Origin of the sequence: Streptomyces sp. CB01881, from assembly GCF_002953255.1 — a bacterium.
Taxonomy (GTDB): Bacteria; Actinomycetota; Actinomycetes; order Streptomycetales; family Streptomycetaceae; genus Kitasatospora.
The window spans coordinates 11,287,488-11,340,025 of sequence record NZ_CP026498.1; the positions used below are offsets into that span (position 1 = coordinate 11,287,488).

Sequence of the window (52,538 nt, forward strand, 5' to 3'; positions counted from 1 at the left end):
CCAGTCCGAGCGCGCCGGACCGAGGCCACGCTCGCGGGGCACGGGGAGCAGCTCGCGGAGGATCAGTGGGAGCTGGGGGCGCTGCGGTGGGAGGTGGCCGAGCTCCGGGGGCGGGCGGCGAGCAGCGTCTCAGTCCGGTATCGGGCCGGCCGGGATGTCAATGCGCCGGTCACGTACTACAACGGTCCCGGCAGCGGCCCTGGGCGCCGGATCACGCCTGCCCGAGCCGCCGGTGGCTCCATCCTCGCGCTGGCGCTCGCGGCAGCCGTAATAGTGGGCCAGCACTGGTACAGCGGCCGGACTGCGGCGGAGGACGCCGCACTCCAGCGGCAGGCGGAGAAGTCCGCCGACCGACAGACCGTCCCGTTCCAAGTGGTGGTGGACGGACCGGACCTGCGTCGCCAGGGTGTCTGGACCTTCGTGCTGGACCGGCCGCTGACCCAGGCGGAGCAGGCGGGGCTCGCGCCGTTCAAGCCGGAGAACCTCGCCGGGGTCCGGGCATACCTCGAGCCGCTGGGCGCCCGGTTGCTGCCCAAGGGCAACCCACCCGACGTCTCGGGCAACCCCCATGACCCTGCCCTGGACGTGATCGAGCAGCGGAGGAAGCAGGGCATGGCGGGCGGCGACACATACCAGCTGCACTTCACCAGCGACCGGTCCTCCTCAATAACCATCGAGGACATCGGCACCACCGACGTCTCCTGCAGACCCAGCCCGGCCGTCAGCTCCGTGAGTGCCCCGTCGGCGGGCCAGGCCAGCGTGCCAAACGTCTTCCTGTCCCTGGCCGTACCGCCCGGCACCGCGGCGGTAGAGGTGGACGACGAGGGCTTCGCAGTCAGCACGGACTACTTCGCCCACCACAAGCTCGACCTCGGTCAGGCCACCACCCCCGGTGACATCGCCGTCCAGGTCGGCGGCATCGCCGGGCAGATCTGCTCCTGGGAGTTCCAGGTCGACTACCTCACCCCTGAGGGGAAGTTCACCGCGAAGATAGACAACCAGGGCAAGCCATTCATGGTCGAAGCACTGCCAGACCACGTTCCGCAGCGGCTCTTGTACGACCTGGGTGCAGCGACCCGCCCCGCCCACTGGGCCAACTGCGCCAAGGAGCCCACCCTGTGTTCGCCGGCCTAATCGCTCCAGGACGGACTCGACATGGCCGTCTCACCGATCTGGTCCCTGCGCCGCAAGGCGGCTGGTGATTCGTCGTCGAGGGCGTACTCGTAGCGGCCTTGGCCGTCGTAGTCTCCGCCGAACCAGCCGGTGGTCCGCCTCCAGGCGAGCGCGGCCGGCCGTCCTCGCCAGTCCGTTCTTGCGCAGGGCGTCGTCGCCGGTTCGCAGCGCGGTGGTCCAGGTGGTGGGTGCGAGGGAGCGGATGCCGGGCCAGCAGGCGAGCTCGAGGACGGTGCCGGTGTCGGCGGGTGCCCGGTGGGGCTGGGCGGACCAGACCTTGCCCGCGTGGATGTCGCGGCGAACGACCGTGGTACCGGACTCGAACCCGGCACCCGGCTCGGCGGGGGTGGTCACGGCTGGCCCCAGGTCCAGCAGGCGGGCTCGTGCCAGGTCGTCCGGACGACCATCCCGCCCGGGGAGATGTGCTCGCTGGACCAGGTCCGGCAGCACCCGCCGCCGAAACGGGCCGGGGCCGGCGGCCGCGCGGCACTGACCGGAGCAGTGGCGGCGACGGCGCCGGGTGGGAGTCGTCATGCCGAAGGCTCTGCCCACCCGCGCCCCAGCGCCGAACCTACCCGCCGCCGGCTCGGCCCCCGGCCGTTCGGCCGCCGGCCGCCCGGCCTCACGCAGGTTCGAGGACGATCCAGACCTGCCCGGGGTGGAAGGCCATCCGCCCGCCCGCGTACCCGAACTCCGTGACGGCGGCGGCATCGGGCCGGGACCAGCTGCCCCGGTACGCCGCGCCGTCCCGCAGGAAGACCGCGTCGCCGCTGCCGACGGTCGGGGCGAACGGCAGCACGTGCCCGAAGGAATCGACCAGCCCACGCGGTGACGTGGTCTCGGCGACCTTCTGCACCACGACCGTCGGCGCGCCCATCTGCCCGGCGTCCGTCGTCATGGCCGGCCTGCCGTCCACCGCCACCAGGTACCTGCCCTCCGCGGCGGACCAGGTGAAGGTGAACGAGGCCGCGGGCATGCGCGCGGTGAACGAGCCGGTCGGGACTCCGCCGGCCGGTGCGTCGCCGAAGCGGAACCCGACGTCCCGGGCCACCGCCGCGTCCGGGAAGTGGCGCAGAATCCCGGACGGCACCACGTACTGGTTGAACGGCGGCACGTTCCACTGCCCACGGAAGAACGAATTGTCCTGATGCGGCGAGCAGTTGAACACATCGGCCCGGGCCAGATCCGGCAGGAACGCGGTCTGCGCCCCGGAGTACGCGAAGTCCACACGCCCGTACTGCCGCAGGAGGGGCAGATCGGTCTCCCGGGCACTGCGCACCGGGCCGATCCGGTCGCCCGCGGGCAGGTGGTTCGAGTCGTAGACCGCCAGGAGCCGGGAGAGGCCGCCCTCGACCTCGATCGCGTAGACCACGTCGGCCGCGTTCACACCCGTCTGGGGCCGGGCGGCGGCGGCATTGTCGATCTTGACGGCGATGACCCGGCCCGCGTCACCCGCAAGCCCGGTGAGCGGTGACACGCCACCGGGGGCGGCGGGGGCCGACGGGGCCGACGGGGCCGGCCCGGCGGCAGGCGGCCCGGCGGGCGGCGGGCCGGCCCCCGTGCGCCCCGGGGAACCTCCCTGGCCGACGGTGAGCACGACGGCCAGCACCGTCCCCAGGACCACGGCGCCGCCGACGACAAGGGCGATGATCCGCCGCCGCAGGCGCAGCGACCGCCACCAGCCCGGCCCATGCTCGAGGAACCTCATCCGGGCCACCTCCGCGCCCCCGGCTGTCAGGAACCCCGCCACCTGTGATGACGAGCCTGCAGCTTGCCCGGTTCCCCTCGATGCCCCGACGGGTCCGGCCGCGCACCGGCCGGAGCGTTCGGCCCGACGGGCGAAAGGCGTCCAGCACCCGGGCACGAGTGATCTTGGGCTTTACCGCGGTGGGTGCGGTAGCGCGCAGCCTGGGTGAGGTATCAGTGCGGCCTGGTCATTGCCGGTTCATCGTGTGGTCCGGATCGGGTGTGCCCGGGCCACCGAGTTGCCCGCGCTTCCATTCGTCCATGTCCTCGACCACAGTCATCAGGAAGCGCGGTCCCTCCGCGGCGTCCGCGACGATCGAGTTACGCAGGCGGACCCGCTGGTAGCCGCCGTCCCGGCGGGTGAGCCGAAGGTCGGCACGGCCGGCCTCGGCGCTGATGCGCTGGAACAGTTCGAGGTCGTCCGGGTGGACGAGGTCGGCGAAGCCCTGCTGGCGCAGGGCGGAGCGGGGCTGGCCGAGCAGTCGACACAGGGCGTCGTTGACCCGGGTCCGTTGGCCCGCCGCGTCGCCGTGCAGCTCGGTGATGGCCATCGCGGTCGGGCCGTACTCGAAGGCCTGCCGGAAACTCTCCTCGCTGGATCGCAGGGCCTCGTGCTCCCTTTCCAGGCGGGACAGCGTGCGCCGAATCTCCGCCCGCAGCCGGGCGTTGCCGATCGTGAGGGAGGCCTGCAGGGCGAATCTCTCCAGCGTCTCTCGGGTCCATTCGCCAGGACGTTTGCCACTGCGCGGACGGTTGACCGAGAGCACGCCCATCAGGTCGCCGTCGGCGTTGTACATCGGGGCGAACAGCATGTCCTGGGGGTGCCAGTCGTCGGCATGCGCCGGCAGTGGGCCGTCGCCGGTCAACACCGGGATGTCGGAGCCGATCGCCCAGCTTTGGTCGTGTGGCAGGAAGCGCGCCGCCCGCGGGGCCTGCGCGCCCTGGTCGTGTCCGGCGGATTCGCGGCCAACCCGGTCGACTCGAAGCCCTGGAAGGCCCTGATGCAGGCGATCGGCAGGGCCCGCGGGCCGCTCTACCGGCAGCTGACGCTGCGCGCCCACGCCCACCGCCTCGCCTCCCCGTTCGACGGCGGGGGCCAGGTGCCCTGGAGCGAGGCGCGCAGCCGCGAACTGTTCCTCGCCAACACCCCGGCCGTCTCCTTCGGCGCCCGCCTGCGGGCCGTTCTCACCGCCGACTGCGTCGACGCGCTGGGCCGGGTCCAGGTCCCGACCCTGATCCTGACCCCCTCCCACGACGTGCTGATCGGCGAGAACGCCTCCAAGGTCATGCTCGCGGGCATCCCCGACGCCCGGGAGGTCGTGCTGCCGCGCACCGGCCACATGTTCCGCTTCTCCCACCCGGTCACCTACGCCGCCGCGGTCGACGACTTCCTCGCCACCCTGCCGACCGCCCCCCCGACAGGATGCCGGTGCGTAAGGCCGAACACCTGCGGTTCGCGATCCTGGCGGCCCAGCGCGAAGGCAACCGGCTGCTGATCCAGGCCCTCAAACCGCACGGCATCACCCCGTCACAGGCCGAGGTGCTGCGCCTGCTCCAGCAGCACGGCACCTTGAGCCTCAGCGGGCTCGGGCAGCTCCTGGTGTGCGAGAGCGGTACCAACCCCAGCCGGCTGGTCGAACGCGTCGTCGCGGCCGGGCTGGTCGAGCGCCGCACCGACGCTGCGGACCGCCGCTACCTCCAGCTCAGCCTCACCCCCGAGGGCGAACGCCTGGCCACCGCCGTCGCCGGCATCGAGGAGTTCCTCTACGCCGCGATGGACGCCGCCTGCGACGGCCTGGACACCGACGCGATGCTCACGTTCCTGCACAACTTCATCGACCCCCTGCCCTCGGGCGAGGCCCTCAACAAACGCCTCGCCCTCGACTGACACCCCGCCCTCGGCCGACGCCACGGCCCGCACGGGACCGCACGAACCCGCACGGGACCGGCCGACCGCGCGCCGGGGAAGGAACGGCCATGCGGTTCGAGAACACCCTGACCGTCGACGCGCCCGTCGGCGAGGTCTTCGCCTACCTCGCACGGCCCGAGAACCTCCCGCGCTGGAACCACGCGCTCGACACCACCGAGCAGACCTCCCCGGGACCGATCGGGGTCGGCACGACCTACCGCCAGACCCGCACGCTCCCGCGCCCGGCCGAGGAGCGCTTCCGCATCACCGCGTACGACCCCCGAACCTGCTGACCGCGGACGGCGACTTCGGCCCGTTCACCGGCACCACCACCTACCGGCTCACCCCGCTCGACCAGCACACCACCCGACTGGTCAACACCGTCCACCTCACCGCCCCCGGAGTCCTCAAGGCCGTCACCGCGGTCGCCGGCCCCCGGATCAAACACGCGGTCGCGAAGAACCTCGACGTCCTGAAGGGCATCCTCGAAACCCGATGACCCCTGCGCAGCCTCCGGCCGCCCGCACTCGCGGCCGGCCGCTCGGCGAAGGCGTCGGCGGCCGCTGTGCGACGATCCCTTCGACTGCGGACGGGGAGGCTGCAATGGAACGGCTCCCGGCTTCGGAAGCGCCGCGTGCGGTGACAGTACGTGACCTGGCGATCGGTTGCATCGAGGCCCTCGACGCGGTCACGGTGGCCATGAGGGCGGCTGCCGGCCGGCGTCGAGGTCGCGGCGGGGGCCGGGCGTCCGACACCTGGAGTTCGGAGCCCGGGGCCCCGGCCGGATCAGTAGCCCTCGCGCACCTCGAACACGCCGCTGTCCCAGTACACGGACGGCTCGTCGGCCTCGCTCGGCCAGTCGCTCTGCAGACGGCGGCGGCCGCGCCCCAGGGCCCCGGCCCGGTGCGGGCTCAGCCGCCCCGCCATCAGGTCGTCCGCCTCGGCGTCCGTGATCGGCAGCAGGGTCCGGTACTGCGCGTCCCGCGAGGCGGCCCAGTCGACGTACTCGGTGAAGACGCTCACGAAGGCCTGCGAACAGAGGCCGCAGCGCCGGACGGAGACGATGAAGTGCGAGTCGTCCTGGATCATCTTCTCCAGCTGGACCCCGATGGGGCTCTGGTGGTGCACCCGCGCCACCGAGGCGTCCTCGGCACAGCACGCCTCGCAGCCGAAACCCGCGAACTCCGTCACGCCGCCCCCTGTGCTTGCACCCCTTGTCCGACTGTGGGGCCACATACTACTCGGGCCCGTGCCGACCGCGGCAGTCCACCTGCCCGCCGACGGAGCCCCGCCAGGTCCAGCACCGGGCGCAGCGCGGCGTTGGCCTCCCGGGCCTTCTCCAGGCGCCCACGGGCCTGGGCGGCGGCCTTCTCCCGCCGTTCCTCGTGCTTCTGGTGGCAGGGGTGGCAACGGCCCCCAGGGCGGCGGGTCCACTGACTGTGGGGCCCGTACTCCCAGGTGCTCTCCTGCCGCCGGTTGGCCAGCGCGACCGGTCCGGCGTCGGTGACGGCCAGGGCGACGGGCGGGTACCCGGCGCGGCTGGGGCCGGGCCAGGTGCGGCGCCACCAGTACACCGTGCGGTCGGCCGGTTCCCCGTCGGCGAGGGCCGGGTCGTTGTCCCGGACCTTGGTACGGAACAGCTCGCGGTAGGCGGTGAACTTCGCGGCCAACCGCTCGATGGCCATGGTGGAGCGGTCGACCTCGACCATCAGCACAGGTGGGGACGGAGACCTCAGTGGCCGGCTCCGGAAGTCCTTCGGGGATTGATCAGGCTGCCAGGAGTATTCACGAGTGGGGCTGGCCAGCGGTGCCCCAGCACCCCTGGTGATCGCTTCCCGAACTTCAGGAGATCGTTTCCCGGCTCGGGTCCCACCCGCTCCGTGGAGCGTGGTACCGGGCTGGCAAGGTGGACCTCATGGACGACTCCATTGACACACAGTCACCGCTTCTCCCGATCCCGGACCCGGCGGACCCGAGGGCATGGGCCGGTGACGAACCGATGACCGTCACGCCGGGTGAACCTCTCCCCCTGCACCTTCCGCGGGACATGCAGGTCTGGTCCTACCAGGTCTCTCACCGGACACTGCTGTTCCGCAGTTTCTGGCAGTCGGGCGACAGCACCGTCACCGAGATCGAGTTCGTCAGCGTGTTGGGCATGAAGACCCGTTCCTCCTACCGAGGGCTGACGGTCCGTGAGGTGGCGGCCGATCCGGAGATCGACCGGCTGCTCAATCTCCCGGAGGGACCGGAGCCGAGGTACCGACGACTCCACCTCCTCAGCGACGGGGTGCCCGCCGGGTTCGTCGTGTGCGGAGCCGTCCGGGTTCGCGAGGTGCCGACCGGCCACTGACTCCGGCAGCGGACCGTCACGCTCCTGCCGGCGCGGCGGAGGATTCCTCGTGGCGATCGGCGGTATGCCGGTCGAGCCCGGCCGGCAGATCGTCCAGGTCAGAGGTGGTGAACCTCCACCGGAACGTCTGTGCCGTGGCGCACGCCGAGACGGGCTGGACGCCGCCGTCCCAGCCCCGCGCGCCGAGCGGCGACGCCCGTCACCCGGTAGCCCCCGCACCGCTACCGCCGCCGGTCCGCCAGCACCTCGGACGACGCTTCCCACTGGTGCGCAACCGGCGGGAGGGACGACGGTGCGCCCGCCCCGTCCTGCTGGAGCGAGACCGTGCGCGTGGGCGCGGGGATCGAGATGCCCTCCGTCCGGTACCGCTGGTGCAGGCGCTTGATGAACTCGTGCTTGATCCGGTACTGGTCGCTGAACTCGCCGACGCCCAGGATCACGGTGAAGTTGATCCTGGAGTCCGCGAAGGTGTGGAAGCGGACGGCGGCCTCGTGGTCCGGCACGCCACCGCTGATGTCGGCCATCACGCTGTCGACGACGTCGAGGGTGACCCTCTCCACGTGCTCCAGGTCGCTGTCGTAGCCGACCCCGACCTGGACCAGGATCGACAGCTTCTGCTCGGGCTGGGAGTAGTTCGTCATGTTCGTCCGCGCCAGGCGGCCGTTGGGGATGATCACCAGGTTGTTCGACAGGTTGCGCACCACGCTGTTGCGCCAGTTGATGTCGACGACGTACCCCTCCTCCCCGCTGGTGAGCCGGATGTAGTCACCCGGCTGGACCGTCTTCGAGGCGAGGATGTGCACACCCGCGAAGAGGTTGGCGAGGGTGTCCTGCAACGCCAGCGCGACCGCGAGACCGCCCACCCCGAGGGCGGTGACCAGCGGGGCGATGGACACCCCGAGGGTCTCCAGGGCCACGAGGACGCCCATCGACAGCACCACGATGCGGGTGATGTTGACGAAGATGCTCGCGGACGCCGCGACGCCCGTCCGGGACGCGGCCACCGACTGCACCAGCCCGGCCACCACCCGGGCCGCGGTGAACGTCGCGATGACGATGAGCACGGCCGTCAGCGACTGGTCGACCAGCCCCCCGATCCGCGCGGTGAGCGGCAGGGCCGAAGCGGCCACGGCGGCCCCGGCGATCACGGCCGCCCAGGGGACGATGGTGCGCAGCGCGTCGACGATGATGTCGTCCCCGCTCCACTTGGTCCTGCTCGCGTGCTTGCCCAGCCACTTCATCAGGGCCCGCAGCGCCAGAGCGGCCACACAGCCGGAGGCCAGCGCGATGCCGGCCACCATCCAGTCGTGCAGGACCAGGTCCCGGGTCACCGTCCCGCCCCTGCAGCGTGGAGGGCGAGGGAACGGGCCGCCGCCGGCCGTCGTACGTGCTGTGTCGTCACCTTGTCGCCTGTCAGGTCGTTTTGTGCGCAGCCGCATTGGAACGGATGTACGCATTCCGAATGAACTGCCATCCTGCCCCATGGCCCGGCTCCCGCCGCAGCCGGACCCCCCGGCGTTCCAGCCGCTCGGCCAGCCGGCGGGAGTGCGGCGGGGAGCACGGCGGGACTGCTCCGTCCGTGCGACAGCGGGGTTGCCCGTTCGGGCGGCCCAGGTACCGGTCGGCGGGCGCGGGCGGCTGCTGTACAGGGCCGGCCCCAGCCACCCGGGCGCGGCGACGGAGTCCGGGCCGGGGCGGGTGGTGTCGGTCATCGCGCGGTGCCTGCGGGAGTCGGGAGCGGGTACGGGCGGTGGAGAACGCATGGACATGCGCCGGTACAGGACGGGACCGGGCCGCGCCAGCGTCTCGCGTGCCGCGACACCGGCGCGGCCCCGTGGGCGTCACGCGTAGTTGCGCAGTTCGGGCCAGATCGCGCCCCAGGGGCGGACGGGGTCGGTGCAGACGTAGACGTGACCGCCCGATTCGATGTTGTGCACGCCGTCGGGGTTGGTGAGGGTGGCAGCCACGCGGACGTTCCGGAAGTACTGGCGCAGGTGGGCCTCATACCCGGGGGCGTAGTCGGGGCCGGGGGCGATGGCCACCACGGTGGTGGCGTTCGGGTTGCCGGGGCCCCACCACCAGTCGGTGTTCTGGGAGCTCACGGCGGTGGGCAGCCCGGCGGTGCGGCCCAACTCGTTGATGGCGCCGGCCTCGCTGTAGTCCGCTGCGAAGATCACCGCGTTCGCGCGCTGTTCGGCGGGCAGCCCGGTCCACACCTGCCGCACGGTGCCGACCAGCTGGGGCCAGCCCTGGGTCTCCCCCGAGATCGGGCTGGTGCCGTATGTCCAGGCCACGCCGGAGGCCGGCAGCACCGGCAGCACGACCACGGCGGACAGCGCGGCCGAGACGGCGGTTCCGATCACCAGGCCGCGCAGCCGCTCCGGTCGGGCGTACAGCCACCTGTCGAGGTCGACCGCGCCGGCCGCCAGCAGGCACACGTACAGCCCGGCCAGGTAGTACACCTGCGCTCCGGTCGTCACGGCGAACAGGACGAACAGCGCCGCGTACACGATCACCAGAGCACGCCACAGCGGCCGGCCGGACCGCCACAGGAACCGCAGGCCCGCCATCCACAGCAAGGTCATCGCCAGGCAGGACATGCCGAGCTGCCCCACGATCCAGGTGAGGATGTTGCCCGGGCCGCCGTGCTCGCCGTTCAGCGCCCGCGTCATCTCGAACATGGCCCAGCCGTGGTGCGCCTGCCACCACAGGTCGGGCAGCACGAGCAGCGAGGCGATCACCGCACCCGCGAGCAGTCGGCGGTCAACCACGGTCCGGCGGGCCGGGCCGAGCAGCACCGCGGCCAGCAGGACTGCTGCGAAGATCGCCGCGAGGTGGTTGAACTCCGCGCCGAGGCCGACCAGCACCCCTGCGGCGGGCCACCACCGGGTGTCGCCGGTGCGGCCGATCCGCACGACCACGAACGCGATCGCCGCCCACGCCAGCAGTTCGTACGACGTCGTGTTGGCGACGTGCGCACTGCCAAGCAGCACAGGCATGGTGGCCGTCGCGATCGCCGCGAGCAGCTGCGCCCGCCGCGCGCCGCCGAACTCCCGCGCGGTCAGGGCGCCCACGACCACTGTGCCCGCGGCGGCCAGCGCCGGCCACAGCCGCAGGCCCGCCGCCGAAACCCCGAAGAGCGACAGCGAGACCCGGGCCATCAGCGGCGCGAGTACCGGCTGGTCCACGTAACTCGCCTGGAGGTGCCGGGCGCAGTCGAGGAAGTACAGCTCGTCACGGTGGAAGCCGTAACGCTGGGCCAGCGCCATCAGTGCGGCGAATACCACCCCCGCGACGGCGAACACCCGCCGGTCCGGCGGTGCTATCCGCCCGCCGTCCTGCCCGTCCTGCGCCGCACGCCCCGTCTTCGCCATCCCTGCCGCGCTCATATGGTCATCCGTCGAATCGTGGCGAAGCCGCCGGCGAGCAGGACAGCGACGGCGAGAACGCCGGTGAGGCCGGTGGCGGTGCCGAGGTAGTGGCCGATGCCCGTCCAGCCGTGCGCCCACGTCGCGACGAGCGCGGCGAGGGCCAGTGCGCCGAGTTGTGCCGCGCCGAAGGCCGTGGTGCCGGGCAGTCCGGCGCGGCGGTAGACCAGGCCGTACCACATCCCGTAGACGAACATGAGGACGAACATTGTCGTCGCCGTGAGCCACGACAGGTACCAGGGGCCGTCGAGGAGGTGGGGGACGCGGAAGTAGGCCATGTTGATGCCCCATCCGCCGGTCGCGCGTTCGAGGATCTGGCCGATCACGACGACGAGTCCGAAGCCCACGGACAGGGCGAGGGCCAGTGCGGTGGCGCCGAGGAAGTAGATGCGTCGGCTCACCCCGAGGGTGAGGGCGAACGGCAGCGCGCGGGCAACCGACTGCGCGCCCACGACGAGCATGACGAGCGGGACCGCGACCAGGCCGCCGACCCAGCGGTGGTCACTGTGACCGGCCGGGATGAGCCGCAGGATCACCACGTCGAGGACGAAGCCGAAGGCCGCCCACGCCCAGGGCAGTACGAGGTAGGTGACGCGGTCGAGGAGCAGGTAGCGGACGACGGTGGCGATCGGGGTGGAACGCATCAGGGTGTCCTCGCTGCCATGAGCTCGGCTCGGTCGTGGTGCTCGGCCGCGTAGGCCGCGAGCTGCTGGAGGGTGACCTGCTCCAGGCGAAGACGCAGGTGGTCGGCGAGTTCGCGGTCGCGGTCGTCGAGCCGGCCGACCATCACCGCCGTGGTCTGCGCGCCCATCGTGCGCCGGTTCAGCGTCGTGCGGCCGGCGACGAGCCGCTCCACGCTGCCGGCCCGGCCGGTGACGGTCGTGGCGGTGCCGCGCAGGCCGTCGGCGGGCGCGTCGAGGACGAGCCGGCCGTGGTCGAGGACCAGGACCCGGTCCAGGAGGTCGGCGGCCTCGTCGATGAGGTGGGTCGAGAGCACGATGCACCGCGGGTGGGCGGTGTAGTCGGCGAGCAGGTGGTCGTAGAAGAGCGTGCGGGCGACCCCGTCCAGGCCCGCGTACGGCTCGTCGAACAGGGTGAGTTCGGCGCGGGCGGCCAGCCCGATGGTGATGCCGAGGGCGGTCCGCATGCCGCGCGACAGCTTCCTGATCGGCCGGGCCGGCGGCAGCTCGTAGGCGTCCAGCAGCGTGCCGGCCAGGTCGGCGTCCCAGTTCGGGCACAGCAGCGCCGCCGCCGCGATCGCGTGCCGGACCCGCAGATCGGGGTAGGTCTGGTCCTCCCGTACGAGGATCATCCGGCGCAGGACCGCGTCGTTCTCCAGCGGCCCGGCCCCGAACACGTGCACGCGGCCGGCGGTGGCGAACTCCTGGCCGGCCAGGATGCGCAGCAGCGTGCTCTTCCCGGCACCGTTGCGGCCCAGCAGTCCGGTGACGGACGGTGTGTCGATCTCGAAGGTGACGTCGGTCAGCGCCTGGTGGTCGCGGTAGCGGCGCCCGAGGCCGGCCACCGATATCGCCGGGGTCACGCCTTCACCCCCGTCGTCACCTCGGTCGAGGTCAGTTCCTCGCGTACCAGCACGAGCAGTTCGTCAAGACCGATCCCGAGCCGTGCCGCCTCGACCACCAGCGGCCGCAGGTAGCGGTCGGCGAAGCGGCGTCGCCGCTCGTGCACCAGCCGCTCCCGCGCGCCTTTCGCGACGAACATGCCGACGCCCCGCCGCTTCTCCACCAGGCCCTGCTCCGCGAGCACGGTGAGGCTGCGCGCCGCCGTGGCCGGGTTGACCCGGTAGAACGCCGCGATCTCGTTACTGGATGCGACCCGTTCTCCCTCGCCCACCGTTCCGTCGGCGATCTGGTTCGCCAGCTCGCCGGCGATCTGGGCGAAGATCGGGCCGTCGCTATCAGACAGTGGCATCATGTCTCCGTTGCTCTACTGGTTACCTACCTCACTAATGAACCAACATAGCAGCGTGATCGCAGGAATGATGACGGACAGTCATTTGACGTCTCGTCATTCTGCTGCGGCCGCATAGGCGGCCGAGCACCGACCGGACTATGCCCAGGCCGCGGTACGTTGGGCGCTCGAAGCGGCGCCTGACCCGCGTGTGCTCGACCTCGGTCGCGGCCGGGGCCTTGGCCCTCGCCGCACGCGAGCACCGCACCACCGTCATCAGTGTCGGCGCGCTCGGTACCCAGCCCGCCCGGCGGACCACCGCGTACGCCCTGCTCGCCGGGCTCGCGGCCCTCGTAGTCGACGTCCACCTGTACTGAGATGGCCGCCTGATCGATCGACGTCAGACGATGTCGGGGCCGGACCGGAGCGGCAGGGCGCGAACCCGTCCCGAGGGCGAGGAGAGTGCTTCCCGCAGCTCATGCGCGGTCACATAGGGCGCGTACACGCGACGCGGGTCCGGCAAGAGGCCGTCCGCCGGGGTGAGCACCTGGCGGCAGCGGTCGTTGGCCGTGCGGAACACGCCTTCCCAGGAGTCCACCTCGAACGGCAGGCCGCGCGCGATATCTGTCGCCGGCGCGGTGGCTGGGACCTGGCCACGAAAGTGGAGCCGCCATCGAGCGGGCCGGGCGGCAGGGGCCGGTCCAGTCCGGAGCAGACCGCCGGAGCACGAAAGTCCTCGCTTCCGACCGGGGCGTGCCGGTGCTCGCCTCCGGGCGGGCCGACAGGCACACTGAACGCTGTGACCGACGTGCGCGAGACGCTGGACTACCAGACATTCGGCCGGGCGGTACGCGAACTCGCGCAGACGATCGCCGACGACGGGTACGAGCCCGACGTGATCCTGAGCATCGCCCGCGGCGGCGTGTTCGTGGCCGGCGGTCTGGCGTACGCGCTGGACTGCAAGAACATCCACCTCGTGAACGTCGAGTTCTACACCGGCGTGGGCGCCACGCTCGACATGCCCGTCATGCTGGCACCCGTCCCCGATGCGATCGACTTCTCCGGCAGGAAGGTCCTGATCGCCGACGACGTCGCCGACACCGGCAAGACGCTGAAGCTGGTCCACGACTTCTGCCTCGACCACGTCGCCGAGGTGCGGTCCGCCGTCATCTACGAGAAGTCGCACTCCCTGGTGAAGTGCGAGTACGTGTGGAAGAAGACCGACGACTGGATCAACTTCCCGTGGTCGACGGAACCGCCGGTCGTCAGGCGCGACAGCCAAGTACTCGACGCCTGACAGCTGCCCTCCTGCGCCCGGCAGCGCGACCACCGCCCGCGGCCCGCCCTCCCCCAGGCCCAGGTGCGGGCGAAGTCGCCGAGATCGGCCCTGAGGGCCAACGGGGGCAGGCCGACGGTGGCGCGTTCACCGTTGAGCAGTTGCAGCGACATGGCCTCCGCGAAGGCCCATGTGCCACCCTCACTGAGATCGACCATAAAACCAATAATCGATTATCCATCTGATCGTCTATCATGCGGCCATGACCCAGACGACCCACACCGCGCCCCCGGCGGGGAAGCAGATGCTCTCCGAGCAGGTCTACACACACCTGCGGGATGCGATCATGCGCGGGGACCACGCCCCCGGTGACGCCCTCAAACCCCAGGAGCTCGCCAAGGAGCAGGGCGTGAGCCTGGCCGTCGTGCGTGAGGCGCTCGTGCGGGTGGTCGGCGAGGGCCTCGCCGACCGGCTGCCCAACCGCGGCTTCGCCGTCCCGGCCTTCTCCGACCGTCGCTGGCAAGAGATCGCGGAGGCCCGCCGGACCATCGAACCGGTCATGCTGCGCATGTCCGTCGAGCGCGGCGATGTGGACTGGGAGGCCCGCGTACGGGCCGCCCACCACCGTCTGGCCCGCACCCCGGCGTACGCACCGGAGGAGGGCAGGCACTACAGCAGCGCATGGGCCGAAGCCCACCGCCTGTTCCACCGCACCCTGCTGGAGGGGTGCGGCAACCTCGTCCTGCTGGAGACCTTCGACCGGCTGTGGACCGCGAGCGAGCTGGCCCGCCGCTGGTCGGCGCACCGCAACCCCGACCGGGACGGCCTCCTGGAACACCGCCGGCTGGAGGAGGCGGCCCTCGCCCGTGACGCCGACACCGCAGCCGGGGTCCTGACCCGGCACCTCACCCGGACCGCGGCCGGACTGACCGACCGCCCCCACCACGAGCCCACGAACGAAGCCTGATGCGCCTCGCCCACCCGGCCGCACGTCCACACCTGACCACTGACACCGGAGCCACGGCATGACTTCCTTCGAGGCGGGCGCGGGCCGCCGCTGCCACAACGCCGTCAGCCCCCTGCACGCATCGGTGTACTTCGCACCGGAGCCGGAGGACGAACTCGCGGCACTCGGGCTGGAGCGCGGAGCCATGGTCTACCTCGCGAGCCGCGCGGCACCGCTCGGGGCCGTCGACGCGGGCACCGTCACAGCGACGTTCTACAACTTCAACCACGAGCACGTGCAGCGGTACATCCCCGCCGCGTGGACCCTCACCACACCGGAGGAGGTGCTCACGGCACGGCTGCGCGGCGCGGACCGGACGCTGCAGCGGCTGCTCGGGAAGGAGTCCCTCGCGTCCACGGACATGACCGAGGCGGCCGAACTGGCGCTGCACGCCGCCGAAGCCTGCCGCCGGGAGGCACGGCCGCTGTACGCCGCCAACGCCGGCCTCCCCGTCCCCGAGGAGCCGCACCTGGCCCTGTGGCACGCCGCGACACTGCTGCGCGAGCACCGGGGCGACGGTCACCTCGCCGCCCTGACGATCGCCGGCCTGTCCGGCATCGAGGCGCTGGTGCTGCACAACGCCACCGGCACGGCACCGACATCGGCACTGTTCATGCGGACCCGCGGCTGGTCCGCGCAGCAGTGGGACACCGCCCGGGACCAGTTGCGCGAGCGCGGCCTGCTGGACGGGGAAGGCGACCTCACGCGGGCGGGCGCGACCCTGCGCGAGGAGACCGAGGTACTCACCGACCGCCTCGACGCCGCCCCGTACGACCACCTCGGCCCGGCCGCCACCGCACGCCTCACCGAACTGGCGGGCGGATTCTCCAGAACCCTCAGAGCAGCGGGCGCCTTCCCCGCGGTGCACTTCGGCAAGGGCTGAGAGCAGGAGCCGGCAGCCCCGCGCCTCCGCAACAGCCACGGCCAGGTGCCATGCAGCGCCGCGTGACCGTCCGGTTCCGCTGGACCCGCCGGCGCCGATCCGGCCCCGGCACCACTCGATCTCCTCCGCGCCCTCCGGCGACGGCCGCCACATCGACCTGATGGTCTCGGTGCTCAGCACCCCCGCCCGCTCGGGCCGGGGGCCGATGAACAGCAGGCCCAGGCCTGGCTGCAGGGCCTGATCGAGGGCGGCCGCCACGTCGAGGACGTCTACGCGGGCACCGGGCCACGGGTTCGCCGTCCCCGGCCGGTTCCGGTTCCGGCCGTGGAGCGGGGGTGCCCAGGGCCGGGAGCAGGTGGCCGGCCGCCCGTCACGGCCCCCGGCCTGCTCCCGGGTCCGCGTCCCGGCTCGTCCGGTTCCACCGCCGGTGGTCAGCCGCGCACGTGCAGCCCGAATCCCGTGCGGCCCGCGGGCTCCAGGCCCTCCTTCAGGTGCAGCGAGGGGATCTCGTAGTCGCCGAAGTTCTGCCGCCGGAACGCGATCGGCTCGGTCGACTCCAGGGTGAGCAGGCGCTGCTCCCAGGCCTTGGCGGCGTCCGCGTAGTCCTCGCCGGTCATCCGGTCGGTGCCGTGCAGCACGAACGGCGGCAGCACCTCGATGCCCGGGTAATAGAGGATGCCGTGGTGGATCGGGAACAGCAGGTCCTCGATGGGGCCGCTGATCCCGCGAGCGGCGTAGTGCGACTCCGGTCCGCCGACGGTCACCGACAGCAGGGCCCTCCTGCCCGCGAGGGTGCCTTCGCCGAAGCGCTCGCCGTACTTGGTGTCGCTGTGCTCGCCGACGCCGTAGGCGAAGCGGTAGGTGAACACCCGGTCCACCCAGCCCTTGAGGATCGCGGGCATCGCGTACCACCACAGCGGGAACTGGAAGATGATCGTGTCGGCCCACAGCAGCTTCTCCTGCTCGGCGAGGACGTCCGGGGTGAGCTCCCCGGCGTTGAAGGCCCGGCCGGAGTCCAGGGCGACCTTCAGCGGACTCGATGCGTGGGGGCCGTAGTCCGCGGCGTCCACGGCGGCCTTCCAGTTCATCGCGTACAGATCGCTCACCCGTACCTCGTGCCCGGCGGCCTCCAAGGTGGACACCGCGAGGTCCTTCAGCGAGCTGTTGAGCGACTTCGGCTCCGGGTGGGCGTGGACGATCAGCGTCTTCACGGGAACTCCTTCGGATCGGATGTCTTCGATCCTGGACGCCGCGGCGCCCGGCGTTCAGGGGCGCCTCTTCCGTCGGACGGGACTTCCTGGTACTGGCAGGACCACCCTTCGCGGGCACGGCCGAGGCCATACTGGGGGCATGGACGATCTTGCGGGCTTCCTGCGGACCCGGCGTTCCCGGGTCGATCCGGCGGCCGTCGGCATACCCGCCGACAGCCGCCGCCGGGTCGAAGGGCTGCGCCGCGAAGAGGTCGCGCACCTGTCCGGCGTCAGCGTCGACTACTACGTACGGCTGGAGCAGGGCCGCGCGACCCAGCCCTCCGAGCAGGTCCTCGACGCGCTCGCCCGCGTCCTCGGCCTCGACGAGACCGAACGCGGACACCTCTGCCGCCTCGCCCGGCAGCGCGGCCGCCGCGCGAAGACGCCGGGCGGCCGGATCCGGCCGGAGCTGCTGCGCGTCCTCGACCTGGTCGCCGGCGCACCCGCGCTGATCATGGACCACCGCCTGGACGTACTCGCCGGGAACCGCCTCGCCGGGCTCCTCTTCGGCCGCCCGATGCCCGGTCTGAACATCGCCCGGCACCTCTTCCTCGAGGAAGCCGAGTGCGGCCTGTACGCGGACTGGGAGAACTGCACCCTCGACGTGGTCGGGCACCTGCGCCTGGCCGCCGGCAAGTACCCCGCGGACCCCCGTCTGGCCTCGCTCATCGGCGAGCTGGCGATGGGCAGCGAGCGCTTCCGCCGCCTCTGGGGCCGAGCGGACGTGCGCGCCCGCACACATGGACGCAAGGCGTACCGGCACCCCCTGGTGGGGCTGCTGGAACTGCACCAGGAGAACTTCGCCCTGCCGGACGAATCAGGCATCGAGCTACTGGTGCTGTCCGCGGCCCCCGGCAGCCCCGCCGAGGACGGACTGCGCCTGCTCGCGGGCCTGGGTGCGGACACCGGTGACGCGCATCCCCCGGTGGACGCCCGGATCCGCGAGTAACCCGACGGCGCCCGCCCACCGCCGGAAGCGCCCCGAGACGGGGTGCCGCTACGGGCCGGGCCGAAGAAGGCCTGGCGGCCCGCCGCCGGGGTGTGCCCGGCCGGACCGGCTGCAGGCCCTCCAGCCCGTCGCACCCCGGCTCCAGGCCGTACCAGCCGGACTCTCCGGACTGCCGGCCCGCCCCCGAGCACCCGTTCCCGGCCGCGACCGAGGACGCCCCGGGTGCCGGCGGGGCCGCTCAGGGGGTGGCGTGGCGCAGGATGTCCAGCACCTCGTCGGTGATGGCGGCCTCGTTCCGTTCCAGGTCGGGTCCGGTGAGCTGGTCGGGCAGTGCGGGCAGGCCGGTCAGGACCGGGGTGTGCAGGTGGCCGCCCGGCAGGTCCGGGGCGAGTTCGAGCCGCAACCGGTTGGAGCGGTAGGCGACTTCGTTGGACAGGTACCCGCCGCCGCCCCCCGCCACGGCGCGCGAGCCGGGGGTCGGGCCGTCCTCGCGGTCGACCGGCCGGTCGCCGCCGGCCGGGATCTCGGTGACGGCGCTGTTCAGCCGGACCGGGAACGGCTGTTGGACGGTGGTCATCTCCTCGGCGGGCAGGGAGGTCGCGATGAACTCCGCGCCGGGGCCGAGGCCCGGGGCGGTGACCGGGTGGTCGCGGGTGCCGCCGGAGAGGGCACCGACGTTGTCCGGGTAGGGGTCGGCGGAGCGGGCGCGGCCTGCCCACGCCTCCAGGGTGAACAGCCCGGGATAGCCCTGGCTGATCGTGGTGATCTGGTCGCCGGCGCGCGGCCCGGGCGCGAGGCGCGGGCCGAAGGCGCGCTCGACGATGCCGCGGTCGAAGTCGCCGTAGCGCACCGGCAGCACGACGGCCCGGATCTCGGCCCGGGTGCCGTCGGCCAGGGTGATCCGCCGGCCGTTCAGCTGGAGGACGGCCGAGCCGGAGGGGTTGGCCCGGCGCAGCTCGGTGTCCAGGCCGAACGGGTCGAAGCCGCTGACGAACACCCGGCGCACGTCCGGGGCGCCGCTGAAGTCGTTGTCCCGCAGGCCGCGCGAGGCGTCCTCGAACCGCTGCCGCAGCCGGCCGGCGTCCACGGTGAAGTCGGGCCGCCACTGGGCGAGTCGGACGGTCATGGCCAGCCGGGCCCAGTACAGCGGGCGGTCGTCCCGGGCGGGCAGGTCACCGCCGGTGCGCCGGCCCTGGGCCCGGTTGACCGCCGCCCGCCAGAGCGCCTCGCCCCAGGCGTCGACCAGGCGCTCGGCCTCCGCGGCGCCGCGGGTGGCGCACAGCGCGGCCGGGAAGCGGTGGACGAAGTCGCCGAGGCCGGCTCGTTCGGTGAAGGCGGCGGTCCGCGCGTCCCGGAGCCGGGCCTGCTCGGGGTCGGCTCCCCCCTCGGCGGGGGCGTCGGCCAGGGTGTCGGCCGGCGCGGCGGTGGCCGTGGAGCAGGCGGACTGCGCCTGGGCCGGGACGGCGGTCGGGAGCAGCAGCGCGGCCAGCGCACCGGCGAGGGTGACGGCCAGCTTGGCGGGACGGGCGATGGTCATGAAATGTGACAGTACATGGACAGGTGATGGCCCACCAGACGGCCTCGCGGGCCGATCCCGATCGGCTGACGATTCACCGAGGGCTCCGGCGGCAAGCCTCCGCCGGGCAGGACGCGGGCCCGGTCCAGTGGTGCGGACCGGGTCCGCGGCAGGGGTCGGGTTCAGGCCTGGGCGGCCCGCCGCCGCATCTGGGCGGGGACGAGCCGGCGGACGCGCTCCGCGGCCCGGGCGCGGCACGACCGGCGGACGATCACGGCACGGACGGCCTGCCGCCGGTCCGCCTCGCGCAGCAGATCGGCCTCGCGCAGCTGGTGGAGCGAGTAGTGCAGCATGCGTCTGTCCTCCCGGACGGGGTGTGCTTTCGCCCCCACCCTCGTCCGCCGCAGGCCCCGGGCGCCTGAGGCGAGCGTCCCGCTGCGACCCCAGGAGTACCTGTGGCACCGGCCGGATGCGTTCGACTTCCTCGACCAGGCCATGCTGCCGGCTTTCACGCTGCCGCCGTGCGCGGTCCCGTTCATGCTCATCACGTCCGCCCTGGCCGGGCGGTCGGCGGTGTCGACGCCGGCCCTGCGGCTGGGTCCGAACCAGGAGGCCGCCGCCGGCCGGCCGTGGTCGGGCTCGCCGGCCGGGGCGCTGCGCGGCCCCTGCCGCATGTTGGCGGGCATGGCGAGTCGGGGCGCCCCGAGGTGAAGCGCTACAACTCGTCCGGGCCCGGGGTGGTGGCGGGAGCAGACGGCTCCTGCGGGCGCGGCGGCCGCTGGAGCCGGTCGGTGGTGGCGGCCTTGAGAGCGCCGAGGGCGGGGAGGACGTCCGCGCGCGGCATGGGGGCCGGGGCGCCGCGCCGGACGTGCCGGAGGTGCCGCACGCGGTGCGGCACCTCCGGCGTACGGGCGTCGGGGTCAGAGGCGGTTGAGGTAGTAGCCGCCGTGGCCGGTGCAGGCGAGCCCCGTGTAGGCGCCCGCGCGAAAGCCGGCCGGGATCGGCGAGTTGGGGCAGATGAGCAGGCCTCCCTTCGCGAGCTGGTGGTACCAGGCACCGACTCCGTTGCAGCCGGGGACTATGTAGCCGGTCACGACGTACCCCGGGACGATCGGGGAGCCGCCGCAGGTCCAGATCCCGTCCTTGACGAGGTTGTGCCGCCAGGCACCCACCCCGTTGCAGCCGGCCCTGACGTAGTCGGTGATGACGTACCCCGGGACGATCGGGGAGCCGCCGCAGGTGTAGAGCCCGTCCGCGGCCGGCTGCTGGTACCACGAGCCCCAGCCGCTGCAGCCGTCCTTGTTGAAGGCGGTGAGGACCCATCCGTCCGGGATGGCGGCGCCGGCGCAGGACCACTGGCCGGCGGCGGTGACGCCGGCCGGCCGGGCGGCCGCGTTCGACGTTCCGGTGACGGTGCCCGCGAGGACGAAGGCGGCGATGAGCGCGAGCGCGCCCAGGGTGGCGCCGATGCCACGGCGCACGACCGCGCCGGTCAGACGCTTCCACAGATGGCGAGGATGCATGGTCGGTTCACTCCAGTCCTGGCGGCGGGCATGCTCGATGCCCGCTGGTCGGGGGGATGGCCGAGCGTGGATCGGGCCTCACCTTAGTGCGGAGATCGTGCGGATATCCGATGCCTGGGCTGTGAAGGACTCAGCTTGGCCTGAACATGTCTAATCGTGCCCGGCCGGAGGCGGTCACGACGGGAGCTGCAGCAGGACGGCCATCCCGACGTGGCCCTGGCGAGCCGCCGTCAGCGACGCGCCGAGAAGATCGCGATGCCGTTGGGAACCGGTCTTTCCTGGTCGTGGTGGAGGTTGTTGCGGACGACGGCACGGCCGGTGGCGGGCGCCCGGGTGGCGATGGTGGCGGACCCTCCGCCGTCCAGATAGGAGGCCTCGGCGCAGCCCAGGGAGTGGAGGACACCAGCCAGTCCGCCGAGGGTGAGTCCGGTGGAGGTGCCGACGCGCCCGTCGGTGGAGAGCAGCCGCAGGGTGTGCCCGCCGTGGCCGATGCCGATGGCCGTGCGGGGTTCGGCGGTGACGTCGTCCAGGCCCGGCAGAAGACGGTGGTCGCGGATCAGCGGGTAGGCGCCGAGGGCGAAGGCGAACGGCACCGGGCTGCTGGAGGCGAGGCGGTAGTCGACCGCGGCGGGGGTGCCCGGAGCCAGTCCGCGCAGGGCCCGGGCGCCGGCTTCGCGGCCGAGCAGAACAGTGGTGTCCGGATCGATGGGGCCGGTGCCCGGTGCGTCGGAGACCGTCGCGATGCGGCCGTGGCGGATGGTCACCTCGTAGGTGTCGCTGGTGCAGGGGGCGGCCCGATCGTCGTCGGTCCCGCACGCGGCGCGTGCGCGGGAGACCTCTCCCCACTGGGAGGTGAAGGCCCCGATCGAGTCGACGGGCAGGGCGTACTGGTTGAGGCCGCCCAGCGCCAGTTCACTTCGTGGGGTGCGGATGTGACCGTGCAGCACCAGACGGTCCATCCGGGCCCTGCCGTCCACCCCCACACCGAACACGTCCTCATCGGTGTCACCGAGCGGCCTCGTCCGGCCGAAACGCTGCCCCTCGGGCACTGCGCCCTTCAGTGGCCGGCCGTTCAGGACCGACGGGCCGGAGGCGGCACCGGTCGCCTGGACGCCGGGGTGCTGCTCCTCGGTGATGTCGAAGAAGTCGCCGTTGATCGCAGCGGCGGCCCCGGCTTCCTCCCCCATCCGGGAGACCGTCTTCCGGGCAGCGACCGCGCCTGGGTAGAGCAGGTTGGCGACCACCCCCGGATGCTCCAGATCCGCCGTCACCACGTAGACCCGGGCACTTCCCTGCGAAGTGGGGACGGTGAACGCCTCGTAGACCACACCGGGCGCCACCTGCTCGCGCACCACGGCGGAACCGGCCGGGGCGGCGATGGCCTGGTGGGCCATGGAACCCGACCCCAGGGCCACCGGGACCAGGGCCAAAGCAGCGGCGGCGCTCGTGACAGACCTCATCAAGTCACTATGCGCGGCACTGGGCGGCATTCTGGCGCAGGCACGGCAACCGACCGTCAGGAAAGCACCCCCGCACCCCCTCCGGCGACCCGGGTTTTCAGGGCAGCGGCCCAGCACACACCCGCCGCCGCCTTCGCCGTCTCCCCCAGGCGCGACCTGCGGTGCTACGACGTCGCACCTCCGATGACCGAGGCGCTTGAGGACCAGTCTGACGGCTGCGACCGGGGTGGCCAGATCGGTGCCTGGACGGCTTACGGCCAGCCGCCGGACCAGCTCGGTTGGGGTCAGTGAGCGCGGTGCTTCGCGGACCTCAGCGGGCGCGGTGATGATCAGTGATTTCATCTGGTTGACGGTCTGGGTGCGGGCTTTGACGGCGCTGGCGCGTACGACACGCAGCCCGCGGATTGCCTCGACCGCGCCGTCGCGGTGCTTCGGCGTGCCGGTGGCGCGGCCGGCGAGTACCGCAGTGGCGGCGGCATAGGCGTCGATGGAGTCCGATTTCCCTGCCGCTCGGCGAGCTCGACGGTCGGGTCGGTCCACCTCGATGACGGCGATCTGGTTGGCCCGGAGGTAGCGGCCGAGTTCGGCGCCGAAGGAGCCGGTGCCCTCCATGCCCACGACCAGCACTCGGCCGTGGGACTGCAGCCATTCCAGCAGGTCTCGGTAGCCCGCAGGCGTCGTGGGGAAGGCCTCGGTGGCCAGGTGCCGGCCGATGGTGTCGATGACGGCGGCCTGGTGGACGTCGGTGTGGGTGTCGATCCCGCCGATCACCTCGATGGGCTGTGACATGGTGGCCGGGTTCCTTCCGTGCGCGGCGAGTGGGCTCGCGCGCACCGGCCGGCGGACGGACACGACTGTGATGGGACCACGTTGGTCAAGCTTCTATGAGGTCACGATCACCAGCCGGTACACGCGGTGGCACCGCTCGGGAAGGTCGACGATTCAGAGTGAGGACAGCCGAAGCGTCAATCGGGGATCTCGGAGCTTCCCGGTGTGCCCGCCTGATCAGCGGGCATGCTCGTGGCTGTTTCGAAGGGCGCCCACGGGCTTCCCGTAGGGCGAGTAGACCAACAAGTACCCGCCCGCCGGCAGGCAGCCCTGGACGTCGCCCGTGTACGCAGGGACTGTGACGGCCCAGCAGCCCGAGTACGCGGGGTCGGTGATCGGCACGGCCGGTGCACCGGTGTAGACGTAGGTGTGCCCGTCGGCCTGCGGTCCCACCCGCACGCACGCGTTCTGGCGGAACGACCGAGGGTTGTCGTTGGGGTTCCTGGACGTGACGAGATCGCCGAAGGCGCGGTATCCGTCAGGGGCCACCGCCCTCCACACGGCTTCGCGGGTGGGGCCGGTCACCGACCCGATCTTGTCGAAGCGTTCGGGTGGGCGCAGCAGGGGAGGACCGGCGTTCGGGTCGGTCTCCTTGATGGCCAGACACCCCCCGTCGTACTCCGGGAAAACCCGCCGACCTGGCGGTTCTCGCACCGCCGGGCCACGCGCGGTCAGGCGAGGCCGATCTCCTGGTAGAAGGTCCGGTTGTCCCAGAAGAGGAACTCCTCCTGCATCACTCCGTCCTTGTTCCAGATGCCGACCGTGACCATGTTGACGGAGAACTTCTTGCCCGTCGGCTGGATGAAGCCGCCCTTGCCGTCCGGCATGGGACGTGTGAAGGTGCCCTGCATGACGCCGGTCACCGAGGTCAGGTTGCCCTTGGCGATGCGGTTCGGGTGCTCGGTGATGCGCGTGTCCGGCGCCCAGACGAACTGGCTCTTCATATCGGCGATGTGCTGGTCGAGGCCGTCCGTGTAGTGGCCGTCGGGCCAGTGGACGCGGATGTTCTGCGCGTGGCTCTCACCGATCCGGTCCCAGTGCTGGCCGGAGTATTCGTTGAAGTCCAGGTCGTCGAAGGTCTCCAGGTTCTTGCGCTCCTCATGGGTCAGGTTGGTCGGCCAGGACGACTCGGCCTGCGAGGTGGCGGCCGGGTTGCCCAGCGGTTCCGGGCCGGCCGTGGCCGCGGACGCCAGGCCGGTTCCGGTGGCTACCGCGGTGAGGACGAGGGCGCCCAGGGCGGCGGCGCCCGCGCCCTTCAGGACGTTGCGGCGGTTGAGGACGTTGCGGCGGTTGATCATGTCGAAACTCCTTGTCTGCAAGATCACGCTGGGGAGAAGGGGGTAGAGGGGGTGCGGCTCAGAAGGCGTAGGGGCCGAAGCGGCCCCAGGCCACCACAGCGGCCAGGACGAGTAGCACCAGGGCGACCGGGAGCGCCTTCGCCTCCTTGCGGCGCAGGTGCAGCGCGACGGCGCCGAGCATGGTCGCCGCGAGTCCGAGGGCGGCCCAGGCCGCCAGGGCCGGCGCGATGCCGAGCACGGCCGGGACGATCAGCCCGAGGGCGCCGAGCACCTCGACGGCGCCGACCGCCTTGACCGACCTCGGAGGGACGTCCTCGGCCCAGGCCATGCCGGAGGCGGCCAGCTTCTCGCGCGGCTGGCTGATCTTCATCAGCCCGACCGCCAGGAACAGGAGCGCGAGGACGCCGGCAATGACCCACAGGGCGGTGTTCATCAGGGGACTTCCCATCCGTTGACTTGATGCTTCAAGTCCGAAGCTAGCCCGGCAAACTTGAAGCGTCAAGCGAGGAGGAGTGGATTTGGGTTGAAAGATCAAGCTAGGATGCGGTCATGGACGCGCATGAACCCCGCTGGCTGAACGCCGAGGAGCGGCAGACCTGGCTCTCCCTGGCCGCCATGGTGATCAACCTGTCGAACGCGCTGGACACCCAGCTGCAGCACGATGCCGGCATCAGCCACTTCGAGTACCAGGTCCTCGCCACCCTGTCCGAGGCCGCCGAACGCACCATGCGCATGAGCGACCTGGCGGTCCTCACCAACGGCTCGCTCTCCCGCCTGTCCCACGTGGTCAAGCGCCTGGAGAAGCAGGGCTGGGTGCGCCGCACCCCCGATCCGGACAACGGCCGCTACACCCTGGCCATCCTCACCGAAACGGGCTGGGAGAAAGTCGTCGCCACCGCCCCGGGCCATGTCGAGGAGGTCCGCCGCCTCGTCTTCGACCCGCTCACCCAGGCCCAGCAGCGCACCCTCCACGTGATCGGCCAGCGCGTCAACCAGGCCGTCGACCCCACCGGCACCTGCCCGCAGTGACGGTGCGCACCGCACGTCACTGCGGGCCGCCCCGCGGAAGGCTCACCGTGTCCTCGACAGCCGATCCCGTCGTACCCGCCGGCGCCTACGACGACATCCCGGTGGAGGCGAAGGCATGCGCACCCGGCGGACTCCTCGGTCAGTGCAGGTCCAGTCCCGGGTAGTAGCCGCGCTGGTACTCCGACAGACCGGAGGCGGCCAACTCGCCCCCGCCCCGGCAGACGGGGCAGACCCTCGTCGTGCCGCACTCCCCGCACCGACTCCGCGGCCGGTTCCGGCCGGGCACCCACCCGCGGCCACCGCACCCGGGACACCGGCCGAGGCCGTCGCACTCGTAGCAGAGGACGTAACCAGGCGTGACGGTCACCGGCGTCCGCACCGGCTCCGCCTCCTCGACCGGTCGCGGCGGGCACAGTGCCGGCACCGTCGGCAAGGGCACAGGCAGGCGGGTACGGCTGCTGAAGACGCCGAACCGCGCCGGCGATTTGGGCGTGGCACCCGGCCACCGAAGCCGTGCTGCGCACGGCGCGGCTCCCCCGGCCCTGGCCGGCGGTGGCGGCGATGGGCACGGCGTCGTCGTACTCGCGCCGGCCGTCCCCGTCGTTGTCGTGCCGCGTGACCGTCCACCGGCTGCCGGCCCGGCAGTCCGTGGACAGGCCGGCCACCGCCTCCTGCCGGTTGGCCAGGCCGACCGGTCCGGCCTCGGTGACGACCAGGGCGACCGGCGGGTACCCGGCCCGGGTGTGCCCCGGGTAGGCGCGGCGCCACCAGTGCACCGTGCGGTCGGCCGGTTCCTCTCCGGCGAGGGCCGGATTGTCGTCCCGGACCTTCATGCGGAATGCGGTGCTGCGGCCGGTGCCGGTGACGGGGGACGCCCGAAGGCCGAGTGACCGTCGGTGTCCAGGCCACAAGGCGTTCCGGGCCGCTTCGCCCGGTCGGCGTGTCCGAACGGGCGGGCATACTGGCGCCGTGCCAACCGCCGAGGAACCCCGCCAGCCCCCTTCCCGTGAGCCGGAGCCGATAGCGCCGGGCCGGGCGACACCCGACCCGTTCGAGGGACTCGTCCTGGACGAGCGTTTCATCGGGGACGCCGCCGTCAAGGAGCCGACCGCCCGGACCCGGATGCTCGCCGCGCAGTGGCGGAGGGAGCCGCCGGTGGACCCGGGAGGCCGCCGCTGGGCACCCGGGGCGGCCTCCGGCGCGGCCCGCTCAAGGTGGACCCGGCCCGGACGCCGGCGCACCGTGCTGATCGCGGTCACCGCTTTCGCGGCGCTGCTGGCCGTCGCGGTCGGGGCGGACCCGGCCGGTCTGCTGAACGGGGACGGCCTGGCGGCGCGCAACCCGCGGGCCGTGCCCGCATCGCCCCGGCCGACCGTGGACGTCGCGCTGCCCGGCGGCGGGGTCTCCGACGGCACCAGGTGCGGCACCAAGGGCTTCCACCACTTCGAACCGGCGCCCGCATCCTTCACCTTCGCCACCAGACCACAGCCGGACACCCCACTGCCAGGACCGCAACTCGTCCTCGGCTCCTACGGGTTCTCACGGACCTCGGCGAAAGACCCCGGACACTTCACCCTCGGCCTGCAGCTCGGCCCGGGCGTCGGCGACCGCACGCTGGACCTGTCCGCGCCACTCGGCCCGCAGGGCGTGGCGGTGGAGATCGAAGGCCCGGACGGCCTGGTCGGCGGGGCCCACGGCCTCCCGCTCACACGCGACGACGACACCCCGGACGACACCCCGTCCGACGCGGGCGGCACCGTCCACGTCGGACCCGAGAACGGCGCGTCCGTACAGGTGACCCTCCCGGCCGCGGCCCTGTGCCCGGGCTTCGACGGCTTCGCCGTCCAGCAACGCCTGACGGCACCGACCGACTCGCACAACACCATCACCGGCCAGCCGCCCTACCGGCTCACGGTCTCCATCTCCGACCCGGCGATCGGCATGCTGCGGCGCCAGACGGGCTCGACGGTGCCGGGCGACGTGCTGGCAACCGACAACCGGGTGCCCCACTGACCGCAGCCGCCTGAGAAAAGCTCCGACGACGCCGCACCGTGGCCGGTCCCTGAACCGTCCCGTGCGGCCCCGGCCGGAGAGGAAGACGAGGACTGCGACGGTCTCGGCTGGGACGACGAGGAGGACGAGGACGACCCGGCCGGGGCCGCACGGGCCTGCACGCACCCCGGGCACTCCAGCCGGTCCGGGCCGGAGGGCGGTCTGGAGGCACGGCACTCCACCTGTCAGGATCGCATCGTGGTCGACTGGGAGAACCTGACGCCCCTGAACGCGGACGGATCGCGACTGGGCGACGCGAGCCTGCACCCCGGGATCGCGGACCCCGCCTACGTACGCCGCCGGAACAGGATCACGGCGGCGGCCGCCGGTCACCGGGTGGGAGATCCGTACGGGCCCGTGCCCTACACCCCGGCCGAGCACGCCACCTGGCGTACGGCCCACGCCGCGGTACGGGCGGGGCAGGACAAGTGGGCCTGCCGGGAGGTCCTCGCCGCGCGGGCGGCCGCCCCGGTGCCCGCCGACGCCGTACCGCAGCACGCCGAGGTCTCCGACGCCCTGCAGGCCCTCACCGGGTTCCGCTTCACCCTGGCGGGCGGCATCGTTGCGAACAAGCGCTTCCTGGGCGCGATGGCCGAGGGCTACTTCCACGCCGTGCAGTACCTGCGCCACCCCGCGATGCCCCTCTACACGCCCGAACCCGACGTCCTGCACGACGTGTTCGGCCACGGCATCCACCTCGCCGACCCGTTCTCCGCCGACCTCTACCGCACGGTCGGAGCCGCGGCCGCACGCGTCGACTCCGCCGACGCCCTCGACCTGATCAGCCGCGTGTACTGGTTCACCCTCGAATACGGCGTCCTGCTCGAAGCCGGCCACCCGAAGGCCTACGGAGCGGCGCTGCTGTCCTCCTCCGGCGAACTCGCCCGCTTCACCCGCGCCGACCTGCGCCCGTGGAACCTCACCGAGGCCGTACGCCTGCCCTACCAGGTCGCCGGCTACCAACCGATCCTGTTCACCCTCGACTCCCCCGCCCACCTCGCCGACGTCCTCCACGGCTTCCTCGACGACTTCGACGAGACCACGCGCGACCGCCACCGGCTCCCCCCGCAGCCCGACCGCGGCTTCATGGCCCGCCCCCACAACCGGTGAACCCGGAACACGAACCGACGCCACTCGCCACCGGCCCGAAAACGGCGGGACACACCGATTCTGATCACGCCGTGCAGCACGGCGTCGTCGTACTCGCGCCGGCCGTCCCCGTCGTTGTCGTGGAAGGGGATGGCCTGCCATGAGCCCCGCCAACGGTCGGCGGACAGATCCGCGACGGCCTGCTGCCGGTTGGCCAGGCCGACCGGTCCGGCGTCGGTGACGACCAGGGCAACCGGCGGGTACCCGGCGCGAGTACGCCCGGGGTCCACCGGGGCACCGTCCGGTCGGCGCTCTCCTGGCCGGCGAGGGCCGGGCGTTGGCCCGGACCTTCACCGGCACCCCGTTCTCCGCCGCCTGGAGCACCGCGTCCGGGCGCACCCTGCGCTTGCCGTGAACCTGCGTCTTGCCGCCCAGGCAGATCACGAGCACCGACGACCCATGCCGCATATCTATACGAACCATGGCAAACTGGGCGTAAGTGATAGTGCTCTACAGAGGAAAATCACCCATGACTCATGGAGCCCACCCCCACGCTCCTACCGTCCGCGCGAACATCGACCGGGCCCGCGGCTGCGAAGAATGCCGCAGCTGGGGCACCGTGATCACACCCGAGGGCCGCCACGAGCTGTGCCCCAGGTGCCAGCCCCCTGATTAAGCACGCGACCTCCGATCTCTGGCCGGCGACCTCCAGGCCGCCTTCGACGACTTCGGCCAGTAGCCAACCCCACCCCCGCACACCCCGACCCAGGAACCCCTTGCAGGCGCCCTGAGCCGGAAGCAGATCACACTGGGCGCTTCCAGGCGGGGCAGAGCTTCTCATGGAGCAGCCGCAGCTCCCACCACGGATCCTCGAGCCTGTTCCGCTGCTTCTACTTCCGCTCCTTCGCGGTCGACAGCGGCAGCCGCAGCGGGCCGAGATCCTTCTTCTTACGGGCGGCGGCGCAGTCCGGGCACTCCGCGGTCTCTGGTGCCGCCTCGGTGCGCAACTCCCGCTCCGAACCCACCGCCCCGCCCAACGGGCCCTTACAGGTCCGGCAAGGCGGATCTCCCTCGCCGGGGAGGCGACCTACTCACTCCTTGGCCGGCTCACTGCCCGCTACGGCCTGGACGACACCGCTCTGTTCCCGTACCGGCAGTGACACGGAAAGCGGGACTCGGACACGAGGGCCAACGGACAAGGCCGGGGCCAGCGCACTCGTGCGCCAGCCCCGGCCTTGGTAGTAGCGGGGACAGGATTTGAACCTGCGACCTCTGGGTTATGAGCCCAGCGAGCTACCGAGCTGCTCCACCCCGCGTCGGTGACACCACCTTATGCGGCAACCGCTCCAATACGAAATCGGTTTCCCCCGGCGCTCCGGCTCGTCCTTGCCGACCCCGCCGCGGTCCCCACGTACCGCACACCGCCCCAGTGGAACAGACGCACCCGGCCGTCGTCGGCCAGGACCGCGCACACCCGCATGTGTCGATCCCGGCCGGGCGGGCAAACTCACCGGCGCCCCGGGGCGAGACTCACCACCCGGGGCGAAACTCACCAGTGCAGGTCAGCAGGGGTGGCGAAACTCCCCGGCGCAGGTCAGCGGCCTGCGCCGAGGGTGAGGCAGGGTCAGGAGCGGCGCCACCGGGAACCGCGCCGCTCCTCCTCGGCGGCCGCAGCTTCGGCGGCGGCCCGCTCGCGGTCGGCCCTCTCCCGGGCGCGCTGGTCGGCGGCGGCCTGACGGCAGTCGGCGCACAGCCCGTCGTCGCCCCGGGCGCCGGCCCGCAACGCGCATCTGCCACCGCTCGTCCGAGAACGGCATCGGGCAGCGGGTACAGATACGCCCGCGGCGGACCAGGGCCGTCCAGGTGTCCGGCGGAATCGAGACGGCTGCCCCTGCCACGGCTTCGCGTGGACCGGGCACAGCGCGGCGAGGACGTGGTCGCGCGCCGGCGTCGTCACGGCTTCAGTTTGTCGGCCTCCCGGACTTCGTGGAGATGGATGAGGACGTCGAAGGACTGGGCGATCGCGGTGGCGCGGGGCTTCTCGGGGAACTGCGTGCCGATGTTGAGCGTGGGCCGGGCGACGTTCAACCAGGCGCGCGCGGCAGCCGGGGCCTTGCGGACATCGAGGTAGAAGTCTCGGTAACCGACCTGGTCGAGGGTGTGCTCGTTCCTGCCGGGCTCGGCGGCGCCCACGGTGAACTTCTTCCAGTCGCCGCCGAGTGCGGCGTCCTTCGACAGGAAGGAGCCCTGGTTGAAGGTGAAGCCGATGGGCAGGTAGTCCTTGCCCATGGTGTCGCGCAGGAACGACCCCTGCGTCCTGGAGTACAGCTCAGGGTTGTCGGAGACGTAGCCGACGTGGTTGTTCTGCGCCGACACCAGGATCTTGTCGCCGGTGTGCTGCCGCCACCAGGCCACGTTCTGGGCCATCACCTCGTCCCGGAACAGCTCGAAGTCGGGCAGCGACGCGGGGTCGTTCGGGTCGATGGTGAGGAACCTGGCGGTCTGGGCGATTGAACGGGCGTTCTGCTCGACCCAGTCGAACGCGTCTCCGCCGGAGCCCTTCTTGCCGCTGACCAGTTCCAGGGCCTGCTGCGCCTTGGCTGCGAGCTGCTGGCGTTCCGCGAGCGGCTTGCCCAGGTAGGCGAAGACGTTGTCGATGGGCCGCAGGCCGGTGTAGAGGTCGTTGAGCCGCGGCAGTGCCTCGGGGTGGTTCTTCTGCACGTAGCCGGTCACCCGTGCGAAGAACGCGTCGTTCAACGAGGGGGCGCCGATGTCGTCGCCCATGAAGTGCACGGGGCGGTCGGGGTGGTGGCGGTTGTGGTCGCGCATCCACTCGATGAGGCTCACGAACTCCTCACGGTCCCAGGGCGAGTCGGCGAGGGTCTGCCTGGCGACACCGCGGGCGTCACCGCCCGTGCCGTTCTGGACGTAGTCGTCGATCTGGAGTCCCGCAGACCAGCTCAGCTCCAGGGCGAAGGTGGTGAAGCCCTTCTCTTCGACAAGGTGGCGGAAGACCCGCTCCTTCATGGCGAAGAACTCATGGGAGCCGTGGGTGGCCTCGCCGAGGCCGACCACCTTCGCGTCGCCGATCATCACGGACAGGGCTCGCAGGTCGGCCGTGTTCCCGCCGGGCTCGGTCGCACGCAGCGGGTGGGCCGCCCGTTCCAACGCCCGTACCGGATCCTGCATCCCACCGGCCGTGTAGACCGTGTCGGCAGCGGCCGCCTGGACCGCCACCGGGGCGAGGACCGCCCCCGCCACGGTCACCGCCGTCGCCAGCAGTCCCCGCCGACTGATGCGCTTGGGGTACTTAGCCATGCGTTCTTGCCCCTCAACTTGCGTATGACAACGTAAGAAGATCCTTTCCCGTGATCCCGTTGCCCCGCGCTGAGGGCAGCCACCGAACTCTTCCGGGGGCTACCCCCCTCCTCCAGGAGACGCACGAGTCCCGCTGCGGCCTGCTCAGCGTGGAGCAGCTCGTCGCCGTCCGGGTTGCCGAACGCGTCGGCGAGGGTGTGCCAGCCGGCGGCCGAACCGGTGCCACACCGGGGCGTCGGCCCCGTGGCGGCGCAGTAGCGGCAGGGCGGTGGCGACGACCGGGAGGTCGCGGGCGTGGATGGCGTCGTCGCCGTACCCGGGCGCGTACCAGGCGTCCTCGGAGGCAGCCTCCACACTCTGGAACCGTCACCCGGTCACCCCTCGGGGTAAGCGAACGCGTGGAGATCCACTGGCCGATGTGCCGCAATCCGTGCCGGCCTCGCACCTTCCCGCAACCCGACGTCACCAACTGGACACTGCTCGCATACTGACGATAATCAAAAGATCGTACTTTGACCCACGGGGGGAAACCGTGCCAAGTCCCTATGCGCAGCCCGCTCTCGGCGTCAACCCATCAGCACTGGAGGGTTGTGGACGAACCGCCCAGCACCTGGGCGGCCAGATACCGCTCGAGACGGCGAAGATCACCGAGCCCAACGACCAGGCCGCGTCGACGCTCCAGGGCTGGCTCACCGGGCCCGCGATCCACAACTGCGCCGCCGGCTGGAAGACGTTGCTGGACAAGCTCGCCGGCGAGATGGGCAGCGCCGGCACCAAGCTCACGACCGCCGCCGCCACCTACCGGCAGAACGAGCAGAACGTGTCGGTGTCCATGAGCGGCGTCACTGGTACCAGCACCTATCAGCCTCCGGCGAATGACCCGTTCAACACCGTCCTCACCAGTGACCTGTCCCCGGCCGCCGAAGCCCGCCGAGCCGCCGGCGCAGGAAAGGCACAGTGAAACCGATGGACATCGCCACCCTCAAGAACGCCAACATCAACAACATCACCACGGCGAAGAGCGCCTACGACACCCTCATCACCGCGTTCGGACAACACGTCGAGTCCTGGCAGCACGAGGTCGTCGACCGGCTCGGCCTATCGGTGTGGACCGGAAGCAGCGCAGACAGCGCCGGGGCCGAGTTCACGGCGATCACCACCAAGCTCCGGAACGCCAAGCAGGAACTCTCCTTCGTCAGCCGTGCCCTCGCCGACGCCGCCGAAGGCTTCGCAGCCGCCCAGGCACACCTGATCAGCGCTCTGGACGACGCCAGGACAGGGAAGTTCACCGTCGCCACGGACGGCACCCTCAGCTGGGACAACGAGCCCAGCTCCGCGAACTACGCCGGTGACAAGGCCGAGGAGACCGCCAAGGAGATCAGCCGACGGATCACCGCCGCCCTCAACGAGGCCGCCCACGCCGACTCGGAGATCGAACAGCGCCTCAGCCACCTCTCCTACAACGCGACCAGCGGCACCGGGCTGGACTCGGCCACCGTCAAGAAGGACCAGGACGCGGTCGCCGCCCGCGACGTGGTACCCCCGGCCGGGACCGACCCCGACACCGCGAAACGCTGGTGGGACAGCCTCACCGAAGTCCAGCAGCAGCGCTTCATCCTCAACCACCCCGACCAGGTCGGCAACCTCGACGGCATCCCGGTCGTCGCCCGCAACCAGGCCAACCAGATCAACCTGGCACGGACCAAGCAGGACCTCCAACTCCAGCTCAACCACCTGGGGCCCGAGCCCAAGCAGTTCAACGGATGGGTCAAGGGAGATCCGGTCCCGAACCCCGACTACGAAGAATGGCACCGCAAGCAGAAGGACCTGCAGGAGAAGATCGACTCGATCAAGGGCATCGAAAGCCGGCTGACGGGCGACAATCTGACGATGCGCGGCGCGCCGGCCTTCCTGTTGGGCTTCGACACCAAGGGCAAGGGCCGGGCGATCATCTCCGTCAACAACCCCGACACCGCCGACAACGTCGTGACCTTCGTCCCCGGCACCTCCTCCCGATTCGCCACAGCCAACGGCGACGTGGACAAGGCGGACGAGATGGCCAGGGCGGCCAAGATGGCGGACGGAGGCAAAACCACCGCCGCCATCACCTGGGTCGGCTACGACGCGCCCCAGAACGTGTACACCGAAGCGGGGTTTGACTCGTACGCCGAGAACGCCAAGAACGACCTGGCACGGTTCCAGACCGCCCTGCGCACGACCCACGAGGGCAACCCCTCGCACAACACCCTCATGGGCCACAGCTACGGAACCGTCGTCGTCGGCTTCACCATGCGCGAGCACAAACTGCCCGTGGACGACGTGATCCTGGTCGGCAGCCCCGGCGTCGGCGTCGACCACGCCAAGGACCTGAACATCGACCCGTCCCACGTCTACGTCGCCCGGGGCAGTGAAGACACGATGATCAAAAACGTGGCGAGCACCAGCCTGGCCTTCGGGCTGGACCCCGTGGACAACGACTTCGGCGCGCACCATCTGCAAGCCGGGGACAGCGACCATGGGCACTACTGGGACCCCAAGAAAGGCGCGGTGTACGAGTTCGGCAAGGTCATCGCCGGCACCCCCGGGGCCCTGCTGTGACGCGGCTCCGCGGCACCGGCATCCTACGCTTCATCGCCCCGGTCCTGGCCCTGCTCGCAACCGCCTGCGGGCCACCGGATGCCAAGCCGACCATGACCCGTGACCAGGCCAAGCAACGGACGGAGTCGTACTTCACCGACACCTTCGCCATCCTGCCCCAACCCGTGAACGCCGTCGCGGAACGAGACGGCGACGCGACCTGTTTCAAGGACGACGCCCCCTCGGAGAAGGACGGCCGAGTTATGGCCATGACGTCCCGTTACCTGCGCGGTATCCCGGCCGACCACCACGCGGCGACTTTCGATGCCTTCCGGGAACACCTCGTCCAAGCCGGTTTCAATGTCACCACCAGTGGCCCCGGCAGCATCTTCCTGGAGAACCCGAAAGACGGCTTCGGAGCCTCCATCCAGGACGGCGGCGACTGGGCCACCACCCTGACCATCGGCTTCGGTTCCCCCTGCGTGTGGCCCAACGGCACCAAACCCCCGCTCAGGCCAACTGGTTGATACAGGCCCGGCCGGCGCGCTGCAGTGCCTCGTCGTCCTCGACGCTCTTGAAGAAGCCGCCGCTGCGGCGGGCGAGGGCAAGTTCCGCGCGGATCCGGGGAAGGGCGGGCGCGGCGGCGGGGCCCATCCGCTGCAGGCACTGCAGTACGTGGTGGGCGGTCGAGTCGTTCTTCTCCCAGGCCTCCAGCAGCACCGGCAGGACGGCCTCTGCCTCGGCCGGGCCGCCGATGTCGTGGATCGCGGCGGCGGAGTGCACCCGGGTCCACTCGTGCCCGGCCTGGAGCATCTGCCGCAGGTGGGGCAGGGCCGCGGCCGCCGGCGCTCCGATCCGGCCGAGGACGTCGGCCGCGTCCTGCTGCTTGTGGGTGTCGAGCAGGTCGGTCAGCCGCGGCACGGCATCCGCGGGGTCGCGTTCGAGGGCCCACAGGGCTTCTGCCGCGGCGAGGCGCAGGTCGAGGTCCTCGGCGTCGGCGAGCGGCCGGACCGCCTCCAGGGCGCAGGCGGCGCCGGTGCCGAAGCGGGCCAGCGCGTGGAGGGCCGCGGCCGCGCCACGCCACTGCTCGTGCCGGACGCAGGCGGTGACGGCTGCGGTGAGTGCGGGTACGGCCGCCGGGTCGCCGAGCCGGCGAAGGGCGGCGACCAGCGCGCAGGCGTCCGACCAGGGCCAGTCCTGCGAGAAGTCCGCTTCGGCCAGGCGCCGGGACATCCTGGGCAGCAGCTCCCCGGCGGCCTGGGGGAGGTAGCCGGCGACCTGCACCGCGCGCCAGGCATCGGCGTCGGTGTCCAGTGCCGCCAACAGCCCGGGCAGGGCTCGCTCGTCGCCGAGGCGGGCCAGTGCCGTGACCGCCTCCTGGTGGGCCCGGCGCAGCAGCGGGTGCGGTGTGGCCCACACGGTCGGCCCGTGGGCGGCGCGGTGGGCTTCGACGAGGGCGGCGAGGGCCTCGCGGGCGGGTTCGGCGAGGGCGGCGGGGAGTTGGCCGAGGGCCTCGGCCGCTTCGGCGGCGGTGTAGGGGTCCTGGGGCAGCAGGCAGTCGGCGAGCAGGCGGACGAGGCCGGAGTGGTCGCCGCGCCAGGAGCCGATCAGGGCCTTGGCCATCGTGATGGCGTCGTACCGGGTGGCCCGGTCCGGGCTGCGGAGTTGGGCGGTGAGCAGGGCGGTGCGCTCGGGCAGCCGTGTGTCCAACACCTGGTGAAGGGTGGTCAGCAGCTCGGTGGTCGGGGCGTGCACACGGCCGTGCCGATCGAGGTCGGCGAAGACTGCGGCGAGCTGCGGCGGGACGCCCTGGTCCGGTGCCGGTGCGGCGGCGACGTCTGCGCAGGTGCACTGCCCGCAGTCGGCCGGCCGGGCGTCGGCCTCGACCTCGGGCGCGGGCTCGGGTGTGAGCTGCTGGAGCAGGTCGGTCGCCGTCGGGACGAGGCCGGCGTCGATCACCTCCGGTGTGCAGACGGCCCGGTGGACGAGGGCGGCGAGCCGGATGTCGGCGGCCGGCGCCGGGTCCGTGGCCAGGGTGGCGAGCCAGGTCGTCACCGGGCCGAGCGCGGCCGGCAGTCGCCGGGCCAGCGTCGCGGCCGCCTCGACGACCAGCAGCCGCTCCACGGTGCCGCTCTCGGCCGCCAGCCGCTCACGCAGCAGGGCGAACGCCCGGTCGGCGTCATCGAGAAACAGCCCCAGGGCTGGGACGGCGGCCTGCCGCACCTGCGGATCCGGGTCCGCCGCGTGCCGGACGAAGTCCTCGGCACGCTCACGCATCTGAGGCACGACATCCGCATGGGGCGTCGACGCGTGACCGGACGGGCTGTAGTAGACGCCGTCGGGGTCGCAGTCCAGCGCCGCGCTGCCGATGCTGAGCAGGAGCCGGATGACAGCCGCGCGGTCGGGCACCCGGGGATCGTCGGCGAGCGCGAGAAGGAACGGCAGGCTCGCTGCCGTGCACGAGTAGACGTCGCCCTGGTGGTGGGCCGAGCCGTAGAAGCTGCTGAAGGCCCTCTCCCGGACGCCGGGGTCGGGCGAGGCCATCTGCTCCAGCCACAGCGGGACTTCGTCGGCCGGGCCGTAGGCGTGCCCCATGGACGCCCAGTCGACGCGGTCGATGCCCTCAAGATCGTTGATCATGGGTCGCACAGTGACACGGGGCACTGACACTGCCACCAGTGCACAGCGGGTCGCTGGTCAGCGATTCCCTACGCCGCCCCCGGCGAGGCCTGCGGGGAGGATCGGTCCCGGCAGGTGCCGGACCGGGCGCAGCCGCTCGGTCTCGGGCAGGTCGCACAGCCATACCGCCCGCACCAGCACCACGAAGCTGGCCGGCTGCTCCTGGACCCGCATGCGGTGGGTGTAGGTCAGCGCGAACTCGCCGCCGTCGATCAGGGTGCGCGCAGCCGGTGATCCGGCCGACCACCCTGGCGTCGTGCGCGGCCAGGACCCGCAGGACCCGCAGGACCCGCCAGATCGTCCGGAAGACGAAGCCTCGATCTCGGCGTCGGCCTCGGCCTTCACCGCCTCGCCCGCGTCGCGGACCTCGGCCGGGTCCGCGGCCCGTGCTGCGGAGATGGTCTGCGCCAGGGCCACGACGCCTTCGTGCGCCGGGGAGAGACCTTCTCCGACGACGTCCAGGTTGTAGACCGTCCCGGAGCGCGCTCCCGGACGTGGACGGCGGACGGCCGGCCCAGCCCCGGCCGCCCTCGGCGGCGCCGGTCGTCGAGGTGAGGACCGGCGGGCGAAAGCAGTGCGAGACGGATGAACGCCGGCGGGTCGGGCCACGTACCGAAGGGTGACCGGCTCGCACGGGCCCCGCTCCGGGGCCGGCGGTCCGCGGAAGGAGCATCGATCATGCGCCGTCTCGCCTGGGCAACCATGGCGCTGCCCGCAATCGCCCTGGGGGTCGCTGCGTGCAGCAGTGGAAGCGGCACCCCGTCCTCCTCGCCCGCCTCGTCTGCGCCCGCGGCGGTCTCACCCGGCGCGCCCTCGTCCCCACCGGCGGCTGCGGCCGGCTCGGGCGGGACCGTCGTCGCTGTGCACAGCTCGGACCTGGGGATGATCCTCACGGACAGCCAGGGCCGCACGGTGTACCTGTTCGAGAAGGACGCCCCCACCATGTCGAACTGCGACGGCGCGTGCGCCTCGGCCTGGCCGCCGCTGACCACCAGCGGCGCCCCACAGACGGGCGCCGGTGTCACCGCGTCCGAGCTCGGCACCATCACCCGCGCCGACCACAGCGTCGAGGTGACGTACCACGGCCACCCGCTCTACTACTTCTCGGGTGACCACAACCCGGGCGACACCAAGGGCCAGGGTTCCCAGGCTTTCGGTGCGGGCTGGTACGTGCTCAACCCCGCCGGTAACAAGATCGACAACGACTGAGGCCGTCAGCAGCCGACGACGGCCCGGCCCCCGTCCCCACCCTTGCCGGCGTCGCCCGCGCCCGTCCGTGGTCGGGTCGTGGTCGGCGCCGGCCGACACGATGCGCACCCGCGCCGGACGGCGCGGACAGGCGCTCCCGTCCCGGGCAGGGACGTCCAGGACCGCACAGCCGGGCGGCCGCCAGCAGCCTGCCCTTGCTCTACCGCAACCACGACGGCTTGAGGAACTTTGCAGAGAACGGGTACTGCCTGCCGATGTCCGCCCTCTGCCCACCGACGCTCCCTCACCAGGTCGTCACCGGTGACGTCACGACGAGCACAGGTCCGTCCCGCAGGCCGACGGGCCCTGCGTCACTCCGCAGCAGCCTGCAGATCGACGCCCTTCCGATCGATCGCGAGCGTGACAACGCGCGGGAAGCCATTGCTCCCTGTTTCCCACCGCTGCAAGCGCGTAGCGACCTCAGACTGACCGACCCTCACAAGGGGCCCGTAGGGCCTGCCCTGGTTTACCCACGTGTGTTCGGCACCGTCACAGATGGCAGGCGTGCTGATGGCGACCCTGTCCCCCACCGAGCTGTTGACGACGGCGTAGGGAGAGGGCCCTGAGCAGCGGTAGGTACCCGAGAGGGTCACAACCGCCTCGCTGTCGACCGTACCGGTGGAGTCAAGGGATACCGTCCCGGTGAAGTTGGTGGGTGTCGTCCCCGAGATGGCCGCCTGGGCCGGCGAAGCGGCCCAGAACCCCGAGAGCAACGTGATGGATACAGCTGTGAACAGAGCGGCGGCAGCAGAGCGGCGCAACGAACTTCCCCTCACTGAATGACCACAGAGTCTGGTCTAGACCTGTCGTCGGGACCGTACCAACCGCTTTGCGGGCGAACCTGTAAGCCCATCGGAAACGGCCCCACCTACCGGAGAGGCTGCCCGATCGGGCAGCCTCTCCCCAGAGCAAGGCCGGGCCGCAGGTGCAGGCGGTGATGGCCACCCGCTCCCGCGAGCAGGCCCTCGCCTGGTACGACGGCCTGGTGGAGGCCGGTGCCGGAAGCGGTCACCGCGGCGATGTACGGGAGCGCTGGGGCACCGACACCTCGCAGTGAACTCGTGACAGCGAGCGGGGCTGCGGCGGGAACGGCCGGCGCGTCCGGTCACCGCCGGCGGAGGTGAGATCCGTCATCGGCGCCGGCAACCCCGGGCCGGCTCGCCCGACACCGGAGGATCGCCTCCCGCCGGACCTCGAAACCCCGGCCGAGCGCCTGCGCGATCTACTGACGACCACGTAAGCCATCAGGTGTTGCGAGGATCCCGAGAATCTGCCCCCAGGGCGACGGGCCCGATGTGTTTTGGCTGGTCGGGTGGGGTGTCGAGGGTGGGGTGGATCAGCAGGAGAGCCGCCGCGGCGCGGCGGGATCCCGAAACCCTCACAGTCGCCGTCAGGCCCCCCGGGCTCGTCGGCACCGTCCTCGGCCCTGCCACCGCGGAAGGCTCCGTGATGGCAGCGCGTCCTCACGTCCGGGGCGTCGCCTGACTCCCTTGGCGCTGCCGCTGGCGGTAGTTGCGCATGGACACCTGGGAGCCGCAGCCGGGACTGCAGTACAGCCCTCCCCCGTTGCGGGTGCGGTCGAAGAAACCGAAGTGGCACGGGGGGTTGCGGCACGCCTTGATGCGCCCCCAGTCGCTGCTCTGGGCGAAGGTCGTCACCGCAGCCAGTACGGTTCCGAACACACGCTCCACCCCCGCCTGCGGGGACGCCAGCTCGACACCACCGGCCGTGACCACCGTCGCCAGCGGGTAGAGCGAACCCGCGCGCCGCAGGTGCCGCTCGGCGCGCTGCAGCGGCTCACCCAGGCTCTCCTCGTCGCCCGAGTGCGCGAGCAGCACGGTCACCAGGGCATCGCGCAGCTCGCGCGCGGCCGCGGCATCGGCATCGGTCACCACGGTTTCGCCGCCGAACTCGTCGTACTCCGCCAGCCACGCCGCGAACGAGTCCCCGTCCCCGAACAACTCCTGCCGGCCGGAGCCGTCCGCGCGCGTGTTCACGAACGCGAGCACGGTCTCCACCGCCGGCGTGACGGTGCGCGGGCTGAGTTTGGGAGATCCGGCTGCCGCACTGCTCATGCCCTCACCCTACATCAGCAGGAAGAGGCACTAATCCGTCTAACGGGCAACCTGGAACGCCATCCACCTTGACGCGTTGCGCTCTAACTCATTACGGTCGCAACATGAACGGAACATCCAACCAGCAGACCCACCCCCGCACCTGGCTGATCACCGGCGCGACGTCCGGCATCGGCCGCGAACTGACGCTCCAGGCGCTCGAGAGCGGCGACGTCGTCTCGGCGCTCGCCCGCGACACCGCTCCCCTGGAAGAACTGACCGAAGTGCACGGCGAGCGCCTGCTCCTCGTCCCGGCGGACGTACGGGACGAGCAGGCCGTCCGGGAAGCGGTGGAGCGCACGCTCGCACGGTTCGGCCGCATCGACGTGGTGGCCAACAACGCCGGCTACGGACTGTTCGGAGCTGTCGAGGAGGCCTCCGACGCGCAGACTCGCGCCGTGTTCGACACCAACGTCTTCGGACTGCTCAACGTGCTCCGCGCAACGCTGCCGGTGCTCCGCGCCCAGCGATCCGGGCACATCCTCCAGGGCTCGTCCGTCTACGGGCAGTCCGCCCACCCCGGCGTGGGACTGCTGGCCGCGACCAAGCACGCGGTCGAGGGGCTGTCGGACGCGCTGGCGGCCGAGGTCGCACCGCTCGGCATCAACGTCACGATCATCCAGCCCGGGCTGACCGCGACCCCCTTCCTGGCCAACCTCGACGTCGCGCCCGGCCTGGCCGACTACGACCAGACCGTCCGCGAGGTCCAGAAGGGCATCGGAGAGTTGCCGGCATCCGCGTTCTCCGCCGCGGCGCGGATCGCCGCAGGCATCCGGACCGCGGTCGACAGCCCCAACCCTCCGCTGCGCCTGGCCCTCGGCACCTCCGGCGCCACGGGCATGCGCGCCGCATTGGAGGCACGCATCGCAGACCTGGACAGCTGGAAGCGCGTGACCGACGCCGTCGACAGGTAATCGCAAGTCCCGCCGGGGGCCGCGGCGCTGACAGCCGAGGTGCCCTCGGCTGTCATCCGCGGATGCCCGGCAAGCCGGGAAAGTGATCTTGTTTCGGGCGGGAACCGACCCCTCGGAAGTTCCGCGTCACCGCAGGCCGACGAATGGTGCCGGTTGACCCCACCCCAGGGGTGCTGACCCGAGGCGGGGCGTCAGGGCCCCGGAGTCGCCCGTCAGCCGGCCGAACCTCGGGGCGGATCGGGCTGTCCAGGGTGGGCGGAGCCCATCGCGTAGCGACGCCCCAGCACTCTCCGCGTTTACCTGAGCAGCCAGTTGAAGTGGTGCGGGGCCGCGCGCCGCCCGTGGGTCGACCGGCCCGCGGACGGCCGGTCAGGCAACAGCCAGGCCGTGTCCGGCGCCCCTTGCCCCCACCCGCCGCACCAGCCCTCCTCCTCGTTTCCGGTGGCGCTGCGAATGCGGCGGATGAGACACGACCCGGTGTCCGAAACACCCATCAGCCTTCGACGCGGGCTATGAGCGATGCGCCGTATCGGCCCCGTCGGCAGCAGACGCCGACGCGGCCGATGGCCGGGCCGGTCCTACGGGGCGGTGTAGGACTGCTTGACGTGCTGGGCGCACTCCTCGCGGGTGAGGACACCGTCACCGTCGGCGTCGATCTGCTGGAACTCCTGGAGGGCATCGATCAGGGGGATTCCCTTGGCCTGCTGCCAGGTCAGCCACTCCGCTACGGAGATCATGCCGTCGTTGTCGGCGTCGGCCGCCTCCAGGACGGCGAGCTCGAACGGGATCGCGACCTGGTCGAGGAACTCCGGGCGGCGGTAAGCGGCCACGAACTCCCGGGCGGTGACCCTCCCGTCCCCGTCCGCATCCGCTGCGCTTCGCAGCGCCTGCCACATCCGGTTGCCCAGATCGGTCACCCGCCGCCAGTCCGGGGAACCCGGGAACGCGCCGGCCCGCGCCAGCATCTCCTGGACCAGCTGGTCGATGTCGACCTGCTCGATCACACCGTCACCATCGACGTCGACCTTCCTGAACATCGCCTGGAAACGGCCGCGCTCCGTCTGAGTCACCACAGACTCCACCTGTTCCTTTCCTAACGGGGACAGAACCGTTCGCCAACGTCCCACATGTCCTCGTCCGCGGGCGGGCATCGCGCCGTCGATCACCCGAAAGAGGCCCCCGAGCTGCCACAACGCGGCCTGACCGAAAACGAGGCCTGAACCCGACCGGGCCCAAATGCCCGGCCGCGACGGCGACAGCTTCGGCCGCGGCCCGCTCGCGCTCGGCCTCCTGGCGGGCCTGCTGGTCGGTGACGGCCTGGCGGCAGCCGGCGCACAGCCCGTCGTCCCTCCAGCCGGTCCGGCGTTCCTCCCACCGCGCGTTCGAGAACTTCGCCGAGCAGCGGGTGCAGGCCGGGACGGCGCCGCGCCCGCCCCGACTCCTCCCACGCCCGGCGGACCCGATCGGCCTCGGCCTGCTCGACGGCGACCAGCCGGTCGCCGTCCGGGTTGTCGAGCGCATAGGTGAGGGTGTGCCAGCCGCGGCGGCCGAACCGGCGCCAGGCGGGCAGCCCTCCCCATGGCGGGGCTGCTTGTGGTGCCCCTCGGAGTTACGTCACGGTGGGGCGGTGACGCAGCGAGCTCCCTGCCCGTCAACGTCGACATCGACGCGTTCGTCATGGCCGCCACCACCGAGGCCGCCCTGAAGCTGTTCTGACCCACGACGCCGACAACACCCACCACCGAACCACCGACCCGCCACAAGGGCACAGCAGGTCACACCGCGCCTCGACGTCGGGCAGAGCCTCTCGTGGGGGAGCCGGTCGCAGAGCAGCGTTGCGGGAGGCAACGCCTGAACCGGATGCTCACGGGAACGAACCCGATCTCTCACCCCGCCTCGCCCTGCCGCCGTTGCCCGCGCTCGAACCGGCGCTCCAGTTCCTCGTGCCAGCGAGCCGCGTTGCTGCCGTCCAGCTGACCGGCGAAGGCCCGGTAGAGGGCCGGCACCAGAGCCTTGCGGTCGGCGGGCTCCGCCGTGGCGATCGCCCAGAGCGCCTCGGCGGTATCGTTGTCCAGCCCGGTACAGGAACGCGGTCCCCCGCCTGCGAGCACACGCTCCAGTTCCCCGTGGAAGATCTGCCGCAGCTCCTGGTCAGTCGGCCACCTGTGGCGCATCCCGTCCCCCATCGACGTCGAACTCGAACTCCCCACCCTCCGGAAACGACACGGTTGCCCAGGCCTGTGGTTCCACAGACCGGCTTCGGCTCGTCAGGGTGGTGTTGTGGTGGCCAAAGGACCGCGGCGCGGCCGCGGCGCCGACGAGTGGTGCACCGCACCAGCCTTCCCACCGATCGAGCCCCGGCACGTCCAGCACGGGCGCAGCGCGGCGTCGCCGCACGGGCGGCCTGGCGCCGGTCGTTGGCGGCCCGGCTGTTCGGGCTCTCCCGCGCCTCGGTGAGGGAGTGCCGGCCCGGGCGGCCGTAGCGCCACCACACCGGCCCGAGCGGCCCGTGCCCGGTCCTCGCTGATGGCAGGCAGCAAGATGCTCACCGCCGAGGTGTCGGTGTTCACCACGAGGGCGGAGACACAGGTCGCCGCCGGCACCCCGGCAGGCGCCCGGGCAGGGGACTGGGCGGGACTGCCACCGGTCCCCATGCCCACTCCACGATCCCGAGCCCGGGCAGCGTGCCGACCACCACCGCCGTGCCCGCGCACCGTCGCCGAAACCGTCACCGGGCACCGGGCACCGACGCCCCCCGACAGCCCACCACCGGCCGCCGCGCCGGACAACACCGGCAGATCTCCATCCGGGTCGGCGCGCGGCGGTGGGCTGTCGGGGGCGTCGGCAGTGGCGGGGACCAGGGCGGCGCGGGCCGACCGCGCTGTTGTGGCCGAACATCAACCCGTACGGATGCTGTCAGGCGGGGCGGGGGTGGGGGCCGGGGTCAGGACGGCGTGGCGGCGGGCGACGCGGCGGCCTCCCAGGCGAACCCGTCCGCGTCGGTGAAGGCGTCGGCGGTGCCGCCGAGGACGATGCGGTGCGAGCCGGTGCCCTCGGCGGGGACGCCGAGGTCCTTGGCCAGGGCACGGCGCTTGTACAGCGCCAGCTTGACCTCACCGGCCCGGCCCGGGGCGAACTCGGCGTACTTGCCGCCGAAGCTCTTGGCCACGCTCAGACCCCGGCCGACGTAGAACTGCCTGGTGGCCTTCACATCCTCGACGCCGATCAGCAGGACGACCTCGTCGATCTCGCCGGTGGCGGGACCGGTGTCCTTCTTCGCCGAGGTCGCGATCTTCCAGATCGTCCCGTCCGGGGCCCGGACGACGCCGCCGTAGCCCCACAGCGACCTCGCGGCGGGCTTCAGCACCGTGGCACCGGCCTCCACCGCGGCGCCGACGAAGCCGTCGACGGTGGCCGGCCCGGACACCGTGAGCGCCAGGGTGAAACCGCGGAACCCGGTGGACTGCGCCTCCGACGCCCGCAGACGGATGTACGCGTCCACACCGAAGGCGCTGTAGAAACGGCGAGCGGCCTCGGGATCGGCCACCTCAAGGGTGACGGACACGAGGGACGTGTGGGCTGCGGTGGAAGTGGTGGTTGCCATGACCATCACGCTAGGGGCTTCGCGGCGGCCGGGGCTTCTCGATTCCTGACCGGTCTTGAGACCTGCTTCGCCACGCACGCCGGCATCCCCTCCACCTTGATCGCCGACCCCACCTCGCGGGCCGCACCCGCCGCACCGGCCTGGCCGGCCGCCGCATCCGCCGCCTGACGCCGGAAGACCCCGGGCGACATGCCCACCAGCTCGGTGAAGCGGGTGGTGAACGTTCCCAACGACGCGCAGCCGACCTCGAAGCAGACCTCGGTGACACTGAGGTCGCCCCGCCGCAGCAGCGCCGCCGCCCGCTCGATGATCGTGTGGCGCTCGTCCTCGGAGATGCCGGGATCGGCGGCAGGCGGCGCCAGGAGGATCGACGTGCCCGGCTGACCGGCCGCCGGCGGAGTCGTTGATCGGCGATACCTTGCTGCGATGGGCGGATGAGTCGGGGAATCCGGGCTGTGGCTGGCAGACAGCCTCACGGGCCGGACTGTCTGGAATCCCACGCCGGCCTTGGAACCGGTCTTCGCCGCGGCAGACGAGCAGCATGTTTTCGCCGTCGGGGCGGACGAGAGTGTGGTTTTGGCGCGGCATTGAAAACGTCACCGCTGCGGAGTCGGCAGGACGGCGAAACGATCAAACTATGTAACGAAGCCTGGAATTCAGCCCGGGGGTCCGCCGAGCCTGACAAGGCGGCGTTGGGTCGCGTTCCAGATCAACAAGTCCAGTGGCGAATCCTGCCGGCCTGGTGGAGCCGGACACAGACGTTCGGGTTTTCCCGTCGCGACTTACCGCCGCCACACGACCTGACGGGTGCCGACCGCCCTTTGCCGGCACTGCTTGGACCGCCCCGCTGACCAGAAGAAGAGGCCTTCGCCAGGCGACGCCACCCGCTCAGCCCTATGGCAAGGCGTGCCAGTTTGGGTAGACATGGTCCGCTTGTGCCACTACGACCGAAGGAGCTGGGCGCGCCATGGAGAAGGACCAACTGGCTCACCTGGAGCAGCGGATTCACCACCTGATCACGGTGACCAAGTCTGTGACCAACGACCCTCACGAGGAGCTGCTCAAGATCATCCACCGGCCGGGCTGGACGACGCCGGCCGAGGTGGCCCTGGTGACGAACGCGGTCGACCATCTGATCAAGCAGACCGAAGCCCTGAACGCAGCCCGCCAGGGGCTCATCGAGGGAGCCCGCTCCGTCGGCGGCTGACGGCGGGTTCCCGTCAGCCCGGCCGGCCCGTGCGGTAGTAGCCGCCATCGACACTGCCGCCCGGGCGCGGCGGCGGGGCCGGGGTCGCGGCGGTCATCGCGCGGTGCCCCGGGAGCCGGGAACGGGTACGGGCGGCGGTCCCGGCCTGGGTGGGCCGGGACCGCGGGGGTGCGGGGCGGATCAGCCGGTGAGGGTCTCGGCGTGCCGGTGAAGGGCGTCCAGGAGCGCGGCCTGCCGGCCGGTCAGCTTCCCGTCGGTGCGGGCCGCCGCCTGCTTGCGCAGCCACGTCCCCGGCCGGAACGTCGGGTCCGCCTCGCCGCCGGTGCGGTTCGCCGGGCCGGTGAGGGTGCCGCCGGCGGCGAGGTAGGCGAGAAGGCGCCGGTAGGAGCGGTTCCAGTCCGGCTCCAGACGCCACAGCTCGTCCAGGGCGTCGAGCTTGGTCACCTGGTCGGGGTGGAGATTCTCGGCCTTGCGCTGGCGGCGCATCCACGCACCTACCGCGTAGTCGTCCAGCTTCGCGGTGGCGGGGATCGCGAGGTGGCCGTGCTGGTGGTGGAAGGCGGCGGCGTAGGCGTGGCCGCGTTCCCAGGCGTTGGCGTTCTTCGACCAGATCATGCCGAGCGCGTCCAGCTCGCCGGCCCGGGCCGCATCGAGCAGGCCCTGGCCGTTCAGGTGGCGCTGGCGGGCGAGCCAGGAAATCAGCTCCGCGTGCCGGTCGCGGTCGGTGGGGTCGAGGTGGCCGTGCTCGATGTGGAACACGGCGGCGACGGCGTGCATGCGCTGCCACTCGGTCGCCCTGGGGTTGAACGCCCGCAGCTTGACGGCCTGGAGGATCTGCCCCGCGTGGTGGCGGGCATCGATCCGCAGCCACTCGACCGGCGACTCCGGCGCCGCGGGCCTCTGCTCGCCCTCCCCGGCCTCGGCCTCGGAGGCCTTGGCCGTGGTGATGAGCTGGGGCCGGCCGCGGTGGGCGCGCAGCTCGGTGATGCGGCCGGCCACCCGGGCGTCGTGCGCGGCCAGCGCCCGCAGGACGCGCCAGATCGTGCGGAAGGAGGAGGCCTCGATCTCGGTGTCGGCCTCGGCCTTCACCGCCTCGCCGGCATCGTGGACCGCGGCCGGGTCGGCGGCCGCGGTGTCGTCGCCGACCTCGGGCGAGGGGAGGTAGACCGGGATGACGACCCAGGAGACTTTGCCCTGCCGGTAGGACTGGCGCAGGGCGCGGCCGACGGCCTGGACGATGTCGATCACCGAGGACTTGGGGTCGGCGAAGACGATCGCGTCGACCGCGGCGATGTCGATCCCCTCCGACAGGAGACGGGAGTTCGCGAGGATGCCGCACTCCTCGCCGTCCTCCCCGGTGTGGGCCTTGAACTCGGCGAACGCGGCCCGGCGCTCGCGCAGCCGGTCGGCGCCGGCCACGGCCTTCGCCCACAGCCGCTCCGGCCGGTCCGCGTCCTTGAGCAGTTCGGCGGCGCCCAGCAGGCCGGCGGCGAACTCCCGCGCCGCCGACACCCGCGAGTGGAACGTGATCACGCGGCGCAGCTCCAGGTCGGCGACGGCGCGCAGCACCGCGATCTGCAGGGCCAGGCGCAGGAGTTCCTCGTTGGTGCGCTGGGAGCGCAGGTCGGCGACGGCGGGGAGGTTGAGGAGGTCGCGCAGGTCCTCGTCGGTGACGACGGGGACGAGGACGCGGTAGTCGGCGAGGTAGCCGTGTTCGATGCCCTGGCCGAGGGTCCAGGTGTAGACGGTGGGGCCGTAGATGCGTTCGTCGTCCATCGAGCACAGCGCCGGCAGTGCCTGGTTTTCGCCGTCCGGGGCGCCGGTGTCGTCGGTCTTGGTGAGGTCGGTGAGGCCGTCCTTGGCCTTGCGGTCGTCGGCGATGCGCGGGGTCGCGGTGAAGTACAGGCGTCGCTGTGCCGGGACCTGGTCGTCGTGGTGGACGGCCGCCCATGCCTTGCCCTCGGCGCCGGCGGTGCGGTGCGCCTCGTCGACCACGACCAGGTCCCAGCGGGCCAGGCCGAAGTCGCGGTGGGCCTGGACGATCCGCTCCAGGGAGGCGTAGGTCGCGTACACGGTGACCGGCTCGCCGGGCTTCGCGGAGGCGACCAGGTCGGCGATCCGCGCCGCAATGGTGGTGACCTGGGCACGGACGCGGCCGCCGGCCTCCGCGCTCTCCAGTGCCTCCTCCCGCGAGCACGCCGCGACCGCCAGCCCACGGCGGCCGCCCTTCGTGGACCAGGCCTCCGCGCTCTGCTCCAGCAGCTCGATCGTCGGCACCAGCACCAACACCGAACCGCGAGCGGCCAGGCGCCGGGCGCAGCCGGCGGCGATCAGGGTCTTGCCGGAGCCGGTCGCGGCGACCACCGTCGCGCGGCCGCCGTCCTTCACCTCGCGCACGGCGGCCGCGACGGCGTCCTTCTGGAACCAGTGCAACGGCAACGGGTTCACGACGGTGCCGGACGGCTGCGCCGGGAGCGGCCGCCCGGCCTCGGCCCGGAACGCTGCCGGCACGTCGGCCTCGGCGGCGGTGGCGGTCGTCGCGGTCTCCACGGCGGTGGTTCTCCTTCGTCTGCCGGGTGGGGCGGGGCAGGGCGGGTGCGGGGAGGGTTCCACGGAGCCGGGCGCGTGGCAGCGGTGACCGGCAGCGCGGCGGGTGTCAGCCGATGAGGATCTCGGAGGTCTGGTGGCCGGTGGGGGTCCAGGTCCGGATCTCCAGGTAGACGATCTCGGCGTCCGGGACGGCGCGGCCGGTCTCCACCAGCCATGTCCACACCGCGTGGACGACGTCGCCGTGCGAGGCGGCCACCCGCCGCGACCACTCGGCGGCGGAGAAACCGCCCGTGGCGGCAGAGCCGTAGGTGCGCTCCTCGGTGCCGTCCGCACGGGGCACCACGCCGCGCCGGATGCCGGGTGAGTCCTGTCTCGACCCGGCCGGCAGGGTGAAGTGGGTGCCGCGCATGCGTACCGTCAGGGCGACCCTGCCGTTCGCGGCCGCGGCCGCGTGGATGACGCCGGCCAGGTGCGCGGCGCCGGTCTTGATGGCCTGTTTCCCGGCGCGCCCGGCCATGCTGCCGCCCGGGGTGCCGATCACGTCCTTGCCCCGCACCCGGGCCTTCTGCCCGGTCTTCGTGCGGCGGCGGGTGGTGTTCGCCTCGGCGATGCCGGCCAGGGCCTCCTCGTCCCGCTCTCCGCCCCGTACGGCCCGTACCAGCTGGCGCAGGGCGCCCACCATGCTGGCGCCCTTGCCCTTGGTGAAGAACTGGCTGACGAGGGAGGCGTCGCGGCCGAGCATCCTGGCGACCTGGCGCCTGGTGTAGCCCTGGTCGATCAGCTCCTGGGCGAGGCGGGCGGCCTCGTTCGGCTGGTTCGGGTCGGCGGGGCTCACTGGTCGGTCCCCTTCGCGGCGAGTTCGGCTCGGCCCAGGGCTCGCAGCTTCAGGTACTGCTCCTGGCCGGCCGGGTGCTCGACGGGGCCGGTGAGGTGGCCCTTGAGGAGGTAGTCGCCCACCTCGCCCCGGTAGGGCCAGGGCTGGCGCTCGGTCAGGGCGATGCCGTCCGTGCCGAAGTAGACGACCGTGCCGGGCTTGGCGTGCAGCGCCCCGGCGACGGCGACGACCTCCTTGCCGTCGCGGTACTTCATGTCCAGCAGCGCCGCCCGCGCCCCCGACCACACGTACGCGGCCCACTCCGGGTGGGCGTACGGGTCGCGGGAGAACCCGGCCTGCCGCTGCCAGGTCACCACGTCGCCGTCCTGGCCGAGGATCTCCACCCCGGCCGGCAGCGCCTCCCCCACCGGGGTGGTGCCGGAGACCAGGCGCGGGCGCTGCGCGAAGCCGCCCAGGCCGAACAGCAGCACGGAGCGGACCGACCGGCTCGCGAGGTAGGCCGCGGTGCGCTGGCGCTCGTCGGCGTGCAGTTTGGAGAGGTTGGCCAGGTCCGCCCAGGCGGCCTTGAGGCGCCTGCCCCACTCGTCGAGCGGCTTGCCGTCCTCGAAGAGCAGGCCGTCGAGGATCTCGATCCGCCACGGCGCGAGGTGGTTCGACAGCGCGAGGTGGACCTCCGCCCCGCCCGCCCAGGTGGTGAACGTGGCACCGGGCTCTGACGGGTAGACCCAGGCACGGTCACCGCTGACGGGCGCCGGGAGCAGCCCGACGTGGTTCCAGCCGGCCGGGACGGTCACCTTGATGTTCCAGTGCGAGCAGGACATCAGCGCCTTGGTCTGCTCCTGCTCCGTCATCGCCGCGAACCCGGCCGCGGTGATCCGGCGCGGCGTGCCGACCGGGGACTTCCACAGGTGCTTCGCATAGGCGAACGTGCGGTCGTACTCCACCAACGCGGGCAGCTGCTCCGGCACCCGTGGGGGCAGGACCAGCTCGGTGCGGCCCTGCCCGCCGGTGGCGTGCAGCAGACCGCGCAGCTCCTCGGACAGCACCGGGTAGCCGCCGGCCCACTTGCCGGTGGTGGGGATGGTGCGCGACCACAGGTCCCGGCCGGTCTGCGACGGCGACCCCATCAGCACCGCGTCGTCCCAGTGGCGGCGCAGCGCCTGCCACAGCAGCCGGAACGCGTCCCGGCAGGTGGTGACGTCGGCGCCGTCCGGGTCGAACCACTCCCCCATGGAGCGGATCTCCGTGACCGGGCCGTCCGGGGCGGCGGCGGGGGCGTAGCGGCCGACCGGCTGGCGCTGGTGGACGAAGTGCCCGGCCAGCCTGTCCCGGCCCGCGCCGACGGCGGTGGTCCACCGCTCGCTGGGGGTGTTCAGCCAGGCCGCGACCGCGTCCTTGAGCGTGCTGTAGCGCTCGGCGCCGTCGTGCCACGGGGCGCCGGCGGTGATGTAGACCCGCTCCGCACCCGGGGCCGTGGTGAGGACGGCGTCCAGGATCTCCCCGGGCGTGCGGGCCCCGAGGTCGACCCGCACCGTCTGGTCGCGCACGGCCAGCACGCCGGCCGCCACGTCCAGGAAAACCGTCGAGCGGGCCTGCTGGACGAAGTTCGGGCGCTTGGAGGCCAGGCCGGTCGTCGCGGACTCGAACCGCGCGCCCGCCGGGCCCTCCGGGAGGGTGGGCAGCTCGCGCGGCCCGACGACCACGGCCGGACGCTCCGCAGCAGCGACCGGAGCGACCGAGGGCGCCGGGGCGACCGGCGCAGCAACGGCGGGCTCGGCCGGGGCGGGGTGCTCGACGACGGCCTGGTCCTCAACCTCGACCGGGGCCGGCTGCTTGAGTACGGCTGTGGGACGGGTGAGCGCCGGGGCGACGGCGGACTCGGCGACCGGCGCGGGCTCGGCCACGGGCGCCGGAGCGGGCGCAGCGGCACCGGCCCGGTCGTCGGCCTTGGCGGTGCGGACGGCGGCCGGGGTCGGGTCCAGCAGCGGGGCGATCCGCACGACGTCCACGACCGGCAACCCGGAGGCCTTCGCGACGGTGTCGGCCTTCGCGCCCTCGTACCCCGCGAGTTCGGTGATCCGGCGGGCGCGCCGGCCGATGAGCTTGTCGAGCGCGGCCTGCGCGGCCGCGACAGCCTTCTCGGCGGCCGCGATCTCGGCACGCAGCGGGCGCAGCTCAGCGAGCTTCGTGGTGTACGTCTTGCGGTCCATCAGGGTGTCACTCCCCTGCCGTGGTCTCGGCGCCGGTGTCGAGGGGGCGGGCCTGGCGGGCGAGGGTGAGCCAGCCGTCCGGGCCCCGGGTGCCGTGGATGTCGGCCAGGCCCGCGAGCAGGAAGGCATAGGCACCGCGCTTGGGGGCCCGCGGTTGGGCGGTCCCGTTCTCCCACCTGGCGAACGTCTCCCGCCTGGTGTCCAGGGCCGCGGCGACCTCGATCTGGGTCAGGCCGGCCTCCTTGCGCAGCCGCTCCCGCTCGGCCGGCTCCGGCAGGTCCCCGCCGCCCCGCGCCTTGGCCAGCAGTGCGTCCACCGCCGCGTAGATCTCAGACATCTCATACCTCCTAGCAGGGAAGGTATCACAGAGAGTCACTCTATATGCAGCATTATTAGTCCTATATTGGTCGCATAATTGCCGTGCAAGCTCGGGCTGTCGCTCCCGCCCCATGGGCTGGGGGGACACCGCTGTCCGGCATGCCCTGCCCAGGGGCCAAGCCGACACTGCCGACACACCACGCCCGCCCGCCCGCCCGCCGGTCACGATGACTGACGAACCGGCCCCGGCCGCCGCGCAGGCGGACCGGGGCCGAAAGGGCACGGCAC

Annotated in this window: 50 protein-coding genes, 1 tRNA gene and 1 pseudogene; 21 read left to right on the forward strand and 31 right to left on the reverse strand. The window is 72.2% G+C overall.

Translation table 11 applies throughout. The features are described from left to right. Positions 1-1,134, forward strand: a 1,134-nt coding sequence (locus tag C2142_RS38740) for a hypothetical protein (RefSeq protein WP_206671124.1), incomplete at its 5' end; no start/stop codon positions are given. 661 nt (positions 1,135-1,795) lie between these two features. Here C2142_RS38740 and C2142_RS38745 read toward each other — a convergent pair. Both C2142_RS38745 and C2142_RS38750 read right to left on the reverse strand, forming a co-directional pair. Further along, the gene (locus C2142_RS38745; protein WP_148647452.1) at positions 1,796-2,881 is read right to left on the reverse strand and encodes a DUF3048 domain-containing protein; all 1,086 of its coding nucleotides are present in this window, start codon (positions 2,879-2,881) and stop codon (positions 1,796-1,798) included. A 274-nt stretch (positions 2,882-3,155) separates the two neighbouring features. Then, positions 3,156-3,836: pseudogene (locus C2142_RS38750) on the reverse strand (PAS domain S-box protein); the annotation flags it as partial. Between C2142_RS38750 and C2142_RS41380 the strand changes: the two are divergent. The 3 genes from C2142_RS41380 (at position 3,822) to C2142_RS38760 (ending at position 5,121) form a co-directional block, all read left to right on the forward strand. Further along, entirely contained in the window at positions 3,822-4,415 is a 594-nt protein-coding gene (locus tag C2142_RS41380) for an alpha/beta hydrolase (RefSeq protein ID WP_241003358.1), read from the forward strand. The pseudogene C2142_RS38750 and the gene C2142_RS41380 sit on opposite strands and share 15 nt — an antisense overlap. After that, positions 4,349-4,807 carry a winged helix DNA-binding protein gene (locus C2142_RS38755; RefSeq protein ID WP_148647453.1) on the forward strand — a complete coding sequence of 153 codons (459 nt, stop codon included), beginning with the start codon at positions 4,349-4,351 and terminating at the stop codon, positions 4,805-4,807. Before C2142_RS41380 ends, C2142_RS38755 begins: the two co-directional genes overlap by 67 nt. Positions 4,808-4,896: 89 nt before the next feature. Further along, positions 4,897-5,121, forward strand: a complete 225-nt coding sequence (locus C2142_RS38760; protein ID WP_148647454.1) for an SRPBCC family protein — start codon at positions 4,897-4,899, stop codon at positions 5,119-5,121. 493 nt (positions 5,122-5,614) lie between these two features. Here C2142_RS38760 and C2142_RS38765 read toward each other — a convergent pair whose 3' ends face one another. Together C2142_RS38765 and C2142_RS38770 are read right to left on the reverse strand one after the other, a co-directional pair. Continuing rightward, positions 5,615-6,019, reverse strand: a complete 405-nt coding sequence (locus C2142_RS38765; protein WP_148647455.1) for a hypothetical protein — start codon at positions 6,017-6,019, stop codon at positions 5,615-5,617. After that, positions 6,016-6,537, reverse strand: a complete 522-nt coding sequence (locus C2142_RS38770; protein ID WP_148647456.1) for a hypothetical protein — start codon at positions 6,535-6,537, stop codon at positions 6,016-6,018. Before C2142_RS38770 ends, C2142_RS38765 begins: the two co-directional genes overlap by 4 nt. 290 nt (positions 6,538-6,827) lie before the next feature. Here C2142_RS38770 and C2142_RS38775 point away from each other — a divergent pair, with 290 nt between their 5' ends. Beyond that, positions 6,828-7,178, forward strand: a complete 351-nt coding sequence (locus tag C2142_RS38775; RefSeq protein ID WP_148647457.1) for a hypothetical protein — start codon at positions 6,828-6,830, stop codon at positions 7,176-7,178. A gap of 221 nt (positions 7,179-7,399) precedes the next feature. Here the strand turns inward: C2142_RS38775 and C2142_RS38780 are convergent, their stop codons facing one another. From C2142_RS38780 to C2142_RS38800, 5 genes are all read right to left on the reverse strand, one after another. Further along, positions 7,400-8,509 (reverse strand): mechanosensitive ion channel family protein, encoded by a 1,110-nt coding sequence (locus tag C2142_RS38780; RefSeq protein ID WP_148647458.1) that lies wholly within the window; start codon positions 8,507-8,509, stop codon positions 7,400-7,402. Between the two features lie 510 nt (positions 8,510-9,019). Further along, a complete protein-coding gene (locus tag C2142_RS38785) occupies positions 9,020-10,567 on the reverse strand; it encodes a glycosyltransferase family 39 protein (RefSeq protein ID WP_241003085.1) in 1,548 nt (515 codons plus the stop codon). Next, positions 10,564-11,250, reverse strand: coding sequence for an ABC transporter permease (locus C2142_RS38790; protein WP_148647459.1), 687 nt, complete (start codon positions 11,248-11,250; stop codon positions 10,564-10,566). The genes C2142_RS38785 and C2142_RS38790 overlap by 4 nt, the downstream gene beginning before the upstream one ends. Then, positions 11,250-12,149 (reverse strand): ABC transporter ATP-binding protein, encoded by a 900-nt coding sequence (locus C2142_RS38795; RefSeq protein WP_148647460.1) that lies wholly within the window; start codon positions 12,147-12,149, stop codon positions 11,250-11,252. Before C2142_RS38795 ends, C2142_RS38790 begins: the two co-directional genes overlap by 1 nt. Then, complete coding sequence (locus C2142_RS38800; protein ID WP_206671125.1) at positions 12,146-12,541, reverse strand: GntR family transcriptional regulator; 396 nt, start codon at positions 12,539-12,541, stop codon at positions 12,146-12,148. Before C2142_RS38800 ends, C2142_RS38795 begins: the two co-directional genes overlap by 4 nt. 185 nt (positions 12,542-12,726) lie before the next feature. Between C2142_RS38800 and C2142_RS38805 the strand changes: the two genes are divergently transcribed. The 4 genes from C2142_RS38805 to C2142_RS38820 all read left to right on the forward strand — a co-directional run bounded on the left by C2142_RS38805 (position 12,727) and on the right by C2142_RS38820 (position 15,682). Then, entirely contained in the window at positions 12,727-12,894 is a 168-nt protein-coding gene (locus tag C2142_RS38805) for a hypothetical protein (RefSeq protein WP_153882868.1), read from the forward strand. A 422-nt stretch (positions 12,895-13,316) separates the two neighbouring features. Then, positions 13,317-13,814 (forward strand): phosphoribosyltransferase, encoded by a 498-nt coding sequence (locus C2142_RS38810; RefSeq protein WP_148647461.1) that lies wholly within the window; start codon positions 13,317-13,319, stop codon positions 13,812-13,814. Positions 13,815-14,055: 241 nt separating this feature from the next. Beyond that, entirely contained in the window at positions 14,056-14,760 is a 705-nt protein-coding gene (locus C2142_RS38815) for a GntR family transcriptional regulator (RefSeq protein ID WP_148647462.1), read from the forward strand. A 58-nt stretch (positions 14,761-14,818) separates the two neighbouring features. Continuing rightward, entirely contained in the window at positions 14,819-15,682 is an 864-nt protein-coding gene (locus C2142_RS38820; protein ID WP_148647463.1) for a hypothetical protein, read from the forward strand. A gap of 431 nt (positions 15,683-16,113) precedes the next feature. On the opposite strand, the gene C2142_RS38825 is transcribed toward C2142_RS38820, so the two are convergent. Next, entirely contained in the window at positions 16,114-16,893 is a 780-nt protein-coding gene (locus C2142_RS38825) for an NAD(P)H-dependent oxidoreductase (protein WP_148647464.1), read from the reverse strand. A gap of 139 nt (positions 16,894-17,032) precedes the next feature. Between C2142_RS38825 and C2142_RS38830 the strand changes: the two genes are divergently transcribed. Further along, positions 17,033-17,881 carry a helix-turn-helix transcriptional regulator gene (locus C2142_RS38830; RefSeq protein WP_148647465.1) on the forward strand — a complete coding sequence of 283 codons (849 nt, stop codon included), beginning with the start codon at positions 17,033-17,035 and terminating at the stop codon, positions 17,879-17,881. Between the two features lie 238 nt (positions 17,882-18,119). On the opposite strand, the gene C2142_RS38835 is transcribed toward C2142_RS38830, so the two are convergent. Together C2142_RS38835 and C2142_RS38840 are read right to left on the reverse strand one after the other, a co-directional pair. Further along, entirely contained in the window at positions 18,120-19,418 is a 1,299-nt protein-coding gene (locus C2142_RS38835; protein ID WP_148647466.1) for a pyroglutamyl peptidase, read from the reverse strand. 161 nt (positions 19,419-19,579) lie between these two features. Further along, positions 19,580-19,750, reverse strand: a complete 171-nt coding sequence (locus tag C2142_RS38840) for a hypothetical protein (RefSeq protein WP_153882869.1) — start codon at positions 19,748-19,750, stop codon at positions 19,580-19,582. Between C2142_RS38840 and C2142_RS38845 the strand changes: the two genes are divergently transcribed. Further along, entirely contained in the window at positions 19,749-20,108 is a 360-nt protein-coding gene (locus C2142_RS38845; protein WP_148647467.1) for a hypothetical protein, read from the forward strand. The two genes, C2142_RS38840 and C2142_RS38845, sit on opposite strands and share 2 nt — an antisense overlap. Positions 20,109-20,112: 4 nt before the next feature. On the opposite strand, the gene C2142_RS38850 is transcribed toward C2142_RS38845, so the two are convergent. From C2142_RS38850 to C2142_RS38880, 6 genes are all read right to left on the reverse strand, one after another. Beyond that, complete coding sequence (locus C2142_RS38850; RefSeq protein ID WP_153882870.1) at positions 20,113-20,283, reverse strand: hypothetical protein; 171 nt, start codon at positions 20,281-20,283, stop codon at positions 20,113-20,115. A gap of 34 nt (positions 20,284-20,317) precedes the next feature. Then, positions 20,318-20,920: a hypothetical protein gene (locus tag C2142_RS38855; protein WP_241003086.1), complete on the reverse strand. Its 603-nt coding sequence runs from the start codon at positions 20,918-20,920 to the stop codon at positions 20,318-20,320. A 230-nt stretch (positions 20,921-21,150) separates the two neighbouring features. Next, positions 21,151-23,169 (reverse strand): phosphodiester glycosidase family protein, encoded by a 2,019-nt coding sequence (locus C2142_RS42110; protein WP_346766428.1) that lies wholly within the window; start codon positions 23,167-23,169, stop codon positions 21,151-21,153. Positions 23,170-23,385: 216 nt separating this feature from the next. Beyond that, positions 23,386-23,733, reverse strand: coding sequence for a hypothetical protein (locus tag C2142_RS38870; protein WP_148647468.1), 348 nt, complete (start codon positions 23,731-23,733; stop codon positions 23,386-23,388). Between the two features lie 146 nt (positions 23,734-23,879). Beyond that, positions 23,880-24,506 (reverse strand): ester cyclase, encoded by a 627-nt coding sequence (locus tag C2142_RS38875; RefSeq protein WP_148647469.1) that lies wholly within the window; start codon positions 24,504-24,506, stop codon positions 23,880-23,882. A gap of 58 nt (positions 24,507-24,564) precedes the next feature. After that, positions 24,565-24,939 (reverse strand): DoxX family protein, encoded by a 375-nt coding sequence (locus tag C2142_RS38880; RefSeq protein WP_148647470.1) that lies wholly within the window; start codon positions 24,937-24,939, stop codon positions 24,565-24,567. A gap of 116 nt (positions 24,940-25,055) precedes the next feature. Between C2142_RS38880 and C2142_RS38885 the strand changes: the two genes are divergently transcribed. The 3 genes from C2142_RS38885 to C2142_RS38895 all read left to right on the forward strand — a co-directional run bounded on the left by C2142_RS38885 (position 25,056) and on the right by C2142_RS38895 (position 28,697). Beyond that, entirely contained in the window at positions 25,056-25,535 is a 480-nt protein-coding gene (locus C2142_RS38885; RefSeq protein WP_148647471.1) for a MarR family transcriptional regulator, read from the forward strand. Between the two features lie 969 nt (positions 25,536-26,504). Then, positions 26,505-27,548 carry a hypothetical protein gene (locus C2142_RS38890; protein ID WP_148647472.1) on the forward strand — a complete coding sequence of 348 codons (1,044 nt, stop codon included), beginning with the start codon at positions 26,505-26,507 and terminating at the stop codon, positions 27,546-27,548. A gap of 237 nt (positions 27,549-27,785) precedes the next feature. After that, positions 27,786-28,697, forward strand: coding sequence for a phenylalanine 4-monooxygenase (locus tag C2142_RS38895; RefSeq protein ID WP_148647473.1), 912 nt, complete (start codon positions 27,786-27,788; stop codon positions 28,695-28,697). Between the two features lie 1,221 nt (positions 28,698-29,918). On the opposite strand, the gene C2142_RS38900 is transcribed toward C2142_RS38895, so the two are convergent. Next, positions 29,919-29,992: transfer RNA gene (locus tag C2142_RS38900), tRNA-Met, on the reverse strand. Between the two features lie 637 nt (positions 29,993-30,629). Further along, positions 30,630-31,994 (reverse strand): erythromycin esterase family protein, encoded by a 1,365-nt coding sequence (locus tag C2142_RS38905; protein WP_148647474.1) that lies wholly within the window; start codon positions 31,992-31,994, stop codon positions 30,630-30,632. A gap of 532 nt (positions 31,995-32,526) precedes the next feature. Between C2142_RS38905 and C2142_RS38910 the strand changes: the two genes are divergently transcribed. Genes C2142_RS38910 through C2142_RS38920 form a run of 3 tightly spaced genes read left to right on the forward strand, consistent with a single transcriptional unit; the run spans position 32,527 to position 35,098 of the window. Continuing rightward, positions 32,527-32,955 (forward strand): hypothetical protein, encoded by a 429-nt coding sequence (locus C2142_RS38910; RefSeq protein WP_148647476.1) that lies wholly within the window; start codon positions 32,527-32,529, stop codon positions 32,953-32,955. A 5-nt stretch (positions 32,956-32,960) separates the two neighbouring features. Further along, the gene (locus C2142_RS38915; RefSeq protein ID WP_148647477.1) at positions 32,961-34,592 is read left to right on the forward strand and encodes an alpha/beta hydrolase; all 1,632 of its coding nucleotides are present in this window, start codon (positions 32,961-32,963) and stop codon (positions 34,590-34,592) included. After that, positions 34,589-35,098 (forward strand): hypothetical protein, encoded by a 510-nt coding sequence (locus C2142_RS38920; RefSeq protein ID WP_148647478.1) that lies wholly within the window; start codon positions 34,589-34,591, stop codon positions 35,096-35,098. Before C2142_RS38915 ends, C2142_RS38920 begins: the two co-directional genes overlap by 4 nt. Here the strand turns inward: C2142_RS38920 and C2142_RS38925 are convergent. Both C2142_RS38925 and C2142_RS38930 read right to left on the reverse strand, forming a co-directional pair. Next, positions 35,082-37,211, reverse strand: a complete 2,130-nt coding sequence (locus C2142_RS38925) for a HEAT repeat domain-containing protein (protein WP_148647479.1) — start codon at positions 37,209-37,211, stop codon at positions 35,082-35,084. The two genes, C2142_RS38920 and C2142_RS38925, sit on opposite strands and share 17 nt — an antisense overlap. 57 nt (positions 37,212-37,268) lie before the next feature. Further along, positions 37,269-37,667, reverse strand: a complete 399-nt coding sequence (locus tag C2142_RS38930) for a hypothetical protein (RefSeq protein ID WP_148647480.1) — start codon at positions 37,665-37,667, stop codon at positions 37,269-37,271. 444 nt (positions 37,668-38,111) lie between these two features. On the opposite strand from C2142_RS38930, the gene C2142_RS38935 reads away from it, so the two are divergent. Beyond that, a complete protein-coding gene (locus tag C2142_RS38935) occupies positions 38,112-38,459 on the forward strand; it encodes a hypothetical protein (RefSeq protein ID WP_241003087.1) in 348 nt (115 codons plus the stop codon). 1,502 nt (positions 38,460-39,961) lie between these two features. Here C2142_RS38935 and C2142_RS38940 read toward each other — a convergent pair. Next, a complete protein-coding gene (locus tag C2142_RS38940; RefSeq protein WP_148647481.1) occupies positions 39,962-40,573 on the reverse strand; it encodes a CGNR zinc finger domain-containing protein in 612 nt (203 codons plus the stop codon). 104 nt (positions 40,574-40,677) lie between these two features. On the opposite strand from C2142_RS38940, the gene C2142_RS38945 reads away from it, so the two are divergent. Beyond that, the gene (locus C2142_RS38945) at positions 40,678-41,526 is read left to right on the forward strand and encodes an SDR family NAD(P)-dependent oxidoreductase (RefSeq protein ID WP_148647482.1); all 849 of its coding nucleotides are present in this window, start codon (positions 40,678-40,680) and stop codon (positions 41,524-41,526) included. Between the two features lie 578 nt (positions 41,527-42,104). Here C2142_RS38945 and C2142_RS38950 read toward each other — a convergent pair. Continuing rightward, on the reverse strand, positions 42,105-42,596 hold the full coding sequence (locus C2142_RS38950) for a dockerin type I domain-containing protein (protein ID WP_162002671.1): 492 nt from the start codon (positions 42,594-42,596) through the stop codon (positions 42,105-42,107). 508 nt (positions 42,597-43,104) lie between these two features. Here C2142_RS38950 and C2142_RS38955 point away from each other — a divergent pair. After that, complete coding sequence (locus C2142_RS38955; protein WP_153882871.1) at positions 43,105-43,242, forward strand: hypothetical protein; 138 nt, start codon at positions 43,105-43,107, stop codon at positions 43,240-43,242. A 170-nt stretch (positions 43,243-43,412) separates the two neighbouring features. On the opposite strand, the gene C2142_RS38960 is transcribed toward C2142_RS38955, so the two are convergent. The 3 genes from C2142_RS38960 to C2142_RS38970 form a co-directional block, all read right to left on the reverse strand. After that, positions 43,413-43,700: a hypothetical protein gene (locus C2142_RS38960; RefSeq protein WP_148647484.1), complete on the reverse strand. Its 288-nt coding sequence runs from the start codon at positions 43,698-43,700 to the stop codon at positions 43,413-43,415. Positions 43,701-44,470: 770 nt separating this feature from the next. Continuing rightward, positions 44,471-45,136 (reverse strand): glyoxalase, encoded by a 666-nt coding sequence (locus tag C2142_RS38965; protein WP_206671128.1) that lies wholly within the window; start codon positions 45,134-45,136, stop codon positions 44,471-44,473. Then, on the reverse strand, positions 45,136-45,630 hold the full coding sequence (locus tag C2142_RS38970; protein ID WP_241003088.1) for a helix-turn-helix domain-containing protein: 495 nt from the start codon (positions 45,628-45,630) through the stop codon (positions 45,136-45,138). Before C2142_RS38970 ends, C2142_RS38965 begins: the two co-directional genes overlap by 1 nt. A gap of 467 nt (positions 45,631-46,097) precedes the next feature. Between C2142_RS38970 and C2142_RS38975 the strand changes: the two genes are divergently transcribed. Further along, positions 46,098-46,337, forward strand: coding sequence for a hypothetical protein (locus tag C2142_RS38975; protein ID WP_148647487.1), 240 nt, complete (start codon positions 46,098-46,100; stop codon positions 46,335-46,337). A gap of 180 nt (positions 46,338-46,517) precedes the next feature. Here C2142_RS38975 and C2142_RS38980 read toward each other — a convergent pair whose 3' ends face one another. The 4 genes from C2142_RS38980 to C2142_RS38995 all read right to left on the reverse strand — a co-directional run bounded on the left by C2142_RS38980 (position 46,518) and on the right by C2142_RS38995 (position 52,269). Next, positions 46,518-48,887 carry a DEAD/DEAH box helicase gene (locus C2142_RS38980; RefSeq protein WP_148647488.1) on the reverse strand — a complete coding sequence of 790 codons (2,370 nt, stop codon included), beginning with the start codon at positions 48,885-48,887 and terminating at the stop codon, positions 46,518-46,520. A gap of 106 nt (positions 48,888-48,993) precedes the next feature. Then, positions 48,994-49,722, reverse strand: coding sequence for a helix-turn-helix domain containing protein (locus C2142_RS38985; RefSeq protein ID WP_148647489.1), 729 nt, complete (start codon positions 49,720-49,722; stop codon positions 48,994-48,996). Then, a complete protein-coding gene (locus C2142_RS38990; protein ID WP_148647490.1) occupies positions 49,719-51,932 on the reverse strand; it encodes a hypothetical protein in 2,214 nt (737 codons plus the stop codon). The genes C2142_RS38985 and C2142_RS38990 overlap by 4 nt, the downstream gene beginning before the upstream one ends. Positions 51,933-51,939: 7 nt before the next feature. Next, the gene (locus C2142_RS38995; protein WP_148647491.1) at positions 51,940-52,269 is read right to left on the reverse strand and encodes a helix-turn-helix domain-containing protein; all 330 of its coding nucleotides are present in this window, start codon (positions 52,267-52,269) and stop codon (positions 51,940-51,942) included. Between the last annotated feature and the right edge of the window lie 269 nt (positions 52,270-52,538).

Excerpts from the sequence above, each read along its gene's own strand:
- C2142_RS38875 (WP_148647469.1), bottom strand. The coding sequence starts at position 24,506 with ATGATCAACCGCCGCAACGTCCTCAACCGCCGCAACGTCCTGAAGGGC.
- C2142_RS38995 (WP_148647491.1), bottom strand. The coding sequence starts at position 52,269 with ATGTCTGAGATCTACGCGGCGGTGGACGCACTGCTGGCCAAGGCGCGG.
- C2142_RS38880 (WP_148647470.1), bottom strand. The coding sequence starts at position 24,939 with ATGAACACCGCCCTGTGGGTCATTGCCGGCGTCCTCGCGCTCCTGTTC.
- C2142_RS38835 (WP_148647466.1), bottom strand. The coding sequence starts at position 19,418 with ATGACCATCGCCCGTCCCGCCAAGCTGGCCGTCACCCTCGCCGGTGCG.
- C2142_RS38745 (WP_148647452.1), bottom strand. The coding sequence starts at position 2,881 with ATGAGGTTCCTCGAGCATGGGCCGGGCTGGTGGCGGTCGCTGCGCCTG.
- C2142_RS38820 (WP_148647463.1), top strand. The coding sequence starts at position 14,819 with ATGACTTCCTTCGAGGCGGGCGCGGGCCGCCGCTGCCACAACGCCGTC.
- C2142_RS38855 (WP_241003086.1), bottom strand. The coding sequence starts at position 20,920 with ATGCATCCTCGCCATCTGTGGAAGCGTCTGACCGGCGCGGTCGTGCGC.
- C2142_RS38840 (WP_153882869.1), bottom strand. The coding sequence starts at position 19,750 with ATGCTGCACTACTCGCTCCACCAGCTGCGCGAGGCCGATCTGCTGCGC.
- C2142_RS38915 (WP_148647477.1), top strand. The coding sequence starts at position 32,961 with ATGGACATCGCCACCCTCAAGAACGCCAACATCAACAACATCACCACG.
- C2142_RS38955 (WP_153882871.1), top strand. The coding sequence starts at position 43,105 with ATGGCGGGGCTGCTTGTGGTGCCCCTCGGAGTTACGTCACGGTGGGGC.
- C2142_RS38790 (WP_148647459.1), bottom strand. The coding sequence starts at position 11,250 with ATGCGTTCCACCCCGATCGCCACCGTCGTCCGCTACCTGCTCCTCGAC.
- C2142_RS38905 (WP_148647474.1), bottom strand. The coding sequence starts at position 31,994 with ATGGCTAAGTACCCCAAGCGCATCAGTCGGCGGGGACTGCTGGCGACG.
- C2142_RS38975 (WP_148647487.1), top strand. The coding sequence starts at position 46,098 with ATGGAGAAGGACCAACTGGCTCACCTGGAGCAGCGGATTCACCACCTG.
- C2142_RS38965 (WP_206671128.1), bottom strand. The coding sequence starts at position 45,136 with ATGGTCATGGCAACCACCACTTCCACCGCAGCCCACACGTCCCTCGTG.
- C2142_RS38885 (WP_148647471.1), top strand. The coding sequence starts at position 25,056 with ATGGACGCGCATGAACCCCGCTGGCTGAACGCCGAGGAGCGGCAGACC.
- C2142_RS38925 (WP_148647479.1), bottom strand. The coding sequence starts at position 37,211 with ATGATCAACGATCTTGAGGGCATCGACCGCGTCGACTGGGCGTCCATG.
- C2142_RS38830 (WP_148647465.1), top strand. The coding sequence starts at position 17,033 with ATGGACGATCTTGCGGGCTTCCTGCGGACCCGGCGTTCCCGGGTCGAT.
- C2142_RS38800 (WP_206671125.1), bottom strand. The coding sequence starts at position 12,541 with ATGATGCCACTGTCTGATAGCGACGGCCCGATCTTCGCCCAGATCGCC.
- C2142_RS38845 (WP_148647467.1), top strand. The coding sequence starts at position 19,749 with ATGCGTCTGTCCTCCCGGACGGGGTGTGCTTTCGCCCCCACCCTCGTC.
- C2142_RS38815 (WP_148647462.1), top strand. The coding sequence starts at position 14,056 with ATGACCCAGACGACCCACACCGCGCCCCCGGCGGGGAAGCAGATGCTC.
- C2142_RS38760 (WP_148647454.1), top strand. The coding sequence starts at position 4,897 with ATGCGGTTCGAGAACACCCTGACCGTCGACGCGCCCGTCGGCGAGGTC.
- C2142_RS38960 (WP_148647484.1), bottom strand. The coding sequence starts at position 43,700 with ATGCGCCACAGGTGGCCGACTGACCAGGAGCTGCGGCAGATCTTCCAC.
- C2142_RS38785 (WP_241003085.1), bottom strand. The coding sequence starts at position 10,567 with ATGAGCGCGGCAGGGATGGCGAAGACGGGGCGTGCGGCGCAGGACGGG.
- C2142_RS38940 (WP_148647481.1), bottom strand. The coding sequence starts at position 40,573 with ATGAGCAGTGCGGCAGCCGGATCTCCCAAACTCAGCCCGCGCACCGTC.
- C2142_RS38775 (WP_148647457.1), top strand. The coding sequence starts at position 6,828 with ATGACCGTCACGCCGGGTGAACCTCTCCCCCTGCACCTTCCGCGGGAC.
- C2142_RS38945 (WP_148647482.1), top strand. The coding sequence starts at position 40,678 with ATGAACGGAACATCCAACCAGCAGACCCACCCCCGCACCTGGCTGATC.
- C2142_RS42110 (WP_346766428.1), bottom strand. The coding sequence starts at position 23,169 with ATGTCACAGCCCATCGAGGTGATCGGCGGGATCGACACCCACACCGAC.
- C2142_RS38770 (WP_148647456.1), bottom strand. The coding sequence starts at position 6,537 with ATGGTCGAGGTCGACCGCTCCACCATGGCCATCGAGCGGTTGGCCGCG.
- C2142_RS38990 (WP_148647490.1), bottom strand. The coding sequence starts at position 51,932 with ATGGACCGCAAGACGTACACCACGAAGCTCGCTGAGCTGCGCCCGCTG.